Source organism: Sporosarcina sp. P29 (genome assembly GCF_002743265.1).
GTDB lineage: Bacteria > Bacillota > Bacilli > Bacillales_A > Planococcaceae > Sporosarcina.
Map to the genome: position 1 here is coordinate 115,343 of NZ_PDYX01000006.1, position 57,671 is coordinate 173,013.

The following is a 57,671-nucleotide window of genomic DNA, read 5'->3' on the forward strand; positions in this document are numbered from 1 at the left end:
AGACAACTCCACGCACACTAGGTGTATGTATAGATACATTTCCTCAAACACTTTACGACTTTATTTATTCAATTTGATCATCCATACAAGAAGATCTTGCAGAACTGTTGTGTGGAGAGTGTAATGAATGTACTGCCCTTTTTTCTCCGAAGTGACAAGCCCTGCATTACGTAAAATGTTTAAATGATTGGAAATGCTCGGCTTACTCATCTCGAATTCTTCGTGTATTTCACTGGCAGTTAGTGATCCTTTTTCACTGAGTAGCGTTAGTATTTGTCTTCTCGTTTCATCGTTTAAGGCTTTAAAAATATCGTTCAAATCGAGCTTCTCCTTTCATTTCAAGCATTTAGATGTTTGTCTAATTAGTTATTTACCTAATTATATACTACTTGAAGCAATTAAAAAAGTACCTGTGCTGAAAACAAATAGGAATAGTTAAACACTCCTGTTTGTTTTCGTACAGGTACTCTTCGAAGAAATGTATACTTCAAGTTCATACGGCTTACAGCTTCGTGCGCTCTTTCAATTTACCGTGCAATTCGTTTAATCTCGCCATCAGTTCTTCATACTCCGACAAGCCAATATTACACAATTGAATTTCTTCATTGACTCGCTCTATAATCGTATTTTTTTCGTTTTGCGCCTTTTTTTCGAGCGTGACATATACTTTACGTTCGTCTTCTATAGAACGTTCTTTGCGTAGCCAACCTTTTTCCTGCATACGGGAAATCATCGGCGTGAGCGTCCCTGTACCTAGGCCGACTTGTTCGCCAAGCTCTTTCATCGTGATTCCGTCCTGCTCCCATAACGCGAGGAGCACCAAGTATTGTGGATACGTAAGGCCAAATGATTTCAAGACATTAGCGTATAGCTTAGTAAACTCTCCTGCCGTTTCATAAACAGCAAAACACAACTGTTTGTCCAGCGTAGAAAAGTCTTTCTTCATAATAGCTTTTCCACATCTTCCGCAAGTTTTGCAGGATCCGTTTGGGGTGCGTATCGTTTCACGACTTGTCCGTTGCGATCTACTAGAAACTTTGTAAAATTCCATTTGACTTTTTTCGACAGCAGTCCACTTTTTTCTGTTGTGAGGTGATCAAATAGTGGATCGGCTTCATCACCATTTACATTTACTTTTCCCATGATCGGGAATGAAACACCATAATTCAGCTGACAGAACTCAGTCGTTTCATCAATATTATCAAATTCCTGGTCATTGAATTGATCGCAAGGGAAGCCGAGTACCATCAAGCCATCTTCTTTATATTGTTCATATAGCGATTGTAAACCACCGAACTGTGGAGCAAAGCCGCATTTACTCGCTGTGTTGACGATGACTAAAGGTTTCCCTTCATACTCTTTCAAAGACAATATCTCGCCATTCGGTTTTTTTACTTCAAAATCGTAAACGGATACCATTTGAATACCTCCTCTTATTTTACTGTGATTTCAACTTCTACATTTCCATTAAGTGCTTTAGAATACGGGCAGTAATTATGTGCTTTCTTTGCATATTCTTCTGCCGTTGCTTGATCGACACCCTCAATTGTCACTTCAAGTTTCGCACCTAGTTTGACACCGCCATCCGTTTTATCTGGATAAAGTGCCACAGTTGCGATGACTTCACTACTAGCATACTCTACTTTGCCTTTATCTAACTGAATTTCGAGTGCACTGTTGAAACATGCGCTATATCCAGCCGCAAACAATTGTTCAGGATTCGATGCGCCAGACACAACACCGCCAAGTGCTACAGGTTTCGCTACATCTAGATTGAATATATTATCGGGTGAATAAACAGAGCCATCGCGTCCGCCTGTGTTAATAATCGTCGTTTCGTATAGTGGTTTCATGTAAAATTCCTCTTTTCGTTTTTTATGTTGTGTACGATTTAATCTTAAGCGATCTATTGGGTAATTGCAATGATTTTGTTTCTGAATAGAACATAAAAAAATATCCGCGCATGAACTTTCATGACTGTTACCCAATCACATAAGTTCTTTTGCACGGATACTTCTTTTACAATTTATTTTCATTGCACCAACTCGTCCGATATTGTTACATTACGTAAGGTGACATTCTATAGAATATGATTTCCATATGAATGAAAGAGTTATCTTTACGCATTTCCCTCATCCTGCTTTACTAATTGATCTGCAATATTTGCGCCAATAAAGAAAGCAGGCGCCGATGTATTGCCGTCCGAAACAAACGGCGCAATGGAATCATCTGCAACAATCAAATCTTTCACACCGAATACTTCTCCCGTAGCATTCACAACACCACTTTCTTCATTTGGTGCCATTCTTAGTGTGCCTTGTATATGATGTGTTGGACCTAAGTTCTCCTTAATGAACGCTTCCAGTTTGCTGTCGTCTTGAATCGTTTCTAGTGTAGGTGTAACAAGTTGGTAGTGCGAGTCAATTTTCGATAGTTCTTGTACAATGTTTTTAATATAAACCTTATAAACGTTTTTTATTGTTTCCAGGTCAGATTGATTATTCAAAAACTCTACATCAGCAAGAACAATTTTTAATGGATCCGCATTTTGGATTCTGACAGTTCCTTGGCTTTTTGGTTCCAATAAAATCAAAACGATACTTAGCATTCCACCAGTCCCGATTTGGCCAATTAGCTGGACGCCACGTCGATTGGGGTCAGCACCAGGTGTTGGATCTGGCAGGAAGGCTCCACCTGTATAAAGCGCAAATGGATCCGCTTCCGGAAGTGCTTTATCAGTTGTATTCGTTGTGAACATCGCTGTATTTACCGGGTGCGTAGTCATGTTCTTCCCCACATTCGCATTATGATGAACAACGGGAATGCCGGCTTTATCCAGTATGTCAGCTGGTCCGATTCCAGAAAGCATTAATAACTGAGGGCTATTCATTCCCGCCGATATAATGATTTTTTTACGAGCATATGCGTAATAGCAGTTTCCATCTTTTAAAAACTCCACACCAATTGCTCGCTTTTCATTATCAAAAATCACACGCTGTACCGTTGAATTATAAGATACTAGTAACCGTCTTCCATTTACCCCTTCACCGTTTCCATTCATAACATCCGGTGAAAGAAAAGCGGTATCAGCACTTTCTCGTTGACCATAGGGAGTCTGGTATAGTTGCCATCTTGTAAAGGGGCCTAGTGGTGTATTGGGATCATTATAGTCTAAAATTCTAGTGAAACCCGTGGCTCTTTCCATTGCTGTCACCAATTTTTCAGTCATACTGGTTGGATTAGCAGGAGCCTGTCTAATATCCAACTGTCCGTTATATCCTCTAGCATTCGGATTTTGAGTCTGGCCATTGTAAGTTTCTAGTTTCGAAAATTGATACGTTTCTTGTTCAGGTGACCAAAGCGGACCTAAAAGATTTTCCCATCGTTTCATATTTACCTGCGACGGTCTTACATATTGGTTATTGTTAATGGAGGATCCACCTCCCAAAGTTCGCCCACCTGTCCAATCAAATGTTCTATTTTTGACGTTTTTCTGCGGGACACTTTTTCCTTGCCAGAAATATTGCGGGAAAAAGTCGTCAGTGAGAATAAAAGGTGGAGCAAACAAAGAATCTCTAATTGGCTGTTCCTTACTGTTATTATCTCCTGCCTCTAAAACTAACATCGAATTTTGGTGATCATCAGTTAGCTTTCTTGCAACCGCAGCACCTGCTGGCCCCGTTCCAACCACGATATAGTCATATGTTGGTTGGTCATTGGTTCCTTTATTCATTTCCATCCCCCTAGACGATTTTTGTGCAATATATCCTATGGCAAGGAGAGTTGGTTTATGAAGCATTGCGTGGACTATAGAATTAATGTTAGCGATGCGGTAATCAACGAAACATAACAAAAAAGCACCGCGATATGCGATGCTTTTTTTGCATTAATTCTATGTCAAGCGGCTTATTATTTCAGCTCACTCAACAGCTCACCTAGTTTTTTCACGCTAGCTGTTTCTTCTGTTACGGTTTGTTGCAATAGCTCTTTCTGTCTGCCGAGCGCATCTGTCAAAGTAGTGATTTCTACTGACAAATCCGGCTTCGTTTGTTCCTTCTTTGCTTTCAAAGACTTGATCGTGTCGAATAGGTCTTCATGGTCGACGATTCGTCCAGCCCCCCACATAAGCTGCTCTTTCGGTGCTTTTATGACATAGTCCGTGAAGTAGTTGAATACTTCCTGATCGAAGTCATACGCATACCAGTTGTTATCAATTGCGTATAAGTACTCGTCCAGTGGTGTGGCGATATCACCTGTCTTTAACGCCTCAATGGAAGCAGCTAAGTTTTTCACGTTATTTTGCGCATGTTCATGAGGGAAAATCGGTTCATCTTCCCACGTCAATCGCACGAATTGGTCTTCCGCGTATTTATAAGCAGCCAACAAGTCGCTATTTAACTCACGACTTTCCTCGTACAGCTTCTTCGCTCCGTCTGCATCTTCTTTTTTGAGTGCTTCGGCATACTTTTTATTCACGTCAGCGACTTTTGTATTCACTTGTTCTGCACTGGACATGGCCTGATCGATCTCTTTCATCAAATCGCCTGAAACAACAGATGCCTGTTTAAATGCATCGGCATCGATCAAATCTTTCATTGCTTGCAAACGTGTCGTAAAGTCTAAAGGCACAACAGCAGTTTGATCGTAGTGCATGGTCAATAATCCATAAAGATTTAAATGGAATTTCAGCGCCTCTGCATTGAACGCCTCTTCACTGTCGAATTGAGAATGATAATGAGAGTGCATAAATTCACTATCTTGGAAATCATTCCGCAGCGCTGGCACACCGGCAATACTGAATGAAAAATCATCTGACCATGTACGTAGTGGAGAAACGACTGAAATTCCATCTTTGTACACATCGGATAATGGCGGCACTTCTTTTGCGAACTCCGTCAAGTAGTTATTCAACTCGTAAGTCGAACGGATTTCATCTTGTGTCGTATGTTCAAATGCTGGAAGTTCAAAGTTCATATTCGCAAATGTCTTTCCGACCCACTCGGGATGAATATTGAAGATTTGATTGTAAGCACCTGTCGACCAGTCGTATCGAGTATTCGACTTACCCCATTCTTCCGCTGCGATCGCATTGAAGATCAGGGTCTTTTCTGGTTGGTAGCCGCTGTCAATCATGCCTTTAGCGATTCCTAGCATCAAACCGATTGCTGCATTGTCATCTTGGAACCCGGCGAAATACGAATCATAATGGCCAGATAATAGGATATAGGAATCCGGATCTTTTCCGACAATTTTCCCGTAATAATTATATGCTTCCTGATCCATCTTCACTGTAGATTTAGCATCAAATTTAACGGTAAGCGTGTCATTTTCACTAGCTTCAAGTGCCTTTTTCAGTTCACCTGCATCGGTCTGAGACATCGAGAACGCAGGTGCATCGTCCGGTCCGCAAATATCCTGTGAATTCAACGCATCGGGATCAACTTCGGCATAACCAGCTTCTTGCACCGCAATAACCGCCGCTGCACCTTTCACATGGGCTTGATACGTAGGATAATTAATCCACCATTCTTCACGTTGATTAATGTCAATTAACACAAGTTTCCCTTCGATATCCAATCCTTCTAATTCTTCCGCAGTTCCTTTTCCTGCATAGACTATCTCAAGATCTTTCACACCGTTCGTGTCAAAGTTCACTTGATACCCACCTAGCACTGCGAGATGTTCTTTACCAGTAGTATCAGTGAAGGTTAAATCGGCTTTCTCAAACTCCCAACTATCTACCGTAAATGCATCTTTCGTCACTTCGGTCAATCCGATTTTCTTCATTTCTTCTCCAATTTTCTCCCCAGTCTTTCGTTCCGCTTCTGATCCTGCAGTACGATAGCCCAGTTTCTCATTGGTTTTATATTCTTCCATTCCTTTAGCAAATTCAAAAGCATATTCTACATCTACTTCAGACAAGTACTTGTCCTTTTCATCTGATAGTGGAACAGTCTTTACATCCTCCACAGGTTCTTTCTTCTCATTGGAAGTATCTTCTTTAGGCGTACATGCAACGAGTGACGTTGCAACGAGCATGGACAACGTTAAGTAACTCACCATCTTTTTCATATATCACAGTCCTTTTCATTTTTTGCAATCAATTCATTAAACGATATAGAGTGAGTTTTCGCAATAGAAATTTTCAAATTTCACGACTAAATCTATTGAAACTTTTTTCTGAAGTATATTAGTGTTATTAAAAGCAAACAAAAATAGTTATTGTTTGCTTTTTACTAAGGTGAATGGATTTTTTTCCAATGGTGATGTATTTATGAGCGTGCGAACATCATTTCTATTTCTATGTATCTCTCTCTAATTCCGATGCAGTATTCAAGTAGCGCAGACTTCCTTACGTAAGTTCACGTTTACATAACTGAAAGTACGTTTTCTAACGTGACCAGTTGTGATCTAATCGCACTACGTATTTAGTTGTGTATATCTTTCTTAATAAATATGATAATCTCACTATTGGAAGCAAGTGTTAAGTCATTAAAGCGAATTGAGAGTGATAGTATGTTTGTGTTTTTTGCGTTATTTGGTTTTCTATTTATTTTGATTGGGACTGTCGGCTTACTTATTAAAGCAATCTTTAAAAAGTCGAAGAGGAAGTTTGGCATTCTCGCTTTAGTAGGTATTGCGATGTTCATCGTAGCTGTAGTCATTTCACCAGATGATATAGAGCCAGAGAAAGAGAACGCTGATTCAGTAGAACAGACACCTACGGATGAACCTGTTGAAACGAAGAAGGAAGCACCTGAAAAAGAGTCTGTAGAAGAAATAGAAAAACCTGAAAAGACAATATCTAAAGAAGTTGAAGAAAAATCCGTTCCAGTCGTAGTACCTTCAAAAAACAATTCTTCAAAAGTAACTCCTGAAAAACTAAAAGACTCCACAGAGACAAGCGGTACGACAGCGAGAATCCCTGTAGAATTAGTAAAAGTTATAGACGGTGATACGATTAAGATTATATATAACGGCAAGGAGCAAAACGTTCGATACTTGTTGATCGACACGCCTGAAACTAATCATCCTAGACTAGGTAAGCAACCGTTTGGGGATGAAGCTAAGGCTAGAAATAAAGAGCTAATAGAGAGCGGTACGCTAGAAATTGAATTCGATGTCGGAGAGCGCTTTGATAAATACAACCGTTTACTTGCCTATATTTATGTAGACGGAAAAAACATTCAAAAAATCTTGTTGAGTGAAGGGTTAGCCCGTGTGGCGTACATCTATCCTCCAAATACTCGATACGTGGATCCGTATGAGAAGACACAAGCGATAGCGAAAGAAAAGAAGTTGGGTATTTGGTCAGTTGAAGATTATGCAACGGACACAGGCTTTAACGCACAGGCAGTAAAAGAGAAACCTGCAGAACCGGCACCTCAAAAAGCGACACCAGCACCTAACTCTTTAAAAACAGAACAACCAGTTGTTCCTGCGCCTGCTCCAGCACCTGCAGCTAAACCAACACCACCAGTTCAAAGCACAGAATTTTTTCAAAATTGTACAGAACTAAGGAAGACCTATCCTAACGGTGTACCAAGCAGTCATCCCGCTTATCAATCTAAAATGGATCGCGATAAAGACGGATTTGCTTGCGAACGATAAAAGTAGGGCTCTTTAAATAGTAGTTAAATAAAAAAACCGTGCGAAATCAAGTTACAAACTTGGTTTCACACGGTTTTAATTTTGCATCATTATTTCTTTATCCATTTCGACTCAACAGGAATCCCTGCATCGGCAAATAGATTATATACCGGACATCTTCTTTCCACTTCTGTTTTCAATTGCTCGATCGCTGCATCTGATTCATTCGTCGTGATTTCACAAACAAAACGTACTTTTTGGAAATGCGTTTTTACGCCTTCTTCCCCCATCAAACCTCGAGAATCTACGATACCCGTTGTATCAAAATTGATAGCTGTAAAAACAAAGCCTTGTTCGTTCGCAATTAGTGGAATCATCACTGCTTTACAGCCATTTAGTGCTGCCGCGATAAACTCGAGTGGATTTGCACCAGTATCTGTTCCGCCTAAATGAACAGGCTCATCCATCGGAAATCCTTCAAAGTCGCGGATCGTATGTGTAGAGCGAACCCCTTCATCCCACTTCGCTGTAGCCGCAATCTTGACTAACGTGTTGTTTGTTGTTGACATAACACCCATCCCCTTTTAATTCATACTAATATAATATGTATTGTAGCATATAAAAGTATTGAATGAAATAGGTATTGAGAATTTATTGTAAGAATTAACAGATATCTTTAAACTAAGTGGAAAGTATACGACGAGATCAGCTGATCAGCCATTATACACTTTGACTCGCTTAATAAATAATGAACAGATGAAACCAAGAATTGATATAACGGTCGCAAATAAAAATGCATTTTGTACACCTGAAATGACGGCTTCCGCTTGATGAGCAGCTGTAATGGGGTCGCTGATATTTCGTAAAAATGTATTTTGTGACGTGTTTAATATAGTAATACCAATCGCTGTACCTATTGCTCCAGACGTTTGTATCGCAGAGTTAACGATCGCCGTACCATCCGGGTAGCGGTTTAGCTGTAGCGAGTTAATCCCATTTGTTTGAGATGGAGTCGTCACCATCGACATGCTCATCATTAATAACATAAAGAAGATGATAATTAAATAAAAACTAGTTGTCGATGAAATCGTAGCAAAAAATAATGCAGCCACTGTACTCATTGCAAATCCACCAATTACTAAGCCGCGCGGACCATATCGATCAAAAATTCGACCACTAACCATCGACATAATCCCGTTAAAAATACCACCTGGCAACAGTAACAGACCTGCTTTCGAAGCAGATAAACCAAGCCCTGCTTGCATAAATAAAGGCAATAAAATATTGGAAGAGAATATAATGAGGTTAGCAAACAACGTAATGATTATGCCTAACGTAAACATTGGATGCTTAAACACTTCCAAATGAAGCATCGGTTCTTCAATAGATAATTGACGAAAACCATAAATAACGAGAGCGGTCAAACCGGTTACAAACGCTACAATCACAATCGGACTTGACCATCCTTCACTTTCGCCTGCATAGCTAAACCCAAAGACAATGCCGCCAAAACCAATGGTAGATAAAATAATGGATAACACATCAATCTTTTGCTTCTGAACAGCAGATAAATTCGGCAAGTAAATGATACCAAATAGTAATGCAAAAACAAGGATCGGTGCAATCATCCAAAATATCATATGCCAATTGAAATAATCAATAATTAATCCAGCAGATATTGGACCAATAGCAGGCGCAAACATCATCACAAGGCCTACTAAACCCATTGCAGTCCCTCTTTTCCATGGTGGAAAGAGAATAAGAACCGTATGGAATAACAATGGCACTAATAAACCCGTACCGATTGCTTGAATAATTCGTCCTGTTAACAATATCGTGAAACTCGGGGAAACCGCTGCAATCAGTACACCCACGATAGAAAAACTCATACTCGTTATAAAAAGATTCCTTGTTGGAACACGTTTTATTAGTAATCCTGAAACAGGAATGATAATACCGAGCACGAGTAAATATCCTGTAGTTAACCACTGCGCTGTAGAGGCAGAAATAGCGAATTCCTTTATCAAGTCATTCATCGTCATATTTAATGCGGTTTCGCTAAACAATCCGATAAACCCACCAATCAATAGCACAGTCATGATTGGGGCGACTTTTAACTCTTTCCTTTTTATCTTTTCTTGTATTGAATCCTCCATCTATCGAACCTTCCTTCATAACTTTTACAGACCATAAAAAATAAGATAACATCTAGCCACTGTGATAGCTAGATATTACCTCAGAAAAGTGCTTAAATAGAGTGTTTGGGAAGGATTCAAACGTTCATATGTTTTCATATATAGTATTATTTCTCGCTTTTCATCAAAAAGCATAAGATATATCTACTAATTATTGTATCATTTCAGCCGGAGTAATCGCTTCATATGGAAGAGATGTCGTGCTGATTTTCGTAATGAACCAATTATCACGGCCCGGTTCGGGATTCTTTTCTACCGTAATTACTTTATGCCCTTTGCCGAAACTCGCATAGGAAGTGATCAGGTCATATGCAAGAGTAAATTGTTGCGTTGTATCACTGTTTTTATTTACATGGACAATATGAATAGTTGACACCCACGGACTGGATTGCCCAGTTACCCAATGGTCTTTTGCAAATTGCTTTTCTGTTCGTTTTTGAAGTGCTGGGGATAGTACTGCATGCTGAACGGCGCCGCTCCGGTTTTGCACTCCTAGTATCCATAATTCAACCGTTTGTAAAGGATTTCTAGTTTGTAATCCATATATAAATGAACGTAATTGACTATCCATATACGTAGTCACCTTTCAAAATACGTTTCTATCATTGTATGTTTTGAAAGATTTTTCAAGTACTAAATATTACTGCTGTTATCGTGCCTGTTGATAGGATTCTAAATTACTGGTTACTAAAATCAATCAGTACCATGTCATGATTAAGCTACTTTATTCCTTTTATAATTGATTATGACGATCTTTAGTAGCCTCATCTAAAGTAGTTTGTATGGAGTGACTGTTTAAAAATTCGTGTAAGACAATTTCAGCACGATCCATGACCTCTTTAATTCGACAAACACGTTGATCTTTTTCTTGCTCTAGTAATTGTCCATTACTTTCATCTATCAATAATGTATGTTGTTTAGAATCTGAATTGGAACAAGTAAACATGTTTTGTCTTCCTTCAGTGGACAAAATAACATCCAAAAACGTGATATCACTAGCTGGACGTGATAATTCATATCCACCTTTTACGCCAGGAACGGCTCGTATGATTCCATCTTTCCGTAACTGAGTCATAATTTTCGATAAATAACTCTCCGATACGTTTAGCTTATTGGATAATTCTTTAATACCTACTTTGTCTTCGCTCTCTGAATTAGCCAAATAAACTAAGGCATGTAGCGCATAATCCGTACTTTTCGCAAATTGCATTCTTTCAACTCCATTCACTGTATTTCTTCACGTTTAAAACTATCCATACTATCTATAATAGACAATTGAAAACCCTCCGAAAACTATTTGAACGTACTGTTTATTCATCTTGTCCTTTTACTAAAATAGTCTCTTTATCTCGATAAAGCATAAAACTCGCTAACATAAATGATAGTACATCAGCGATAGGGAATGCAAGAAAGACTCCGTACACTCCGAAATAAATCGGTAAGATTATCACTAAAGGTACCAAGAAAAACACTTGTCTGGAAAGAGACAGAATTAAAGCTTGTCTAGGTTTCCCTATAGCTTGGTAAACACCTCCGGCAATAATTTGTACGCCCACAATAAAATAAAGCGAAAAAATAATCTGCATTGCTTTTGATCCTATTTCTATAAATTCTGGATCGCGTGTGAAAATCCCCATTGCATACTCAGGGAATATTTGAACGAGAAGAACGACGACTACAGAGATCATGACAACATACCTGAGAGATAACCATATCGTCTTTCTCATTCTTTCATATAGTTTTGCACCATAGTTGTACCCTACAATTGGTAACATTCCCTGCATGATTCCATTAATCGGCATAACCGCAAAGGCGATGACACGTTGGGCGACACCATAAGCTGCTAGATACACATCTCCTCCATATCGTAGCAACATCGTATTGATCACTATAGCTACTAAGCTAAATGATGCCGTGTGTACAAAGGTTGGAAATCCTATAGCGATAATCTCTTTTAAAGTAGAAATCCTCATTCTAATATAGTTAAGATGAATGGTAAGTGAGCTATAGCCTTTATGATAATATATTAAAATGATTATGGTCATTATCGCGTGTGAGATTACAGTTGCTATCCCAGCTCCCATAACACCTAAACCAAAGCCGAAATCGAATATAAGTATAGGATCTAGAATTATGTTAAGTATGGCAGGGATCATCATTGCATACATTGCAAATTTAGCATTTCCCTCTGCACGTATCACTATATTTGTTGCCATTGAAAAACTAACAAAAATGAAACCCAAAAGAATAGGTAGCATATAAGCAGAAGCATACCCAATAATGTTTTCAGTTGCTCCAAATAATATCAAAAGATCATCTAATAAAAAAATTCCAACTAGTATACTTACTATACTAATGAGCAGAAGCAAATATATATATGTCCCGAAAATCTTGTTCGACTCGTTGATTCGTTTTTCTCCTAATCTTCTAGCTATTACAGAAGACGTACCCACTCCTACAGATGCTGCTAATGTCATAACAATCATCATTACAGGGAAAGAAACAGTCAAACCTGCAACTGCATGTACACCTTCCGCAAGTGAAATATAGAACATATCAACGAGATTGTATAAAGCCATGACGAATATACCTATCATTGCAGGTATAGATAAATTCATTATTAATTTAGATGGTTTTTCAGTTCGAAGTTTGTCACTAGAATTCGGCTTTTCTTTTGAACGCATTTAATACTCCTTTTTACAGTACCTACTAAAACTAGTTGCTAAATTAAATTAACAACTAGTTCAATACTGTTTTATTTATTTTTTTGTGCCACAACTATATAAACAGATTGGTTAGCCAATTTAGTTTGAGGATACAGAACATCGACGAGGTCAAAGCCAGCAGCAAGAATTTCTTCTTTCATATTTTCCGATGAAACTCTCGGACCAGTTGATAACTCTGATTTCTCTAATTCAATGCAAAGGAACATTCCTTTATTTTTTAAGACTCTATATACTTCGCCTAATGCAAGCGAAAGTGGTTTCACTTCGTGAAGTGATATTGAAGCGACAGCCTTATCAAATTCTTCGTCACCTAGTTGTAGATCTTTGAAATCTGATACAAGCGTTTTAATATTGGTAATTCCATTTTCTTCAGCTTTTGTTTCCAAGTATTTTAAAATGTCTTCATCAAAATCAAGTGCTGTCACTTCATCTACATAGTTAGAAATGGGAAGACTCATATAACCAACTCCCGCTCCAAGATCTACTAATTTGTCCTCTTTATTAAGTGATAAGAACTGAAATAACTCTTCAGCAGAGCTTCTCTCTATATTCTCCAGATTATTAATTTTCCTCAGTAATTTTTCATTCATTTCGTTTCCTCTTTTCATTATAGATATTTTGAATCTACAATTACTATAATTGATGTAGTATTATTTGTAAACATTTTTGTTTCACAGGATATGAAGACTGCATCATTTAGTAAAAGCTTTCTTGCTATATCATTAGCGGCAAAGTAATCGCAAAACAAATAAAAAAAACAAACGGTCCCTATACGTAAAGGTGTCGTTTGTTTTTGTGCATATGTTTTTAGCGTTTTAAACCGATATTCCAATTGCTACTTCTTTATAACAAAAAAGAGGTTTTCATGAATCTAAGCTAAAGACGGTTTACATTTTGCCTTGCGGTACTTACAATTCATGCTTTTCTTTATTATACAATCTGACCCAATTCTAGCGTAATGAAGATTCATTGACTGCATAAGCTGCTCTTTTATACGAGACGGTTCTCCAATGATTCAATCGCTAATTTAAGTGCGATTATACGTCGTTCGTTCACTGTTTTTTGAGGACTACCCTTCTTTGCTTTTGCTAATTGTTTATCAATAGACGGAATGATACTTAGTAAAATTTCCGTAGATTGTACAATTGTTTCTCTGTCGTAGAAGAAATCTCCATTACACCAAACGCCATGTAAGCTCTCCAACCCAACCTTTACAGCGTCGCGCCGTTTTTTCACAAGTGTTGTATTGGAACCTTTTACCGTCATACTTGTATAAGCATTCGATAGTTTAGTAAAAGTCGACTCTAAAGATTTAATGGACAATTCTTGTACTTCTTGGCTAACCGTTTTCATGTAGAAACCTCATCTTTCATTTCAAATAATGTTAAGCCTATACGTTTTTATACAGGTACTTAAATTGCAGGAGTGAAAGGCCAATTCTACCATTGCAACTTAAGCTTTTCACTCCCTATACTCTGCACTTACAAAATGAAAGTTATGCTATTTTAATCGGTGTTTCTTTGACAATTTTATAAACTGCTATAGCCATAATTGTTGCTATAGCGAATGATGCAATCATCGCAACTACAACATTCGGTACTGGAATTTCAAAGTTAAATAACCCCATTAACGGTTTCGGTGTATTGAACGACCATAGTAAGTCATTTACAGATACGACTACAAGAGCGACTACAATGGTTACAAATCCACCAGCGCCTCCATAACGATAAAATCCTAATCCGATGAGCCATCCAACTAGAAAATAGATCATCACTACGAAGAAATAAGAGACACTAGTCAGTAACCAGCTGTTTACTCCAAGTGAGGATAATACAACTTCTTTAAATACATTGATGTTAAAGATACGTACTATCCAAGTTAGAATGGTTGTTAGACCTATGACAGTAATCGCTAAGCCTATCGCTGACAGCAACGCTCCTTGAAAATACGACTTTCTAGTAACACCATACTTCACATACAGGGTGAGGAATACTGAACTTGAAATGATCCCACACACGAGCATAAAGATTGTGGTTGTTTGAAATGTAAAAGTTAGTAACGACATCGATCTTATATCTGGTTCATCGAGGAACCAAACAATTGCAATGTACGCAATATACAAAATCGGCAAATACCACGCGACCCATTTCATTTGGGCCAAGTACAGATCAGCACCTATTTTCTTTCCCATTGCGTTCATTTTACATTCCCTCCTTCGTTAAATGAATAAATAATTCATGAAGTGAAACGTTTCCAATTTCTAGATCTTTTCGATTTATTTCGTCCGCTTTTTCTTCCGTCAATTCCCCGTACAGCATCATCGATTTTGTGCCACCTAGCTGCTCTTCATTTAATACATGAAGTCCGGCGACCACCTCTATTACATCGCTAGTTGGACCTGTAACAGAATACCCTCTTTCTAAAAGAGTATCTACTTCCTCTTGAAGTAATAATGTACCTTGATGAATAATCAACACTTCGTCAAATAAGTATTCCATTTCTGAAATTAAGTGTGTAGATAAAATGAAAATTCGAGGATTGCGTGCTTGCTCTTCTAACACTTCATTGTAAAAAATTTCACGTGTTGGAGCATCCATCCCTTGATAAGCCTCGTCAAAAATCGTGACTGGAGTTCTACTCGCTAACCCGATGGTTACATTAAAAGCTGACTGCATACCTGCTGATAACTTCCTTAGTGGTTTATTTGTTGGAAGGTGAAATAGTTGAACTAATTGTTCCGCATATTTTCGATCAAATGTTGGACGAAAGCGCTCGGCTAGATCAAAGTATTTAGTGATTGTGTCATGATTATCTTTATAGTCTGTTTGGTGAACAAACGTTACTTGAGCCATTGCTTTCTCGTTTTCAAAAATGTTCACTCCATCTATTTTCATTTCCCCACTCGTCGCTTTTCGGTAGGCGGCTAATACAGATAGTAGACTTGTTTTTCCGGCACCATTGCGCCCGATCAATCCATAAACTTTCCCATTTTCCAACGTGAAGTTAATATCTTGTAACGCTTCAAACTCGTTATAAGAAACACGTATGTTAGTTGCCTCCACTTTTCTAGTCATCCTGTACACTCCCTCTCAATTTTTCTATTATTTTCACGATATCATGGTCCATCAACTTCAGTTTTTCCGCTTCTTTTAACATTGGCCAAACAAACTCCTCAGCGAATCCTTCCCTTCGTTTGAGTATCAATTTTTCTTTTGCACCTTCCATCACAAACATTCCTACACCCCTTTTTTTATAAATAATCTCTTCTTCAACAAGGAGATTAATTCCCTTCGAAACCGTAATGTGATTAATTTTATAAAACTGAACGAGCTGGTTCGTCGATGGTATTTGATCATGTTCTTGTAGTTGATTATTCATAATTTGATCTTCAATCATTTCTTTTACTTGAAGGTAAATAGGCTTTTTATCATCCAATGATTTGCTCATCGCTTACGTCACCTCTTCTCATGATATGCTGTACTTAGTTATATGGTTATATGGTTATGTATATAACCATATAACAGAACAAATTTTTAGTCAACTAAAAAAACGATCACTTTGAATGTGATCGTTTTTCTACTATAGGCTTATTCAATAGAATGGATAGAAAATAGATGTTACTCTAATTGATCAACTTCTTTTTTTACGCTTTCTTCGTCTCACCATAAACTTAACAAGCAAAGCTAGTAAGCCAATAAGCGTAAGCAAAACTGCGTAGACGGTTAGGATGATTCCATTCGGGTTTTTAAGGATGGCCCAAATGTTCGCATCATGCTCTACGATTTTCCTGCCATGTGTTTGCTCGTAATATGTCGGTACTTGAGCAACACCGTTGACCTTATTAAAGGACTTGAAGTAATTCGCAATGGCATACCATTCTTTCACTTCTTGGTGCTCATTCATATAAATGATTTGGTCTTCAAAGTTTATCACCGGTGTACCTTCCTTAGTCTTCGGCACAACAGATAGGATTCCGAACGACTTTTCATTTACGAAAGGAAGCATTTGAACGGAATATAAGCCACCGATCACACGATAGAGTTTTTCATCGTCGATTTCTGTGTTTACCCCATCTATAGACTGCAAACTGATGTCGGTTACTTTATTGAAAATGAAACGATTCGGATTAAACGTATAACTCAAACCCGCTATATACAGTTGAACTTCATTCATAATAGGCGTAATAGAGGCATCGACTTCTGCAATGGTTTTCAATTCTTTACCGGTCAAATATATGTCCAGAAGTGGATAGCCAGAAATTTCATCAGGACCGATACCTAAAGAATTTGCATTGAAGACGTTTGAAACCGTGATCTCGCCTTCGCTAAATGAATCCCTGATCGTCCCGACCGGAACTACTGCTGCAGCGATTGGTTCATATTTGTCTCCTTCGAGTTGTTGAATCATGCGAATGAAAGAGTCGCCTATCAAGTTTCCAATGGGTTCTTCTTTTTGCTCAATTCCTAACATAGAAAAAGGCGTAAAATCGAATGGAGAATAGGCTAACATTTCATCAAACATCATTCCAAAATCATTGAGGTAGTTTTCTTGAATTACTTCTTTGTATGTCTCAATTGTTTTAGTGATTGTTGAATCCAAAGGAAGAGAATCGTCAATTGGCCGTAATTCATAATTATTAACTGTCCATTTATTGGTTTCATTTCGTGTAATATTGAGGATGCCTAGATTTTCTCCATATTGCCCCGCCGACCCTAAGATAGTAGAACCTACGATAATCGGCTCCACTAGTGTCGTATGACTATGCCCACTAATAATGACATCAATGTCGGGAACTTTTTTGGCGATAATTTCATCTTCGGACTGCGACGGAATATCTGACGTACCTGAATGTGAAAGAGCGATGACTAGGTCTACATGTTCTTCATTCTTCAATGTAGCAACCGTGGACTTGGCACTTTCCACCGCGTCATCAAACGTCACACCGGACATAGGTGCATTGCCAGCTGCTTCTTCTCCCATTAACCCAACGATGCCAATTTTGATACCTTTACGTTCTATTACGATATACTCTTTAACGTCATATTCGTCCATCGCTTTTTTTAATGTTCGAATGTTGCTAGGTATCTTGCCGTTTTCATCTTTTGGGAAAATCGTATTCGAAGCAACGATACTAGGCAATTCTTCACCACTGTCTAACGCAGCACGTAAACTACTCGCTAAACCTTCTGCTCTAAAGTCGAATTCATGATTCCCTAGTGTAGTCACGTCATACCCCATCCGCCCCATCATCTGTAAGCCTGGTGCATCTGTTGAATAAATCGTTTGAAACAATGTCCCCATCGCAAAATCTCCAGCATCAATTAGAATTGCATCGGGATCGATGTCTCTTTGTTCAGCTATCGCGCTATGCAATCTAGCATATCCGCCGACTGATAACTTTTTTTCTCCTCTTTTTACTTCAAACGGCAGAAAATTGTCGTGTAAATCATGCGTAAATAGGATCGTGATCGATTCTTTAGCCGAATCAGCATTTCCTTTTGGAGCATCTAAAATAGTGATGGTTACTAGAAGTAGAATAATTAAAAGGGACTTGACTAGTATTTTCGTAATGATGATGTCCTCCTCTTAAGGATGTATATGTATGAAGCGTACATATCATATACTGTCGAGCTTAAACTTCACGCCGATTCTTTCATCTGGTGATAATTGACTTTTCCATAGATCATAGCTTTTTTTCATCATTTCCTGGGAAAGTTTTTCTGCTTGCTGATCATCACCTGATAATGCATAGGATAATAACTTCTTATAATAACTGAGTGAAGCTTCACGACGAAATGAGCTTTCAAAGTATTTTAACGCCATTCTCACATAAGCTGGTTCAAAACTGTTTAGCACGAGCGAAAAGAGTGGATTCTCTGATAATCGAGCTAACTCTTTTTGAACTTTCCAATCATATGACGCAAAAGCTTCCGCAGTGTCTGTTAATTCATCGATTTCAGCGAGAAGTCCCACGACTTTAGGATAATTGAGTAGTACCGCTTTTTGTACATATTGAGGTGTTAGCGCAATACGCAATTCCAAAAAGTAGAGGACGAACGCATCTGGCACTTGATCAAAGTACTCTATAATATCCACGATGGTAGTAATATTTCCCCCGTTCCAGTAATCATTGACTATAGCGCGCTGTCCTTTTCGCAATGTCAGCCAGCCTCCGTGACTCAGGCGCTGTAAAACTTCGCGAATGGCGGGCCGTCCCAGTTCATACAGCGCCGCCAGTTCTCTTTCCGTTTCGATTTGACTGCCCGCCACATATTCACCTTGAAGAATGGCTTTAATCAATTCTTTTTCAACAATTGCTGTTCGATTCATGGCTAGATCTCCTTTATTCAACACTTACGTACGATTCTCTAAGTTTTTAGCGGTATCGCTTTTACCGACCTCTTTTTGATCTTTATACGTACCGAATGTTTTATCGATAACTGTATGCGTTACGCCGAACCAGTAGTTTTCATTTTTAAAATGATGCCAAAGATGTGCTTTTTTAATACGTCTTCCCATTTCGGTACGCGGTTGAATGGGACGATGCGCAATATAATGTTTCCATTCGTAATACATGAAATAGGCGATAATTCCTGCCAGATAAGCAATCGTAAATAGCCAACTACCTGTTATGAAATAGAAAACTAGTGCGAAAATAGTAAAGCCAGGCAAGCTGAACCAAATCGGCAAAAATAATAGTTTTAAATTTGCCGGATCTACGTGATGATCAAAATGTAATCGTTTAATCGTTTTCAACAAAAATGGATTCGTTGGCGTTTTCATATGGAATAAAAATCGATGAATCAAATACTCACTCATGGCATAAGTAGCCATTCCTATAATGAAGGAAATCCACACACCAAAGGAGAATGCATGTAACAGACTATAGCTTATGAGCGGAATAAATAGCACCAACATTATCGTAATATCCGGAAACGTAACGAACTCTTTCATATATTTCGTATTCATGAACCGTCCTCCTATCTTATAGTCGATCTATCTATGAAGCATGGAGCTGATAATACTTGGTGGTAAGACCAGAATTCACCTTGGAGTTACCAAAACTATATAACATTCTGAATTAATAGTCAATTGTGTTTTCGAGAAATTAAAAAGCACTGTAAAATAAGCCAACATCAATATGTCTTCTGTAGGTGCTATTTTATTCCTCCGGTAATAAATACATGGTATAATGCTCAAGCGGCAAGTTATGAATAGCAACGAACTTATTTCAGCTAAGGATATCTGCTTCTGGTTGTCGCCAGGGTAGGTATCCTTTGTTGCGTCAAAATACGTTTCATGAACATGTTCTTTGCGTCAGTCTTTTTTAGAAAGGAAGTAAATTGTGTCCTCATTACAAATTGTTCAAGTACGTTATCCAAAAGCAATGGCTTTTACTCTGATGTTTGGAGCTTTTATCGGGTTATTTGGTGAAACAGCTTTAAATATGGCACTTACTAATATTATGGCGGACTTCTCGGTCAACTCCGCTACCGCTCAGTGGTTGACAACAGGATACTTATTAACGCTCGGTATTCTAGTACCTGTGTCTTCTCTCTTAATTCGGTGGTTTACTACGAAACAATTGCTCGTTGCGTCTTTGGCCTTTTCCATAGCCGGTTCATTTTTAGCTGGTTTCGCTCCGAGTTTTGCTGTGTTATTTATAGGTCGTGTCGTGCAAGCGATTGGAACAGGAATACTATTACCATTAATGATGAACGTCATTTTATTAATATTCCCGATCCATAAACGCGGTGCCGTTATGGGCGTCATGGGGCTTGTGATCACGACAGCTCCTGCGATTGGACCTGCGTTGTCCGGATTAATCGTCGACACACTCGGTTGGTCATATATCTTCTGGGTCAGCTTGGTGTTTTATGTAGGATTGATCGTATTTGGTCTCAAGCAAATTGACAACGTCTCACAAATCACGAAACCAGCGATTGATGTCGTTTCGATTGTATTATCAACGGTTGGATTTGGTGGAGTCATTTATAGTTTAAGTACTATGGCTGAAAAGTCTTTAACGTCCGCATACGTTTATCTTCCATTAATAGTCGGTTTCGTTTCTCTACTTTTATTTGCCGTAAGACAGTTCAAGATGAAGCACCCCATGATCAATTTACGTGTGTTTAAATATCCGATGTTCACGTTAGGGGTCGTGCTATTGTTCATCGGCATGTTTTTAATTCTATCTTCAGCTATTTTACTTCCTCTGTATATGCGAACATCTTTGCTCGTCAGCGCAGCAGTCGCAGGATTTGCTTTGCTACCAGGTAGCGCTATGAACGCATTGTTGTCTCCTATCATAGGCATGCTGTCGGACAAGTTCGGTGTCAAAAAGATCTTACCGATCGGCTTTTTATTTACAGCGGTCGCAAGTGTGTTATTTATCGTCATTATTTCGGCTGAAACGCCAATTTGGCAAGTGGTCATCGCATTCCTAATCTATTTTGTAGGTATTTCTATGATTATTATGCCTGCTCAAACGAATGGATTAAATGAATTGCCGCGCGAACTTTACGCGGACGGCTCAGCTGTCATGAATACCTTACAACAAATTGCAGGCGCTACAGGAACGGCGTTGGCGATTACATTTATGATACATGGGCAAAATGTATTTTTAGAAACTTCACCTAGTGCTTCGGCTGCTGAAATGATTGCGGCGGGTACGAAATATGCGTTTTACTTTATCGCTGGATTCGCTATTGTTGGATTCATTGCGTCATTGTTTGTGAAACGGGTTCGGGTGTAAGTGGACACAGTTGGTAGAGGTACCAGGTCCCAACACAATTCTAAATAGTGTCTGGACCTGGCCAGTTAAACTGAAGATGAAAAGACCGCTAATTAGTCTCCATTAGCGGTCTTCCTTATTGGAAAAAGTACTTAGTCATGAAAACGCAACGTTAGTTTAGTACTTAAATACTTACTCACTTCTTAAAGACATACTTCTTCCCATCCTGGCTAGTTACGATCAGCTGGGTGTTAGTGACCGACATATGCTTTCCTTGGAGATTCGACAGTTTACTAGTCTTCTTATCCAGCAAGCTATACTTATAAATACCTGTCTTATTGAAGTAATACATCGTCGAATGATCGTACAGCACGGATGCATTGTTTTGATTTTCATTTGGAATAAACGACTTTTCTTTTGGATCCTCATAAAATAGAATTCTTGCATCAAAATCGCGTTCTTTTTTTCTGTCCGATCCATTCATTGCGACAGAGTTGAGTGTCAACTTACTATCTTTCGGGATGTTAGGCGTTCGGTAATAGTCTCTTTTCGTTGCTTCATTTGTATAATAGATGCGGTCATTCCAAATAAATACGTTCCGCATCGTCTCACCGAAAAGTGAAGGCATGATCATAGAATCTTTGGATCCCGTAAAACGTTCTGTTTTCGTACGAATGACGCCATACTCCATCGGCAATTCTGAAGCTTGGCCAATTGCACGTAAATAGGGAATGAATACTTCATCATTATAGACAATTACATCAAACCAATTTTCCATATAACTAATCCAAACCCCGTCGCTACCTTCGAAATCTAGCTTACTCAAGATCTCTTCACTTTTATTCGTTTTCAAATCTTTTTTCATCAATCCATTACCTATACTGTACGAAAAACCATTCTGCTCAACTGTTTTTCCTTTCTGGCTGACATATGAATGGTAACGACTGAGTTTCATCGAATCGTCAAGCGCTCGTGTCAGAAATGCCGAAAACTGTGCGCGCGTCACCGATTGAGATGGCATGTATTTGCCTTCTGATCCGCCAGCAATGCGTTGTTTGGCAATGCCGTTAATATCAGCATACGCCCAGTGCGCCGGAACTACATCAACAAAAGTTGGTTCGCTGTCAAACGGTATATTGAATGAACGGCGTAAAATGGCTGCCATTTGCGCACGTGATGTATTTTCTCCTGGGCGCATTAACCCATGGTCTCCACGGAGAATTCCTTTTTCATTTACCGTTGCGAGAATTTTATAATAAGAGGACTTCTTTGAAACATCTTTAAACACAACGTTTGGATTTTCCACGAGTGGAATCTTTAGAGCTTTGATCAGCATGGCGGATGCTTGTGCTCGCGTGATCGGTTCATTCGGTTTGAATGTACCATCTGGGTATCCTCCAATAATGTTTCGGTCATATAAATACTTGATCTCTTTCTGTGCCCAATGGCCTTTCATATCCGTAAACTCGGCCGCATGTGCTGGAAACGGCATGGCTGGAACTATGAGTAGTAATGCGATGAACGCCGCTGTAAGTTTTTTCTTCATCTGTTTCTCTCCTTTATAAGTAATTTGTGCTGTGTACTTTCGCCACTTACGCACCGTACAGACGGAGATATTTAGAAAAAGTTTCAAATAAAAATACCAAGTCCTCACATATTCGTGCAGGGACTTGGTATATAAATAGTTCACGCTTAGTAAATGACACGTTTACCAAGTGACAAATGGTGGTGATCCAGGTGGCGCATTTTGTATCATATCCACTAAAGGAATCACATAACCGAATGCGACAATGAACAGCATAACTATAATCCATACAGTCCATCGTTCTGTCCACTTCGGTGTCTCACTTGCATTCTCTTCACCTTGGGCAATCGGAAATTCTGTATTTCCTTTTGGTGCGAAGAACATTAAGTTGAAGACGATATAAACAATCATCACGAGAGCTATAGTTAATAATGTTCCTCCGACCGCTAGTAATAGTAAGTATGGATCCCAACTTGCAGCCGTTGCACTATCACCATACGTTGTGTAAGAAGTTCTTCTTGGAGCACCTAGTAGACCTACCGTATGCATTCCTCCGGCCATGAATACCATTCCTATAGTCCAAATAAGTGTTTGAATTACACCTAATTTATTCATTGCTGGCGTAAGCGTCCGTTTGGATAAATAAGGTATTAACCAATACATTGCACCGAAGAAAGTCAACACCGCTGTCACTCCGACGGTTATATGGAAATGACCTACAACCCAAAGCGAATTATGAACGACTTGATTCAATTGGTTCGCGTTTTGCGCTATACCGCCAGCTCCACCTGGAATGAAGAAGATCATCGCGATCATAGGGGCAAGGAAACGAACATCTCCCCAAGGCATTTTCTTAATCCAGCCAAAGACTCCTTTTGCTCCTTTTTTCTTGCCGACACGAGCGAATACGAAGAACATCGCAAATGCGGTCATTAAGGACGGGAAGCCGATTACCATGCTCATTAGCGCATGTGTAAGTTTAATTCCTTCTGACATTCCTGGGTCAACAATTTGATGATGAAAACCGCCTGGGATATTCGATACAACTAACAGGATGACCACTACTCTCGTTAATGTATCACTGAATAAGCGCCCACCAATCACTTTCGGTACGACTACATACCATAATGAAACTGCCGTTAAGTACCAAATGTTTACAAACGTATGTCCGAAGCTCCAAAATAACGTTCTACTGAGCATGACATTAATTGTTTCCGTCCAACCAAACGCCCATGGGATCAGCATTAACACTTCTGCTGTTACGCCAAGGCTTCCGAAGAATAGAAGAATAAATACACCCATCGCAAAGAACCCTAGTAACGGTATATGTTTGCCACGATTTCTTTTTCTCCACTTAGCGATTTGGGTGAATCCACCAAACGCAGCAATCCAAATCCCTGCGACTACAATAAATAAGCCCACATAGAACCAAGGAGATGCTTTCATAGGCGGATAAAATGTATACATCACGGATGCATTCCCCATTACGACTTGCGTAACAACGAGTACTACTCCTACCAGCATAGTGATGAGAGAAATCCACCCCATCTTCCTAACGATCGGAAATAAACCGTCCATCGTGTGAGAAAGTATCGAGTAAAAATAAGCAATTACAAACAACACAGAGAACACTAAAACTAATAAAATACCATGTGCAGTTAAGACTTGATAGTAATTAAAGTTTGTAGGTAGTTCAAGTAATCCTGCACGATTAAGTCCTTGAAGTAAACCTAAAAGTCCACCTACCAACAAGGTGATAAAAGCTATGGAGAAATACGTTAACGTAAGACGAGAGTCTAGTCTATTACTTCCTGACATAGTACTGATTTGATTTTCAATTGTTTCCATTTGATTCACCTCCTATTTCACTATGATTTTCATGCTCATCAATTGGTGTCCGACACCACAATATTCATTACAAATGGCTAAATATTCACCGGGTTTCTTAAACTTTTGTTTCGCTTCTTGAATATGTCCTGGCATGATCATGGCGTTTAAATTTGTACCAATTACTTGGAAACCATGCATGACATCTATAGAAGTCATTTTAAAATGAACAGTCGCGCCAGCAGGTATTTCAATTACATTTGGCTCAAACGAAAAGGCGCGTAATATCATGACGACTTCGTATTCGTTATCGCCAATCTTTGAAATTCCAGGATTATCAAACGGTGCTGTCTCTTCAACTTTTTCTGGATCAATCATGCCTACACCACTTGGCGGGCCTTGGCCTAATGCAAAAGTCTGGACTCCACTATAGACTACTGCGATGACCAACATAGAAGCTGCTAAGAAAAGCCAAATTTTTTCATATCGATGCATTTTCATTTGAATACCTCCTTATAGTCGTACTGTAAAGAAAATAAATAATATTACCCAAAACAAAGCGATTCCGCCTCCAACAAACAGTATAGAAGCATACATAGCATTTCTGAATGAACTTTCATCCACTACTTCCTCCTTGTTCACTCGTTCGTTTGGTGAATTCTTCATTTTATCCCCCCCTTTATAAGTGATTGACGAAAATACATAAAGCAAATCTACGATGTCTGCTCTATGAGTGATGGACCATAATACTATTGTAAAATTAATATAACCCAGCCCTTTTAAAAATTCATAAGTTTATTACACTCTGTTTAAATGCAATAACTATTGATATTAGTATAAACATAACATAATTAATACTAATATTGTATTAATTACTAGAATATTCCGTTAATTATTAAAGTGTTTTTATTATATTAAAATAACTATTAACAGATTTTCGCTTTTTTGATTTGTGGTTAGCGAGGATGATTTTGCTGTTTTTCATTTTATGTATATGGAGTGATCCATTCATCGCATCAGTTGTTCCATAAGCTATTTTAGTGTTACGTAACCCCTAGCTTTAGTATGAAACAAGGAGCGGACTTACACCTTGATGTGCATCAAGTTTTTATATTCTATTTCTCACCACGATGAATTAAAATATTTGAGCGCATTACGTAAGTTTCTTGTGAATGTACTTTAATTGGATTTTTACATAGCCCCCAAAAACGTATTACTTCCTTTCTGTTATGTAACTATAGATCAACGTACAGACAGATATATCCGCAAATCGTTTCATCGTATTGATCATATATTTATAGTCAGAAGCAGATTTGTTCGCAAGTGAAAATAGCGCCAAGTCCCAACACTATTATCATCGCAAGAAAATTTGCTATGATGGGGTTATTCCTACTGAAGAAAGGATCGATAACAGATGCTGCAATGGATTTCGAAACGTTTAACACTTACCGGCACACCGCTTGAGCAGATCAGCCAAGTTCAGAAGCTTTTCGCCGAGCAGTTCGAATTTGAAAACTTGGATGTTTTGCTTGCGAATGAAGAACCTATTACAGAGCAATACCTGGAAGATAAAATGATGAAACAAGGACGTGGCGGCCTTTGCTATGAACTTAATGGCCTGCTGTATACCGTACTTAGAGATTTAGGCTTTCCTGTACAACTCGCTGCTGGCACTGTATGGGCACCCTCGCCACGAAACAGCTTCGTCATGGCACAGACACACGTTGTGAACTTGCTCGAATACGAAGATACGCTGTACTTGATCGATAGTGGTTTCGGTAACAACCTTGTGATGCAGCCTGTCGCATTAGATGGAGAACCTGTCACTTCACCTGCCGGCACATTCCGGTTGCGAAGCGAAACGACTGAAAAAGGCACGATGGTATTTGAACAAATAAAAGATACCGGCTGGGAACTTCGCTACGCCCTCCATCCCGACGCAATCGACTGGGAACATTTGGACCATGTGAAACAGCAGATTCACCACAGCCCAGAATCTTCATTCAATAAAGAGTTGCTCATTGCTAAATTAACAGATGACGGCACGTACTCGATTAATGAAGAGCGTTACTATCGTAAGTGTAATGGCGACGAAGAAACTCTGCCGTTCCAAGATCACGGTGAACTACTCGATCAAGTAAGACGGCATGCTGCGCCAGCTGTTTATGAAGCAACTGTGAATTATATTAATGAACAAAAACCCTCCAACGACTAATTTAGGTCGCTGGAGGGTTTCTTGTATGTGACTCGATGTTGAATTGTGATGGGAAATAGTATGTTACTTCATCCTTGCAACTCTCTTTTTTCACCAAGTAATCTTTGAAATTCCATCTCTAATTCTTTTGTCGGATTTACACTTAACCGACTAATAACTTCCGAGATTTTTGTCTCCAGCAAAAGCAATTCATTTTGTCGTAAGTCGTATTCTTTAATAGGATTACGGCTTTTATATTGTTCGTATCTCCCATCGAATACTATTAGTTCTTTGTTTTGAATATCTATTATTCGTGTGGAGACATTTTCTATGAATTTTCTATCGTGTGAAACGAAAATAATTATTCCTTTGTATTGTTTCAATAACGACTCCAAAGCTTCCAGTGATTCCAAATCTAGATAATTAGTTGGTTCATCAAGTACAAGCATATTTACGTCACTAAGAAAGATTTTGGTCAGAGCCACCTTAACGCGTTCTCCACCACTTAAGACGTTTACAGACTTATATACATCATCAGTAAAAAAGTGCATTCTTGCGAGCACAGTTCGAATCAGCGTTTCGTCCTGAGTTGAAGTGGATTGAACATTTTCCAAAATAGTTTTATCCAAATCTAATATTGATAAATTTTGTGTAAAATAACCAATCTTCACAGATGGTGAAACAGTGATATTCTTTTCCTTTTCTATGATCTTTTTAATCAATGTGGTTTTACCGGTACCATTCGATCCCATAACGGCTACTTTATCGCCACCACGGATATAAAAGCTTGCATCATTCCATAGGACACGCTCTCCAACCATTCCATGTACTTTTTCTGCCCGAAGAACTACTTGATTTTTGAACGTCTCTTCATTCGGCAAATTCATTTGTATTGGGGAAAGATCTTTTTGCTTTTCAATAGTCTCTAAATTTTCTAACCTAGTTTCAAAAGCGGACACAGTTTTCCGTAACTTCTTTTGTTTATTTGCGAAATATGGTTTTACACCTTTAATTCTAGCTTCGGAGCCAGTTAAATTCTTCGGTTTTTTAGTTGCTCGTTGGGCTTGCTCTTCCTTTTGCTTTATCGCTTCTTCCAAGTGATGCTTTTGCTTTTGATACTTTTCAAACGCTTGTTGTTTCTGTTGGAACTCCACTTCCTTTTGCTTAGAATATTGAGTATAGTTTCCTTTGTATTCTGCAACGCGTCCTTCATCTATTTCCCATATAGTCGTACAAAGTGAATCCAAAAATATGCGATCATGGGAAATTAGTATAAGAGCACCCGGCCAATTATTTAACTTTTTCTCCACCCATTCAATATGTTCTGTATCGAGATTCGTAGTTGGTTCATCCGCTAGTAATAGTGCCGCGTCACTAGCAAGTGCCTGCTGAATGTATTCTTGAGTGATTTCGCCGCCACTCTTGGCTGTATCTGTTCGTTTCAACTGTGGCAAAAGCTCAACGCTGGCACGCTGGATTACTTGACCACCTTCAAGAACAACTTTTTTAGCCAGTATATTTAATAAGGTCGTTTTACCGCTTCCGTTTCTACCGACTAAACCAATTCGATCTTTTGCATGCACTTCCAGTTGATCTATATCCAACAACAAGCGGTCTTGAATATAGTGTTTAATGTGGTTAGCTTCAACTATTATCATACGTTCATTCCTCCTTTTTAACTTTGGGGAATACAAAAATACCCCCTATCTTCTTTCAGAATAGGAGGCATGTATTATATAGGGGTACACAAAAAGAGATCATTATCCCTTAAGGTCCAACTATAGAAATACCATCCTATTCTGAAAAACACAATAAAAGGCATCAAAAAAATGCAGGGTCGCCTGCAGAATACCTTTATTGTTTTTTCGTAAAATAGGATTAATACTTCATGTAGTTGGGTCACCCTTTCGTTGTAATAGTTTTTTAACTATACCGTGATGCAATCCTCCTTGTCAATGGGGTTGGCTTAGAGCGGAACCCATTATTTTAAAAGGTGCCAGGTCCCAATACGATTTTGAATTGTGTCGGAACTTGACAATTAATATACGATTGAATTCAATACTTTAGCATCCTCAGTGAGCTGACGTACACTTTGATTATATTTAAAAAGGTAGTTATATATATCTGTTTTTTTACATCTCCATTTTTCTGTCTTAACTACCAATGCCAATGACGGATTTATGAATGGAATATTAAATAAGAAAACATAAAAGGTTTTTATGAAAAACAAAATATAAGGTATAAACAATCTTGAAAGTCTCTCAATCAAACAAATCCCACTAAAACTAACACAAAAAAGCAAGCGTCTATTCCACGCTTGCTTTCGTCTGTTTACGGGCCATATTGACCTTCAAAAATTGTTGAAGCGGAAATGTTAATGATTCCATACATTTCTTGAACGTCTATGCTTATGCCTCTTACGATACCAGGCATGCCATCAGAGATTTCGTGGTAGCTGCCCCAAACCAATTTTTCAAACTGGATTGTAACGGAGCCATTGCTTTTGGCGGTGGTGTGAAAGATATTTGTGCCGGGGGTTCTTGTGATTGTGGCGATGGTCTCGGCACTATCTGTAAGGATGGTGTGCTTTCCTATATTTTTCACGACTTCTTGATCGAAGTAATGGTAATCCTCAAACAGGTCTTCGATATCAAATGTATAAGACAGCCTTTCACGCATCGTTTGAATCTCATAATAAAAATACGCATTTTTAGGCAATTTCGCTTCGATAGCGTAGCGCACTTCAGCACCAGTAACAAAATGTACAGTGGCAATATATTCTCCAGGCTGATCAATTTTGATGCACATGTTATCCGGCTTGCTGATAGTTGAAGGACAGTTTTTGAATACTATATTATCAGATATAAATTTCCCATCTACTGTGGATAGACTGATATTTTGTATCTTTTCACCTGCTGAAATCTCAAGTGGAGCTTCTGTCGGTAAATAATCATCTGTCTCTTGCAACCTAAGTTTCAAGACGCCTGACACTTTTTCCACTTGAACGTGGTATCCTTTCTCAATAGAAGCCCCAGTTAACATACGGCCCGACACATTGAGTGTGCCTTTCCCCTCTTTTAGTGGAATGAGTTGAATTTTTGTTTTTGTATAGCCTGGCTTTCCATAAACCATAACTGATTCATATAAATCTGTATCCGTTTGCCGTATAACACCATCAATTTTATCCATCCCAACATCTTCAGCCTCTAATGTGACCATTGACGGCTTCTTTTCTTCTGTTGCTTTCATTAATTTAGCGGCCTGTCCTCTTGTCACAGCTGCATTTATGCCGAATGTGTTAGACGATGTACCTGTCGTGATTCCTAATTTATAAAGGATCAGGATATTCTCACCGTGCGATTGTGAAACATGAATATCCCTGAACGGATTTTTTATGCTATGGAAATCATAACGCGGTAAATCAAATGCTTTGACAAGTATTGATGCAAATTGGCCACGTGTCACATAATCATTCGGACCATAACGCCCATCTCCGTATCCACTGATAATTCCTGCTTCCGCCAGTGCAGCAATAGCTTTATAGTAGCCATTCGCTATCGAAACATCTTTAAAGCCAGGATTCTTGATCTTCGTCATATCCAATTTCGTCAACTTCGCAATAATTGCAGCAGCTTGTCCTCTCGTAATTGGATTACCTGGCTTAAACGTGCCGTCTGGATAACCTCCTATTATATTCCGTGCGGCGAAATCATTGACTGCCTCCGCAAAGTGATGTGATGGTGCGACGTCTGGGAATCGTTGAGTGCTTGCGGCTGTACTTGATAGTGGAAGACTCAGCGTGAGTATAATCGCGCCTATTATCATAATTATTTTTTTCATTTACTATCTCCCTTTCTCTTGTGTTCTCCTATAGCGGCGTATAGACGAGGAAATTAGGAAATAGTTTCAAATTCTTTACAAAAAATATGTCTTATATGATTCTACATTGTGTCGGCACCCCGTATAAAAAACTCATTTCTTCTATTATATACTTTTGCTATGTAGATTCATTCAGTGCGTGTCGCTAAAACTTTCATGATTTTTTATTCCAATCATCACGTTAGCTTTTCGCGCAAGTTCCATCATGTAGAACGCTTGCACTACTCGCCTTTCATTACTTCCCCAGCGCTCAGCGATGAATTCTTTGCGCCCTGAACGTGCACAATCTTCTTGATAATGTCTTCTTCTGTTATCTAATAATCTAGATGGTATTCTTCTGCCGGATAAAGTATTTCGGATGGGTGTCACGATCGGTTTTGCGAAAATACCTCTCACAGCTAGATTGTCTTTCGACTTCTTAGCAGCTTCCCGTTGCATCTCTGTGTAATAGAAAATGACAGTTGTATAGGATGCCCCGCGATCTTGAAATTGATCTTCTGCATCAATTAGATCGATTTGTTGCAAGTATACTTCAATTAACTTCTTATAAGAGAATGAGACAGGTACTCATACAGCTCTCGGCAATTTGGCAAATGTTTCTTTTTTCTTATTCCGAGTACATTATCACGCGCAGCTCGAAATTTTGTCCTACGACTCCGACCATCACTATCAGAGAACATCGGAATTCAACAAGTTCGCTGGTTTATTTCCTTCAAGTCCTGCTATGAGATTATCAGCAGCAAGATGCGCCATCGCGATTTCTGTTTCATGCGTAGAGGAGCCAATATGCGGCAAAGTGACGACGTTCTTCATCTGCAACAGTGGATTCTCGGGGTCGACAGGTTCTTGTGCGAACACATCGAGGCCAGCTGCCGCGATTTCATTTTGTTGTAGTGCGTCGATTAGATCTTCTTCAATGATAGTGCCGCCACGCGAAATAATTAGGAATATAGCGGACGGCTTCATAAGACGGAACTGCTCGTTGCCGATCATGCCCCGCGTTTCATCAGTCAACGGGATCACGAGACAGACGTAATCAGATTCTTTCAGCAAATCGTCAAGGTCCCGGTAAGATGCATCAAACCGTTCCTCCGCTTCCGGCTTCCTTGTTCTCGTATGATACAGGATGTCCATATCGAAGCCGAACCGCGCGCGTTTGGCGATTGCACTGCCAATACGCCCCATACCGATGATACCGAGAGTTTTATGATGGACGTCCACACCGTACCATTCATTCGGCAGAAGCCCTTTCCACAAACCTCGTTTAACATAACCATCAAGCTCAGGCATCCTCCGCGCCGTCGCAAGCATCAGCCCTATTGCCATGTCAGCCACAGTATCGTCGAGCACGCCAGGCGTATGGGTCCCCATAACACCGCGTTTTGTCAGATCGACCAGTTCGAGATTGTTGTAACCGACGGAAACGTTGCTGATAATTTTCAGATTCGGCGCCTTATCGAGAATCGCTGCATTCCCAGGGAAACCAATTCCGATCACGCCTTCCGCCTGACGCAAGAATTCAGGAAAATCAGAGTCGTTTTCTGGATCTACGGACAGTCGAACGTCATAGTCTTTCGCTAGTCGATCATAAACCGGTTGCTCTAGACGTCGATAGGCGAGTATTTTCTTTTTCATGTATATTCCTCCCTATAGTCGTTACTTACTGTCAGTATACATGAATGGGTTCTGACAAATCATCTGCTTTTTTACCTTCTGGAGGAACCTTCCTTGATAAAAATTATCTGTGCTTGAGACAAATGTGAGTATTTTAAAAGGTACCTGTGGGAGAAATTAACGTGAATGCTTAAACATTCATGAAAGTTTCGTGCACAGGTACCTTTTGCTCAAAGAATTAACCATTCAATTATTTTTTCGACTAGATACTTTAAATACTAAAACTAATTAGTTACTTTGCATTTTTATAAATGACATAAAATATCTTACTGATATTCATATCTGAACTAGTAATTTGCAGCCTTAATTTAATTTTATTTATTTGTTTCAAAGTAAGTCTTGTATAGTCATATCTTTTTCCCAATATATCTAATGAATTCCCGTTAGTAAAAACGAGATACAGAAGCGCAGATTTTCTCTTAGAACTTAATTTACAAGAATGTATTAATCCTTTAACAACTGAAATAAAATTTTCCATTTGCGTTTTGTCATTAATAAATTTGTAATTATAACCTAGACCAAAGTACATGTTCTTCCCGTTTTCATCTGTTGATTTAATCCCGAATAAACTATTCATTAATCTATAATATAATAGCCAAAATTGTTTTTCAGAACGATTGCTCTTTTTAAATATATAAAAATATTTTTTTATTCTATTAATTATTTTTATATATTTATTTTCAGAAATTGAAATATGTAAATTTTTATTATTAGTATTAAATTTATAACCAAGATAATCAAAACATAATTCTTCCGAATTTCGAGATAAAGCTTCATAACGATTAAAGATAGTTTTCTCCCTATTTATATTTAAGAAGTTTTCCTTAAAAATTTTTTCTAACACTTTATTAGTTTCTTCTATGTCTATTCCTTTAATTGTATCGTAGTTAATTATTATAATATCATCAACATATCTGAAGTAGAAAGTAGGGTTGAAATTCTGACGAATATCATCGTCGAATTTTTCTAAATAAACTTCAGCCAAAGCACTTGAAAATGGCAGACCTAAGGGTATTCCAGAAACCGAACTAGAAAAAAACATTGGCTTTAGCGTTTGTATAGTAGAGTTTGAAAGCATATTTGCTTTCATTAGCTTTTTATATAAATAATGTTTATTTATAGACGGATAAAAATTTTTAATATCAGAACGAACAATAAATAAATCTATGTCCTGTACTGAATAATCAGTATAATCACCATGAGTCAAAGTAGAAATTAGCTGTTTTATAATCTGATCTCGGTTTGAAGAACCTGATGCATATTTTTGTTCTATCTCTCTTTTAATTTTAAGATAGATACGCTTTTCATCATCGTTTGGATTATAATATAACCGATTACCATCTTTTATTTTATTTAGCCTTGGTATTTTTTTCATTTTAGACCTCCTGGCCTAGAAACCTTCTCCCCTAACATACGGGGAGTTATCTTTAAGCAAAGATAATTATGGCTACAAGTTAGTTGAGTAACCGTGGTGTGTGTATTCCGCATCACTATATAAATTAATCAGAATTGGAATTATAGTTCACAGGTTGTGGACTATAAGGAATCTAGGTATAATATGAATTTCATACTATATATAAAATTGTATAACAATCATTATTATTCTTCAACAATAATAAATTAAAAGGAGAATTCTTTCATGAAAAAGAATCTATTTTTAAGAATAGACGTACTTCCAGATGAAATCCCTATTTTGTTTTCTAACAAACCTGTTTATTTGAACTTTTCAAAAAATTTGTAGAATCCATGAAAGATATAGATCGCTCCCTATCAACTCTTATAACAGTCCCTCTCTTTTTCCATATTCCCAAGTCCAAATCCGAAAAAAGAAAAATTGGATTGTTACATCCTATAGCTCAAATACAGACTTTTGATTATATTTTAAAATACGAACAACTAATTACTTCATTTTGTAAAAACTCACCTTATAGTGTGAGATCGCCAATCAAGAGAAACGTACCAAAAATCAGTATGCAACAGTTAAGACAGAAGGAACTAACTAAAATAGAAGAAGAATACAGTTTTACTGATAAAATTTCAGTAACAAGTGATGAAGATCAAATTTTATTCTACAATTATTTCTCCTATAACAAATTTAAAAAAATACAAAATTTATATAATTCCCCTAAATTTAATAGGGATAAATACAAGTACTCTTACTTCTTAAAATTAGATATTCAAAGATGCTTTCCAAGCATATATACTCATTCTTTAGCATGGGCTATTTTTGGTGATAAATCTTTAGCGAAAAGATATAAAAAAAACACAAAAGCTTTTCCAAACGCAAGTGATATAATTTCCCAGAAAATAAATTTTAATGAAACACATGGATTAGTTGTAGGACCTGAATTTTCAAGAGTAATTGCAGAATTACTACTAACAAGAATTGATATTAACCTTCAGAGGTCATTAAATGAAAAAGAATTATTACATAAAAAACACTATTCTTTATATAGATTTGTAGATGACTACTTCTTATTCTCACATCGGAAAGAAGATATAATTATGATAGAAAATGATTTAAAAAAAGAGTTAGATAATCATAATTTAACACTAAATGTTTGGAAAAGTGACTTGCAGGAAAAACCTTTTGTGATTAATGATGACTCAATAATCGAGTTGAAAAAAATTTTAAAAGAGTTTGATTTAGATAAGAAATTATCTGTTTACCTCATAAATGAGAAAAAACATGTAAATAAAATAAAATTTAATGAATATAAGGGCACTAGATATCAATGGGATACACTTTTCAATAAAATAGAAATGCTTGTTTCAATGAATTATAGTTCCAAAACTAAGATAGTTAATTTCTTCTTAAAATCTATACGTTCATCAATAAGCTTCGATGGTAAACATCCTTATGTAGTTAGTAATATATTAGAAATAGTATCAAATATTTATACGTTAGACATTAATAATAAAAGTACTACTTATATTATTGCTATATATTTCAAAATTCTTAATCAAACAAAAAACTTAAAATCAACCTATGAATTACAAAAGAGTAAAATCACAAATAATGCAGAAATAGAATTAATTCAAAAGAAGATTAATGATTGCGTTTATACTGAAGACAAAATTTTTCAATACTCATTCAATATTCTGAAGAATAATATAGAAGATATTGAGAACATGTATGACTTATTAATTTTTATGAAATTATTAGATAAAAAATTAGCATCGAGCTTTTTATGTGCAATATTAGAATCGAATAAATGTTCATATTTCGTATGTTGTAGTGTGGGTTACTATATTTTGAATTATAATTCAACTGGATTAGATATGAGATTTCTAACCGTGAGTAAAAAGTTAGTACAGTTTGTTACTTCAATCATTCAAGATTATACACCTATGGGTGCTGACTATTTAATCTTAGAGGCTGAATTCTTTTACTTTTTAAATGACTTCTCTAAGTATCCAGGTTTTCAACCTAGTTTTAAATCTAGATTAACCAAAAGACTTGTTTCGGAAACAAGAAAAACTTTAGCTAAAGGTAATCCTAATGTAATTAACGAACGAAAAAATATATGGAGCATATTAACAAGACATTCTTATTATCAGTGGAGTAGTAGTGCAAATACATTCGTTAGAAAAATAATTAAAAAGAGCTCTAACTCGCAATTAGAGAATTCTATAGATTACTAACAAAATATTTTGTGTAGAGTAGACTATAATTACCTAAAAAACAAAATAAAATATAATTGAAGAATGATGAAATATACGTTAAAAATAAACTTACTTAAGATTTACGACAAAATAACAAAAAGTACCTACTTGATAAATTAACGCGATTATTTAAACATTCATAAAGTCTTAATACGCAGGCACGCTTTTTTATATGAAATGGAAGTAAAAATTGCCAACTCTCCTAGACGTTCAGATGCTATAATCGCTACCTAAAATTAATTGCAGAAGAGCTTGGCTAATATACATTAACTGAGCTATATCTTCTTCTGTAATATAATATTCTCCCATCTAAGGCTTTACTAAATAATACGGTGTGTTTATAATTTATCAGACCACACCTCATTCTTAGCATATGCGAACTAGAAATTGTATTGTCAACACTAAATCAGACAGATTCTATAAGGTCCCCAATCGATACTCAATCGGTGTTTGATAATCAAGGGTTCCGTGGATTCGAACTCGATTGAACCAGTTCACATAATCCTGTAGCTCACGCTCTAGCTGCTCAAGAGAAGTAAAGGTCATTTGCTTAATAAACTCTGTTTTCACTACATTAAACATTGCTTCTGCGACTGCATTGTCGTACGGACAGCCTTTCATACTGAGCGATCGACCGATTCCAAAAGCTTCTAATGCTTCGTCAATTAAGTGGTTTTTAAATTCACTTCCGCGATCTGTATGGAATAACTGAATGCGATCCAAGCTACGTTCAATGCTAGATAAGGCTTTGTAGACAAGCTGAGCTGTCTTTTGAGGCCCCGCGCTGTAACCAATAATTTCTCGATTAAAAAGATCGACAAATAAGCATACGTAATTCCATCTCCCATTGACTCTAACGTATGTTAAATCACTAACAACCACAGCTAGTTCTTCTTGGCCATTGAAGTTTCTCGCTAGAACATTCTTCACAGGTTCCTCGTTTACTTTTGATTTAAACGGTTTATATTGAGCGACAGTGTAGTTGGATACAAGCCCAGATTGCTTCATGACGCGTCCAATACGACGTCTAGAAACAGTCCGGTTTATCTTCGCAAGTTCTTTTTTGATTTTGCGGGTTCCATAATTATTCCGACTACGTTTGAAGATTTTCTTAATTTCTTTCTGCAAGGTTTCATCTTTCGGTTGCTTAACCGGCGTGTAATAGAACGTACTTCTAGCAATTCCTAGGACCTCGCACATTGCTGATACTGAGTATTTGTGACGGTTATTCTGAATCACATCTACTTTCGTCCCATGATCAGCGCGGCTTGCTTTAAAATATCGTTCTCCATTAGGAGACGCTGGTTTTCTTTACGTAATTTCATTATTTCATTCTCTTCGTCGGTACGTTGATCTTTTTCTTCAAAAGATCCGGTCGCTTTGTGACGTCTCACCCAGTTATCAAAAGTGGTGGAGGTTAGGTCGTACTCACGAAGAATATCTGTACGTGATTTACCGTTTTCATGTAGCTGTACAATTTGGTTTTTAAATTCCTTGGTATAGGTTCGTCTCACTCGCTTTTCAGTCATGTAGATTCTCCTCGTTTCTTTGTTTGTATTCTACAAGACCCTAACTTTTCTGTCCAAGTAAGTGTAGCCTATTCAAATTGCCACTTTTGCTATATCTCTATTCATCCTCCGCTACTACCTGAAAAGCCCAATCCATCTGCTTTTTACTACTTCTAACTCCCGCAACTTCTCCTACGCCTTCTAAAACACTACTCACTCTTTCTAGAAACACCATTAAACAATCAAAACAATAATCAACCTCTTTATTCTTCAGTTCTTTATTTTGTGTATAAAACGCCCTACCAACAGTGCTATACAACGTTGCATGACCAATCATTTCAAAAACAAGGATATAATTAGCATCACTTTCAAACAATGTCTTATAAGCTTCTATAGCTTTTTCATAAGAGTTGCGAATATGTACCGCGAGTATCGATTGGATCGATTGAAGTTCTATTTCTTTAGTCATTTGTATCAGCTCCTATTTTATATGAGCTTACCATTTCTCTTTCTTCAATTCAATAAAAACACGAACGTATATTCCTATAGTGAAAAAAGAGCACCAAGCCCCAACACTATTCTAAATTGTGTCGAAACCTAGCGCTCTTAACTCACTTGCTGTTTTTCATTTTTGTTATCTCGATTTCGTAATACAGCTTATGCTTAGTCGGCGCTTTCACATCCACCGCATAACGCACTTCTTTTCCGTTAGTTAAACGGACTGTCGCGATATAGTTGCCGTGTCTATTGACGCGAATGAACACATCCGGTGAATCGGTATATCCTTCAAATGCCATATTGTCGGATATCACCACTCCATCGGTTTGCGCGAAATGAATACTTTCGACCTTTTCACCCGCTGCCATTTTCAGCCGTGCACGAGTCTTTAAGATTTCGCTCGGATGTTGAAGCTCGATCTTCAATCGACCGTTCACCTTTTTCACATCGACATAATATTTATTGTAATACCGTTTAATGTTTTGCGCTTCCATGCCATAATTACCACCGACTTGAAGTGTTCCTCTGCCCTCTTTAAGCGGCGTCAACTGCAAGCGGTCACCTGTATAGCCAGCAGGTGTTTGTCTGCCTTTAATGATCGCTGCATGGTAGATTTCAGAGTTCGGAATGAATTCATCCGTATCCTCATCCGCCATGATTTCCGAAAACCGCATCATCATTCCGGACTTATCGCCTTGCGTTTTTATAGAATACGTATCAGGATACACGCGCTCCGTTGTCAGCATCAGTTTAGAAGCTTGCCCTCTTGTCACGAATTCATTGATGCCGAACCTCTCCGGCGTCACGCCTGAAGTGATGCCGAGTTTATACAGAATCAACACATTGGCACCGTGTGAATTAGTCGATTTCACATCACGGAAAGGATTTTCCTTAGAAATGAAATCAAAACGCGGCAAATCATATGCTTTAACAAGAATAGAAGCCAGTTGCCCACGTGTGACAGGATCATTCGGACCGAAATTGCCGTTCGCATAGCCTGACATGATTTCTAGTTCTGCAAGCTTCGCGATGGAATTGTAATAGCCATTTGCTTTCGAAACATCCTTAAATCCTGGATCCTGTACATAATAATCCGGGTTTTCTTTCAGCAGCTTCACGATGATCGCTGCAGCTTGCCCGCGAGTGATGGGATTGCCTGGTTTGAACAGGCCGTCCGCATACCCCGTAATAATATGACGTTCTGCCAATTCATTAACGGCCTCCGCAAAGTGCTTTGTTTCAGGCACATCTGTGAACTTCTGGTTACTAGTGGCCATACTTGTTAATGGCAAGCTCAGAGCGAGAGCTACCGTACTAAATGCTATCCAGATCTTTTTCATTGTGTATCCTTCCTTTCTGTTCTGTAATCGTAGGTCGACGTATAGACGCTAAATTTTCAATATAGTTTCAAAGATTATTATTATTTTATTTTTTGTATTATAGCGTCGGTATATATAGGTAAATAGAATTATTTGAGTATAGCGTATTTGAAGGACTTATTGCACTTGAAGCGGCTGCTCATGGAGACAACAATCAGAAGATGCTAAGTGCTGTATTTATCGAGACGACGTTTAATACGCAAGACTCTGGAGATATGACAGCAATGCCTATTGATTTGTTAGGGTTCTCTGCTGCTCAAGAAGCTATGCAAGGTTAAATTAAAACAGACTCCTGATTGGCTCACATGACGAAGTGGGCTGATCAGGAGTCTAGTGTATTGTTTAGGGATTCAAGTTAATTTCTCAAATAACTGTTACAGTACGTCACAGATGTTAACTTCTCAGTCCACGGCCTTTTTCAATCAAATACCAGTTGATTACGTAAAGCACTACGATAAACGTAATCGAAATGAGAATGGAAAATATAATGGGTATATCGATTACACCGAGAATCCCGAAACGGAATCCGGAAATCATGTAAACGATCGGGTTGAACTGTGAAATCACCTGCCAAAATGGAGGCAACATCGAGATGGCAAAAAACACTCCGCCTAAGTAAGTCAACGGCTGAAGAATAAACGTAGGCACAATAGACACATCGTCAAATGACTTGGCAAAAATACCGTTCAACAGGCCTGCCAACGAGAACAAAATTGCCGTCATCAAAAACGTCAAGATGACAATGCTCCACGAGTGCACTTGCAACGGAACGAAAAACAGAGAGATGATCGTGACCAGTATCCCTACGAGAACACTTCTACCTATTCCTCCAATGACAAAGCCCCAAATAATAATATGAGTCGGTACAGGGGCAACTAATAGTTCTTCAATGTTCTTTTGAAACTTTTGCGAGAAAAATGATGACGAAACATTCGAGTAGGAACTGGTGATGACGGACATCATGATCAATCCTGGGACAATAAATTCCATGTAAGAGAATCCGTCCATTTCGCCAATCCGTTTACCAATCAAATTCCCGAAAATGATAAAGTACAAAGAAGTTGTGATGACTGGCGGGACCAATGTTTGGATCCAGATTCTTAAATAGCGGTTCGTTTCTTTGACCGATAAACCTTTTAATGCGGTTAAATATAATTTAAACATGTACATCCTCCACTACGCAGTTTCTTCTGTAAGCTTTAAAAATAACTCTTCTAATCGATTGGACTTGTTGCGCATAGATAACACTTTAATCCCTTGTTCTGTCAACTGGTTAAACACTTCATTGATCCCTTGATCACGTGCTACTTCTACAGAAAGGGATCCATCGTCTAGGAGTTCACTAGTATAACCTTTAATCACTGGCGTCCGTCCTGAAGGCTCGATATCTAAAATAATGGTTTCATACTGAAGCTTAGCGAGCAATGATTTCATACTAGTATCTTCAATTAACTGCCCTTTTTGAATGATCCCGATATTACGACACAACATTTCCGCTTCTTCCAAGTAATGTGTTGTCAGAATAATCGTCGTGCCATTTTCATTCAATTCTTTAAGAAACGTCCACATCTCTCGTCTTAATTCAATATCTACACCAGCTGTAGGCTCATCAAGAATAAGTAAGCGCGGTTCATGCATTAAAGCACGTGAGATCATCAGTCGACGTTTCATACCTCCAGAAAGCATCTGGGCTTGAACATTTCGTTTCTCCCACAAATCAGACTGCTTCAAGTATTTTTCGCTACGCTTTAGCGCCTCTTTCCTAGACACACCGTAATAGCCCGCCTGGTTCACTACAATCTGCTGAACCGTTTCAAACGGACTGAAGTTGAATTCTTGAGGAACCAGACCGATCTGCAGCTTGGCTTGCATTAACTGCGTATCCATATCATAGCCAAAGACATTCACTTTTCCTGATGTCTTATTGACGAGAGACGTCACAATTCCGATAGTTGTAGATTTGCCGGCACCGTTAGGACCTAAAAGAGCATAAAAATCCCCTTCCTCCACTTTCAAATCGATGCCACGCAAAGCTTCAACACCACCAGCATAGACTTTTTTTAGATCTTTAATTTCTAATGCGTATGTCATTCTATTTATCTCCTCACCATCTTTGTGTTCGGGTTTATATAAATATCCATTTGCCAGTATACCATTCCTATAGTAGAGGTACCAGGTTCTCGCACCAGTCTGAATGGTGTTAAAACCTAGTACTGTCTGTAAAGATAAACTCAATAAAAAGGCAGCAAGAGTGGTATACAATTACTGCGAGATGATGTCTTTCATCTTTTTCTCCAGTATGTAATCGTTGTTAGGAGTTGATTGTCTTGCTTCTATTTAAAATAATCATCTAAAAATTGGAGTGGATAAATATAATTATATTCATTGTCATACACAAGATTTCTAAATTCTATGAACTCATTCACTTTTTTCATCCTCCAATACTTTACTATGTTAATCTCTTATTACCCTAAACTTCAACCGAATAAGTGCAGTATATACAAATAATTAAATTTTTCTATTAAATCCATAAAACTCCATATTTTTTTAATATATCGTGCTTTCTACTAACGACTTTAGACATTTTCGTATCAATAACATCAAAAAAAGCGTCAACCTCATAAAATTGAGGTTGACGCTTTTACTATATACTAGGAACAGCTAAGTTACTTCTTAAATTTCTATTTCTGTTCCGACGTCATGTTCTTTCGCTTTTGAATAAACGCCTTTGGCAACTGCTAAATCATAGTACGCTGCACCAACTGATTTGAATAGCGTAATTTCTTCTGCATTCTCGCGGCCACTTACTTCTTTCGTTACCAACTTGCCTAATTCACTAAAGACGTTCTCAAAAGACCACTCCCCAATTTTCTCTGCGTTTATCAGTTCGCCAGCTTCTTCTTTTACGCCTTCAAAATCATCCACCACTATTTTTGAAGCGCGTGTAATAGTTTCTACATCCATTTCTAGCATATGAGGTAAATAAGAACCTACTCCATTCACATGTGTTCCCGGTTGTAAATCTGCTCCATTAAAGACCGGTTCAGTGGATCGTGTCGCACAACAAATTACATCTGCTTGACGGACCGCTTCAGAAACATTTTCAATTACTTCAAACGGAATCTCTACGCCGAAGTCTTGTAGCTTCTGTCCGAACACTTGCGCTTTCGCAGGTGTGCGATTGACTAAAAGTATACGTTCGATTTTACGTACTTGTAATACACCTAGCACTTGTTCAAAAGCCATAGCCCCTGTTCCGATGACCGTTAGAACAGTTGCGTCTTTTTTTGCCAAATGATCTGTAGCAATTCCAGACAACGCACCGGTACGCAATCTCGTGAGATACGAGGCATTCAACATCGCCAAGTGCTTTCCATTTTGTGCATCTGTCACCAACACTACCCCTTGCGTAGTCGGCATTCCATTGGACGGATTGTTTGGAAAAATCGTCACTACTTTTACCGCTGTCACTTCTTTTACTAGATCTGCACTCGGCATATATAAGGCAGATGCTTCATGTTGAGGGAATTCGATTACTGTGCGATGTGGGGCAGCGATTTGACTTGCTGCTTTTGCTGTCAACACGTCTTTCACATCCTGTATTGCTTCTTCCATGCCGTACGTCTTCATAATTTCTCTTTCATTTACAATTAGCATACTATTTTCCTCCAATTAACTAGAAACATGTTCCACTCTCAATATAATTTATATTTGTGTCGCTTCTGTAGTACTCATAATTTCTTCTAGAGGTAATTCTTTCACAGGCTCATCTAGCTCTTCGTTACTGCGATCTTTTACAGCCCAAATTGCTACCAATGAAATAACTGCTGTGAACATGATATATAAAGCAACCGGTACATACGATCCGTTAAACTTCAATAATAGACTTGTCGCTATTAACGGAGCCGTACCTCCTGCGACAGCTGCACCGATTTGATAACCTAATGTGATACCTGTATAGCGTACTTTTGCATCAAAGATTTCTGAAAACATCGTTCCGAGCACTGCAGTAATAGGTGCCCAAATGATTCCCAGTCCGATGACTGTCGCTGTGACTAATAGGAAGACCGATTGTTGTTGCAACATCCAAAAGTACGGAAAAGCAAATAATAACATGCCGATCGTTCCAGCAACATAGACTTTTTTACGTCCTATTTTATCCGAAAGACTACCCATGATAGGAATTAAAATAGTTGTAATAATCGTCGCTACCATTACTGTATTTAAAATCGTCGTTCGCGAAAAACCTAAGTTCGATGTCGCATACGATACGATAAATGTTCCAAAAATATAGAAAGGTGCAGTTTCAACTACTTTCGCACCAATGGCGATCAACACTTCACGCCAATGGTATTTCAATGTATCCACGATCGGCAACTTAGGTATATCACCAGATTCTTGTACCTTTTTGAATGATGGTGTTTCATCTATTCCTTTTCGGATCCACAAACCAAAGAGAACGAGGATTGCGCTAAGTAGGAAAGGAACACGCCAGCCCCATGTCATGAATGAACCTTCAGGCAATAACGTCATAATCGATAGCGCGACTGTACCCATCACCATTCCGATCGTTACGCCCATTTGTGGAATCGCTCCATACAACCCACGCTTTTCTTTAGGTGCGTACTCAACCGCCAACAACAGAGCGCCGCCCCATTCTCCACCAATCCCTAACCCTTGAACTAGTCGGAGAGTGATTAGCAAAATAGGAGCCCATACACCAATTGCTTGATACGTTGGTAGCAATCCCATCCCAAAGGTCGCTATTCCCATAAGACTTAATGTAATAACAAGTGTCTTTTTCCGTCCAATACGATCTCCTATATGACTGAAAATGACTCCACCAAACGGACGAATAAAAAATGCTAAAGCAAAAGATGCATAGGCTAACAAAAGACCAACTGTTGGATCTTCTGTAACGAAAAAGACTTGGTTGAATACCAGCGCAGCTACTGTACCGTATAGAAAATAATCAAACCATTCAATGGAACTACCTACCAAACTAGCAATCCAGACTTTCCTCATTTGCTTGGGATCCAACATAAATTTCCTCCTTTTGAGGAATTGAAGTGTCACTTCAATACCCTTTTTTTACTATATTAGCAGTTTATAATTTTCTGTCAATAAGTTTTTTTGTATTGTACGCTTCATATTTTGTACTGTATGATAGGTGGAAAATATGTATGCACATAAAGGAGCTAGATCCATGGTGGTAAAATCTATTGGTAGTATTTTAAAGTCATTACGAAAAGAACGAAAGTTAACGTTGAAAGAGTTGGCAGGATTAACAGGTGTTTCTATCAGCTTTTTATCTCAAGTAGAACGTGGAAAGTCTAGTGTCACCCTGGAATCTCTAAAAAAAGTAGCAGATGCCTTGAACGTAAACCCCACAGTGTTTTTCTCAGGAAATGAGGAGGAACAGACACTTGAAGATAGACACCAACAGTTCTACTACAAAGATTTATCAAATGGTATTTATGACGCTTCTTACTTGCCAATTTTAGTCACACTCCAACCCGGGCAAAACGATGGGAATGCGTTCACACATAGCGGACATGAATTCCTATTCGTCGTTGAAGGAGTCTTAACAGTTTCAATCGACGGAAAAAAGACGGAAGTAACTGAACAGCAATCTATTATGTTTGATGCGAAAAAGACTCACTATTGGTATAACCTAACTACGCAACCAATTAAGTTTTTAGTGGTATCTTCTAAATAAGGAAGTACTAAGAGAATATGTATAGTTAGCTAAAGAAGAAAAATGTATAGATATAATAAAAGGATTAGAAAAATGGCCTCACATCGATTTAATGAATTGATGTGAGGCCTTCTTGATTTATAGGGTTTCCACTGGTGCTCGATTTCGGTACCTGTACACAAAAATAAGAGAGAGTGCTAGAAATATTAATACGAGCGGCAATGTAATGAAAGATTTACCTAGAAAAATCAAAATACGCTAAGAGCAAACTTTGTAGTTTGTACTTCTTTGGATTGATGTACATCTTACCAAAATCTTCAGTTGCTAATACTTTGTCTATTTCATCAGACTCGGTTTATTCACCTACCCGCACCTCTTCGTTCTTCTCTTCCTTCACCTCATCTGTTCCGCATCCGGCTAACAATAAAATTGCCAGAGCGCTCCCTACTTAAAATCTTTTCTTAAACATTTAGATCTCCACCATTTATTATTACATTATGTATTCTCACGACATGCGCGCATATTATATTAAACAATTTTAGTTATCTTCTAGACTTCCAATTACTTCTGTCATTAACTCTACTCTTTTACTTTATTCTACATTAATCTATACGCTTTTATAGTCAAATACTCCTTTCATTTCCCCGCCCCTCCCACAAAATCACCACCCCAACCCGCATAAAACAACAACAATAAGGACATGATGAATAAAACAGAAATGATAAATCAATATATATGCGGACCTACGCAAAATACCAAACAGTAAATGAGGTAGTGTATGGGCTTTTTCAAAAAGAAAGTGAATACTAAAGTACAATCCACTCCCCCTAGCCAAACGAAAGAAAATACTTCGCCTAATGGTCTAAAGACAAGTCTTCAAGACAATATACAATTTGTAAAAGATAGCCTTGGTTCGAGCACGGATATTGTCATTCGTGAAATTCGAATTGGTAAAGGTGGATCGGTAAAAGCAGGGATTTTCTATACTGACGGCTTAAGCGATACACCGTCATTGCAAAATTTCATTATGGAATCGTTGATGTTAGATATAAAAGGGACCCCGTTAGAGAAGAAGTTAACGCCTGAACAAAATCTCTTAACTGCTTTAAAAGATTTTGCCATGACGGTGGGAGAGATTAAAGATCTCACCAACTTTGATGATCTATTTACCTTTCTTTTATCTGGGGATGCTATTTTGTTAATTGATGGATATTCTGAAGGTTTGGTCATTGGAAATAAGCACTGGGTTGAGCGTGGAGTAACGGAACCAACGTCTCAGACAGTAGTTAGAGGACCGCGCGAAGGTTTTTCTGAAAATCTGCGTGTCAATACGGCATTGGTTCGTCGGAAACTGAAAGATCCAAGTCTGTGGATGGAGTCAAAAGTGATTGGGACACGGACGAAAACGAATGTTGCGATTATGTATATCCATGGCGTTGCTGATGACAAAATCGTCGATGAAGTCCGTTTACGTTTGGACCGAATTGATATTGATGGGATTTTGGAAAGCGGTAATATCGAGGGGCTAATTGAAGATTCAACGTACTCCCCTTTCCCTACCGTTTTTAATACCGAACGTCCCGATACAGTCGCTGCAGCACTTCTCGAAGGACGCATAGCCATTTTAGTGGATGGAACTCCTTTTGTACTACTTGTTCCCGCACTATTCGTCCAATTTTTCCAATCTCCTGAAGACTACTATGTGCATACCGGTATTGGAAGTCTAATTCGACTTCTACGCTTCTTTGCATACCTGATTGCTTTGCTTGCTCCCGCGTTATTTATTGCGATTACCACCTTTCATCAAACGATGCTACCACCTGCACTCCTCATTAGCCTGACAGCCCAACGAGAAGGAGTGCCATTTCCGGCATTTATTGAAGCCGTTATAATGGAAATCACGTTTGAAATTTTAAGGGAAGCGGGCGTTAGGATGCCCCGCTCCATCGGTTCAGCCATGTCCATTGTAGGTGCGTTCGTAATTGGTACCGCAGCGGTCGAAGCAGGTATTATTTCAGCCGCGATGGTCATCGTCGTTTCCATAACCGCCATATCAAGTTTTGTTTCGCCTACTTACAACCTTGCGATATCTGCAAGGATACTCCGCTTTGGATTTATGGGGCTAGCTGCTTCGTTTGGTTTATACGGTATCGCCATAGGTTTCGTGGCTCTGATTCTCCATTTATGTAGTTTACGTTCATTTGGTATGCCTTATATGTCACCATTAGCTCCATTTAATGTTTCCGATCAAAAAGATACGTTTATTGTGGCACCTATATGGAAAATGTTTACCCGCCCACGCCTAACCAATCAAACAAATAAGGTTAGACAACAAGATCCAGCCTCGGCTAAACCACAGCCGCCAAAAAATGAGGAATAGGAAAGGGAGTACATTGATGAAAAAGTGCATAGTTACACTCCTGGTTCTCACCCTCTTCTTGTCGGGGTGCTGGGACAGAAGGGAATTAAATGAGCTGGGTATCGCAATGGCAATAGGAATCGATAAAACTGAAAATGAATACGTAATAAGTGCACAAGTGGTCGTACCTTCGGAAGTATCCATGAAGGCAAGTACGGGACGTTCTGCAGTCACTCTCTATACAGCAACCGGGGAGACTGTATATGAAGCCATTCGAAAAATGACAAAGAACGCCCCACGAAAAATGTATCCGGGACATCTACAAATTCTAGTCATCAATGAGGACTTGGCTAAAGAAGGAATAGCCGAATCATTAGAATTGCTATCAAGGGATTGGGAGCTTCGATCAGACTTCTACGTAGTAGTTGCGAAAGATATAACGGCTACTGAAGTATTGAATGTGACTACACCTATAGAAAACATCCCAGCTAATAAAATGTTTAATTCCTTAAAAACATCAGAAAAAAACTGGGCCGGGACAGAAGGCGTTATATTAGATGAGCTAGTAACCAATCTGATAAGTGACGGAAAGGAAGCGGTGTTAACAGGGATTCAAGTATTAGGTAACAAAGAAACAGGAACTAGCAAACAGAATGTGGAATCGATTACTCCATCTACGCGAATTGAATATGATAATTTAGCTGTGTTTAAAGAAGATCAGCTAGTCGGCTGGTTAAATGAAGAAGAAAGCAGAGGCTACTCAGATATCACCAACACCGTTACAAAAACCGTAACCTCTATTACATGTCCTAAAGAAGGAAAAATCATTATAGATATTTTTCGATATCATTCTAAAATTATAGGTTCTATAAATAAAGGTGAACCTGAGGTGGATATCAAAATTGAAGCGGAAGGCAATATAGGGGAGGTTTTATGTTCAATTGATATTACGGAACCTGAAACCATTGACAAGCTAGAGAAAATTTATGAAGAAGAAGTGAAAGAGATTATTCATCAAACGATCGAGTCAGTACAAAAACAATATCAATCAGACATTTTTGGATTTGGTGAAGCTATTCACAGATCCAACCCGAAAGAATGGAACGAGATGAAAGAGCACTGGGATGAAAAGTTTTCCGATTTAACCGTGAATGTTCATATTGATATGAAAATTCGTCGCATCGGTACAGTAAATAATTCCTTCTTAAAAAAGATAAAGGACTAACTCATCATGCTGAATAGTATAGGTATTCTCTTAATAGCAGCTGCCATTATCTGGTTTGAAGTTCCCCCTCTCTTAGATAGAAAGCATAAAAAAGAATTGCTCGCGTTTTCTGTTTTTCTTACGATTGGAGTTGTATTAGGCATGGTGCTTGGATTTGGAAAGTCGATTCCGACACCACTGGACTTACTCACTTTTTTATTCACACTGTTAACTAACCTGATGGCTCCTTTGCTGAAGTAAAGATCTAAGTAGAGGGAAAGGTAGGATATGAAATGATGCAAAATGTTAAAATTAACCCATACCAATTTCTAGTTTTGGTTATTTTCTTTACAATTGGTACAGGGATCTTAATTGTACCGTCAGTATTAGCTACTGAAGCAAAGCAAGATGCTTGGATTGCCGCAATCGTCGGTATTGGCATCGGCTTATTGGTCATATGGCTATTCACAACTATAGCCCTTTGGTTTCCTCATCTCACTTATATCCAAATTAATGAAAAGATATTTGGAAAATGGATAGGTAAAGCTGTTTCCGTACTATTTGTAGCAATGGCTACTCTATACACTGCTAGTTTATTGTATTATTCCTCTACGTTCATCACGACCAATATGATGCCTAACACTCCAATAGTAGCCCTAAATATTCTTATGATGGGGATCGTCGTGATGGGCGTCCGTCTTGGGTTGGAAACAATTGCTCGTTCAGCAGAAATTTTTATTTTCGTATTCTTTGTCCTATTCCTTATTGTAGCGGTGTTTATTTCACCTCAAATCAAGTTTGAAAATTTGCAGCCTGTATTTGAGGCAGGAACCAAAACGATCGTTCAATCCAGCATCTATTTTATTACCTCTTCCTCTGTCAACGCCATTGTGTTATTAATGATCTTCCCGGCCTTGATTAATAAAGTGAAACAAGCGAGAAAGTCCTTTCTAATTGGAAACTTAATAGGTGGAATCTTCATCTTTATTTTTACATTCTTAAGCGTTTCGGTAGTAGGTGCCGATGATACAGCTAGACAGATTTATCCGAGTTATGAATTGGCCAAACGAATTAATGTTGGGGATTTTGTACAGCGCATTGAAGAATTGATGGGTTTCCTTTGGTTTATCGCCCTCTATTTTAAGACGATTCTTTATTTTTATGCTTCTGTTTTAGGCATTGCGCAAATATTAAATTTGAAAGACTACCGCCCTTTAACATTACCGTTAGGCGTGTTGGCCGTTATACTCTCTCTCGTGATCTATCCTAACGTCGTCTATCAAAAAGAAATAGAACAATCGACTGAAATATACTTATCCATAAGTATTGGACTGTTCTTCCCTCTTTTGCTCGCTATCGTGTATGCATTTCGAAAAAATAAATTGAAAAAGGAATCTGAAAGTCCTTAGTGAAACCGCTTAGGTATTGATAGTACATCATATAGTAATCCAGCTCGTCTTCTTACATGAAGATGAGCTGGATTACCATGGCTATGAGGACCAAAACGTACGTATCCTCTACAGCGTATCTCTTAACTACTCCATACCGTCTTCCCACCGCTATACAAACCGCCAGCAGACAAACCCATAATAACTCCACTCAACACCCCACTAGACCAGTCCCCTGGAAAAAATACACACCCCCGCCGGCTATACCAAGCGACACCGATACAACCGGCCACCACTTCTTCGGCAACCCATACCCTTTCAACGCATCCACCAGCCCGACAATCACTGGGATCAACACCATATCCATTATCTCCACACTATCTCTCCTCTCGCATTTATAATGCTCGATGCACCAAGCGCTTCCCTGCTTCTACATGTCCCACATACACCGGAAACTGCACTATGCGCTTTCGATACTCATATAAACTTTCTTCTGTTCCGGATTCCACAAATGTTAATAAGTTTGGCATCAGCCGATCGGCATGTGTAACCTTTACACCGGTTTCATGAAATGTTTCGCTATGTAACCGATAAGCGTCAGCTTCTTTCTTACCAAGATAAAATGCGTACCAATTCGGTTGCTTACTTTCCACCACGAAAAGTTTTATTTCCCCAATACGCAATATGTTCACTTGCATCGATTGCTGGATCGCTTCTTCGTCGAATTCGATTTCTTTAAGTTTTTTGCTATCATCGTCCATGCGGATCTTTTGATTCGTGATCGCCCAGAAGATGCTGTGTGCGGTTAGGGACATATCGGTGTCTACTGCGTAATCAAATAAGTCTTCCACTGTGATCATACGTACACTCTCCTTTTTTTAGGGGTACCAGGTCCACGAAAGATCCAGAATTGTTTTGGAACCTGGTACCGAAGCGCTTTTGTATCACCGAATCGATGCCAGTCGCCCATTGTCTTTATTGTAGTAAACCATGAAGCCACCAACTGGACCGTTGCGATGTTTAGCGACGGTAATTTCAAGATGGTTTTTGAGCTCTGATTCTTGATCGTAGTAATCTTCTCTGTAAAGGAAGCACACGACATCTGCGTCTTGTTCGATATTGCCGGAGTCTCGAAGGTCGCTCATCATCGGTTGCTTATCTTGCCGTTGTTCGACCGCTCTCGAAAGTTGAGATAGCACGACGACAGGACAGTTAAACTCCTTAGCCATCGTTTTTAAATCTGCGCTAATTTGACCGATTGCTTGATTTTGATTATTCGTTGTTTCTTCCGGCCGAATGATCTGCAAGTAATCAATGAAAATAATCGGTCGCTTGTCAGGTTGTGCTTTGATGATTTTCCGGGCAGTGGCTCTTATTTGGCTCACTTTTATTCCGCTTCTGTCGTCAATACGGATCTTAGCGCTTTGCAGATGCTCGAGTGCCGTCATCCACGTATCCTTCTGTGAGTTGTCGAAGTGTTTGTATGGATTGCGCATTTTCAATCGACTGTACCCACCCGCAGCTGATATCAGACGATCGGTCATCGTTTTACGGCTCATTTCGAGAGAAAAGACGATCGGTACATGATCGTTTAATCCGGCAGTTAGCGCGAGATGATTGAGTGTATCCGTCTTCCCCATAGAAGGTCTTGCCGCGATGACAATGAATTCACTGTCTTGGAATCCGTTCAGCAGATAATCCATCGGCTGTAAGCCAGTGCTAATTCCTGTCATGTCCGGTCCTTGGATGAATGGGCGTTCGTACTGACTCACAAGGTATTCATCAAGTAACAATAACTCATCGGACCTATGATCGGTATCTATTTTTTCTAATGCCTTGATAAGGTTATCTGACTCCCATTGTTCATTCTGTGCCGACTCGATGATCCTTGCTGTCTCACGTTTCTTCCACTTAGAAACGATAATTTCTAAATACTCGTCAAAGCGTGCAGGATTGGCAAAGCGACGTAATTCCGATACGTAGTTGGCCCCACCAAGTTCTGCCGGTTCACGTGTCGTTAGCAATGTGATGAAGTCGATTGGACGTCCGTTGTTGGCTAATTCTTTCATGGTCAGATAAATATTTTTGTGCAGCTGTTTCTCAAAGAATGCTGTTTGGATTCCACTGTCGAGTACCAAATAATTTTCCTCCATCATCGTACCCAGAAGACTTTTTTCCATTAGTTCACTATTCATACGTGTTCATCCCCTTTATTGAAATCTAGCACTGGCAGAGCAAGCAAACGTTTTTTCGGCTTCTGCACTACAGCTAGTTCATTGACATAGTTTTCGAAATTCGTTGCGCTAAATAAAGTTGAAGGCCTCAGGAAACGGTTGAATTCAGCGTGATTCATCCACTGTGACACTTTAAGATCGATGACTTTCATGAAGTCCTCTTGCGTATAACCTTCTTTTACTCTGCCAGCAATGAACTTCTTAGTAGCAGCTGAACTGGCTTTGAATTGCTTTTCGGTTTTATCATTCAGATACTGAATCACCATATGCGCGACGTCGAGATTCATCTCGACTTGGTCTTTATTCTTTATTTTTAAAGATTCTTTAAGTTCTTTGGTTATTGGCTTGCCCAAATCCGCCACGTGGACTTGCTTCACTTCGACAGGTGCACATGGCGCTTCTGAGCAAGTGACTTGCTCAAGTTCGAACGTACTTGCAGGCAATTTAGTGTAGTCGATTCGATACCATTTCGTGTTGTCGATCTTCATTCGGTTATGATGATGTGCAGAAATGAGATAGCCCTTTTCTTCAAGATCATAAATAATGCGTCTAATCGTGTTCGTCGACCAGAACGTAAATTCTTTTGTCCAGTCCTCATACGTTTTATAGATCCACTTATGACCTTCTCGAACGTTCTTAGATATGAGCGAGCGGAAATGCACTTGTTGCATAACCAAGGCCCCGTTAATTCCCACTAAGTGCACGAGCGACGGTAGTAGCGGTATCGGCTCTTCATCAATTAATAATTTCATTTGGTTGCTCCCCCTGTAGATCAGTAGTAGATGAGTGCTCACTTTGCACTTCTCATACTCCATATAGAGAGTTTTTTAGAAAAGGATACTCATTTTAAAAAATAATTTTACATACGCTAAAAAAGGAGTGGGAGTATAGCTCTCCAACCCCTGTAAACTCTATGTTTTCACACACACATCGCATAATTAATTTGATAATATTTTGAAGAAGAATCTTGTCTGCCATTCAATATGGCGAGATAACCCATGTTTTCAAGATTGAATAGAATGTCTTCGATCATGGCTGGCGTCCAGAACGGAAACATCTCTTGCCACTCCTTCGCTGTTTTGTAAATCCAGCGATCTTGGTCGTGTTCATGTTTCAAGCTGTAGACATACGCATGGATTTCCTGCAGTGCAATATATTCATGCCAAGCGTTCTTTTCCATTAACAGTGCAGTCGTTTTCAAGTATTGCTTCGTAGCTATTTGGTGCATATCCAATTCCTCCTTAATTTATATTGCTCGCTTCACAGGTTATATAGAGGGATTTCTGCTTATGGATACACTCTAATTGAAACTTACTAGTATTGGGTTGATCTGGATGTCTCATTTCGTACTGTTTTTAATTTTTCAATAGCTCTATTGGATATCTTTGGTATAATTATGTAGAAATATAATAAACAAGTGGTATTCAACCATCGCGTCCATTTACAGAATGATTACGAAAAATAACAGGTGATCAAGGAAAGAGGAGGGGTTTTGTGTTCTGGTTAAGATTTGGGGTAATTATAGTATGTATGTTTGCTGTTAATTCACTACTTAAGGCTATTCTGAGGAAGTTACTTAAAATTGAAAAAGTGAAAAAAGAGTTTTTTTCTTATAACCACATTAATGAATTACATCGAAAAATCGATAAAGGTTTGCGTATATTTTCTACAATTAGCCTGATCACTTTATATACTGTTCTACTTTTTTATTATGAAGACTTAATTTATCTATTTTTCTTTGCTGTCCTGGCTTTTGCGATACTCGAATTTATGATCACAGCATTTTTTGAATGGAAGTATACACTCTATCCAAAACAATCGATTCTAACGTTAACCGAAATGCTAGTCATAATAGCAGCCGTCATCATCGTGGTTCAATTTAACTTACTTGGTCCCTTCTGAACAAAGCACTAAAAGCTCTATTTCAGGATGTCAGGATACAGAAGAACGTAGAAAAATAGGTGTTTTTCTGGAATGTAATGGCAAACTGAATAGTTTTAAATTAAAGTCTACTAGATAGTTGTGTGGAAATAACTTACGAGGTGAAATACATAGTGGATATTGAAGTTTTACGAAATGTAGAACCAGATCAGGATTGGGTAAATTTACATGGAGAGTATGATCAATTTCATGTCTATGGTGATTATGATCTTCATGAAGATTACGTAGAATACACAGCAGCTTTAATGCAAAAAGCCGCTATCACATGCTTTGCTTTCCCCTTTTATATTCATTTTGAGGGGTACGAAGATGAAATCGATTCGATAGTATTACATCAAAGGGACTTCCCCATTTATTATCAAAATTCAGGAAGGACAGTTCTCACTACGTCGGACGGAAAAACTTACCACGCCGAGATTCCATCCTTCACTGTCAAAATAATTAACGAAGATTCATTACAAAAAGCATTTGCAGAGTGGTTCCATCTAGCAATGGAAAATTGCATGTGGATAGTTACACAAAGCAATGATTTATACTATAAAAACCAATTTGCACATATTGATATGGAACAACAATCCATAATTTTGTTAGCTGACCACGATGCCCATAGTGTATCGTTCATCACTAACGATCCATCCTATCGAAAGGAGGATTATTTACGATTGGTATTTGAAGACGTATAAATCAACTTTTAAAAAGCTTTCAATGTGTTCCGTTAATGGAAATAATTGCGTTTATCACGTAAGTTCAGAAGCGTTCGCTCGTTCCTACGCCAAATTTATCAGGCTACGCTCAGATCGACAGGTTTCATACACCTTCCTGTTATCTGGGTGCATTTCTAAGAAGATGAGCAGCATATTCTCTCTCGTCCTAATCACTTTGCTTTCCCGTTAGCACTTTTATTTAATGCATAATAGGCGGTACCTGCTATAAACAATCCTGTACTAAGCCACATCGTAATGCCGTTCCAGTCCCCTTTTGATAATGTAATATTTGCGAGATTGACAAGATGTATGGCTATAAAGAAAAGATATAATCCAGTCGTCGTCTTCATTGCTTTACACCTCCAATACAAGCTTTTTCTAATCTGAACACTATCGCTAAGAAAGTAGCCCTATAATTGATTCGTATTATTACCTCTGCGGCATCGAGTACGTCACAGCGGCACCGGTACATTCTTCTATCCTACTAAATATTTCTTCGAGAACTTCTAGTGCTCTCTCACTAGATTCATATGTACCGATATTTTTATTCCATTGATCCAAAAGACTATTTTCAATAAAACCTACGATATGTTTTCCTTTTACAGAAACATCTCTTACATTCATCAAGCTTTTTTTATTTTGTGCAAGTACCCATAACATATAATCATTCATCCTTCCTTCTCAAACTTCTCGCTTTAATTAGTAACTTCATTATGATTTAACTGTTCGTTTTCTACAACTGCATTGTTTTAATTGGATATGAAGGAACTAATATATTATCAACAAAGACTTTACAGTGGACACTAAAAAACCCACCTAAAGCCACCTTTATACTCTTTGATCCGTTTCCTTTATTCCTAATACGCCCATTTAAAGTCCCTCTAAATGCTACGCCTAAATTTTCATCTTGCAATTCTCCATCTACATACAACTTCTCACCTGAAAACCATCTGTTCTCAACTTGTATTCGATGACCCTCGTATATAGCTTCAAATACCTTCTTCATTCCCTCACCTCTTTATCAGTCTTTTTCCGGTTATAAGAAATGGTTATTCTATGAATACGTCCAATAACTATATTACTTTACTTTTTTCGCCTTGATTTATATACGGATGAATGCCTAATTGGTTTCATTCAATTAAATATATTAGCCTAATTGTGATATTACGACATCACTTGTGTTGCAATCGTACAAGTTAGTCATACTAAAAATAGTGAAAATGAAATACATAATAATATTACAAATGATAGTAAGAAGTACCGGAAATCATAATTTCACTTCATTAGTAACTTAGTGCTATGATGTTACCACTTATTAAAGGTATAGCTATGTTCGTCCTGTCTAATGAAACTAGTAATCGCGGTATTGATTTAATTCACCTCAGTTGATGCAGTTAATTATTTAATAAAAGTATTCGTTTTGTTGAACCTAGGCATCCTCCTAAAGATCTCTTAGCAGCCTTCTATTTCTCTTTGTTGCCAAATCTGCCAGTCTAACTGGTATGGGTAATCGACTCTCACTATTGATTAATTGCTCAGTAATAGTTGTTGCTGTTGGTAAGTCTATATAGTTCCCACATGAAACAAATATCGGTTTTACGCCTTGATGTGTTCGTAAAGCTCTGCCGTAAATCTCTTTATTTATGATTATATCTATATAAGAACCTGCCCTATTTTCAGGCATTTTAAATTCGGCATCAGCTATTTTCAAATAACTTTTTGCGATGCCGATGGTCGGTTTATTCAGAAAGAATGAAGCATGTGTTGCGATCCCCATATGCCTTGGATGCAAATAGCCATTGCCATCAAACATAAAAAGATCTGGCGCGTGTGTAAGCTTTTTGGCCGCTTCAATCACTAGGGCGAGTTCGCGAAATGCCAAATAACCTGGTATATAAGGGACTGCGATAATTCCCATGCTATTTGTTTCTTCAATAACTACCTTTGTAGCATAATCTATAACAATTATGCTACAAACACCCCATTCAATTCCTTCAACCTCCCAGTAGGCTACATCCACACCCGCAATGAACTTGAGATCAGTAATAGTCATTCTGTTGACCCTACTCACTTTTTCTTTTAAACACGTTTGGATTGCATACCACTTCTTATTGTCGACTGTTAGCGGATGAACATTCTGAATGTATATTTTCATTCCTCCTAGATAACTAAATCGCACTTCGGAATTTACTCTTCAATGTCTAACACAATTAATTATCGTTAGTGTACTCGCTGTGCAAACATCAGCAATTCCTTCACCCATGATGACAATATGTTCGTTGACATGCATATATATACTCACCTTATTCTGTTGAATGAAACTGGCTGTCCGCTACTGTCTTTTTCCGTAACATCGACTACTTAAAATAAGCGTAAATATTAAGCTCTACCAGCTCATTCACCGTCTGTACAAATTGATTCTTCTCACATCCTTGAACCGTTTCCCTTCTACTGCACCGCTTGATAACGGAAAGCTACACACACAGCAATACACCGGACGCTGTCAAGTTTTCCAGCTCCCCCTTTCCATTCTATGATAACCCAGTCCTAGGCAGGTTGCCGTCCGTGTTTGGAAGCGTTCAGACGAAGTGAATAGAGTAAATTTCGATATTCACTTTTATACATAGAATCCTTTTTGATGGTCGTATGCCAAGACGAAAATCTCGACAAAAAAAGAAGTATGTATTCCCATTCTAGGAAATTCATACTTCGTTAATTTGTTTTCTATTTTCTCACTATATATCCTTA

General features: G+C 38.3%; 53 protein-coding genes and 1 pseudogene. 11 read left to right on the plus strand and 43 right to left on the minus strand.

Going from position 1 to position 57,671, the window contains the following annotated elements; translation table 11 throughout:
- Positions 1-60 precede the first annotated feature (60 nt).
- The 6 genes from CSV68_RS07510 to CSV68_RS07535 all read right to left on the minus strand — a co-directional run bounded on the left by CSV68_RS07510 (position 61) and on the right by CSV68_RS07535 (position 6,072).
- Positions 61-318 carry an autorepressor SdpR family transcription factor gene (locus CSV68_RS07510; protein WP_099633367.1) on the minus strand — a complete coding sequence of 86 codons (258 nt, stop codon included), beginning with the start codon at positions 316-318 and terminating at the stop codon, positions 61-63.
- A 184-nt stretch (positions 319-502) separates the two neighbouring features.
- Complete coding sequence (locus CSV68_RS07515) at positions 503-946, minus strand: MarR family winged helix-turn-helix transcriptional regulator (protein WP_099661817.1); 444 nt, start codon at positions 944-946, stop codon at positions 503-505.
- Positions 943-1,419 carry a glutathione peroxidase gene (locus CSV68_RS07520; RefSeq protein WP_099633365.1) on the minus strand — a complete coding sequence of 159 codons (477 nt, stop codon included), beginning with the start codon at positions 1,417-1,419 and terminating at the stop codon, positions 943-945. The genes CSV68_RS07515 and CSV68_RS07520 overlap by 4 nt, the downstream gene beginning before the upstream one ends.
- Before the next feature lie 14 nt (positions 1,420-1,433).
- Positions 1,434-1,853, minus strand: coding sequence for an organic hydroperoxide resistance protein (locus CSV68_RS07525; protein WP_099625833.1), 420 nt, complete (start codon positions 1,851-1,853; stop codon positions 1,434-1,436).
- 266 nt (positions 1,854-2,119) lie between these two features.
- Positions 2,120-3,739, minus strand: a complete 1,620-nt coding sequence (locus CSV68_RS07530) for a GMC family oxidoreductase (RefSeq protein WP_099661818.1) — start codon at positions 3,737-3,739, stop codon at positions 2,120-2,122.
- Positions 3,740-3,909: 170 nt separating this feature from the next.
- Positions 3,910-6,072: a M28 family peptidase gene (locus CSV68_RS07535; RefSeq protein ID WP_199175015.1), complete on the minus strand. Its 2,163-nt coding sequence runs from the start codon at positions 6,070-6,072 to the stop codon at positions 3,910-3,912.
- Between the two features lie 444 nt (positions 6,073-6,516).
- Here CSV68_RS07535 and CSV68_RS07540 point away from each other — a divergent pair, with 444 nt between their 5' ends.
- Complete coding sequence (locus CSV68_RS07540; protein ID WP_233190387.1) at positions 6,517-7,611, plus strand: thermonuclease family protein; 1,095 nt, start codon at positions 6,517-6,519, stop codon at positions 7,609-7,611.
- An 89-nt stretch (positions 7,612-7,700) separates the two neighbouring features.
- Here CSV68_RS07540 and CSV68_RS07545 read toward each other — a convergent pair whose 3' ends face one another.
- The 13 genes from CSV68_RS07545 to CSV68_RS07605 form a co-directional block, all read right to left on the minus strand.
- On the minus strand, positions 7,701-8,159 hold the full coding sequence (locus CSV68_RS07545; protein ID WP_099633363.1) for an OsmC family protein: 459 nt from the start codon (positions 8,157-8,159) through the stop codon (positions 7,701-7,703).
- A gap of 144 nt (positions 8,160-8,303) precedes the next feature.
- Complete coding sequence (locus CSV68_RS07550) at positions 8,304-9,746, minus strand: DHA2 family efflux MFS transporter permease subunit (protein WP_099633362.1); 1,443 nt, start codon at positions 9,744-9,746, stop codon at positions 8,304-8,306.
- A gap of 190 nt (positions 9,747-9,936) precedes the next feature.
- On the minus strand, positions 9,937-10,356 hold the full coding sequence (locus CSV68_RS07555) for a hypothetical protein (RefSeq protein ID WP_099633361.1): 420 nt from the start codon (positions 10,354-10,356) through the stop codon (positions 9,937-9,939).
- A 162-nt stretch (positions 10,357-10,518) separates the two neighbouring features.
- The gene (locus CSV68_RS07560) at positions 10,519-10,995 is read right to left on the minus strand and encodes an RrF2 family transcriptional regulator (RefSeq protein WP_099633360.1); all 477 of its coding nucleotides are present in this window, start codon (positions 10,993-10,995) and stop codon (positions 10,519-10,521) included.
- A 100-nt stretch (positions 10,996-11,095) separates the two neighbouring features.
- Entirely contained in the window at positions 11,096-12,469 is a 1,374-nt protein-coding gene (locus CSV68_RS07565) for an MATE family efflux transporter (RefSeq protein WP_099661819.1), read from the minus strand.
- 71 nt (positions 12,470-12,540) lie between these two features.
- Complete coding sequence (locus CSV68_RS07570) at positions 12,541-13,101, minus strand: class I SAM-dependent methyltransferase (RefSeq protein WP_099633358.1); 561 nt, start codon at positions 13,099-13,101, stop codon at positions 12,541-12,543.
- 400 nt (positions 13,102-13,501) lie between these two features.
- Entirely contained in the window at positions 13,502-13,864 is a 363-nt protein-coding gene (locus tag CSV68_RS07575) for a hypothetical protein (protein ID WP_099633357.1), read from the minus strand.
- 142 nt (positions 13,865-14,006) lie between these two features.
- Positions 14,007-14,711, minus strand: a complete 705-nt coding sequence (locus tag CSV68_RS07580; protein ID WP_099633356.1) for a hypothetical protein — start codon at positions 14,709-14,711, stop codon at positions 14,007-14,009.
- Between the two features lies 1 nt (position 14,712).
- Complete coding sequence (locus CSV68_RS07585) at positions 14,713-15,585, minus strand: ATP-binding cassette domain-containing protein (protein WP_099633355.1); 873 nt, start codon at positions 15,583-15,585, stop codon at positions 14,713-14,715.
- The gene (locus CSV68_RS07590; RefSeq protein ID WP_099633354.1) at positions 15,578-15,958 is read right to left on the minus strand and encodes a GntR family transcriptional regulator; all 381 of its coding nucleotides are present in this window, start codon (positions 15,956-15,958) and stop codon (positions 15,578-15,580) included. Before CSV68_RS07590 ends, CSV68_RS07585 begins: the two co-directional genes overlap by 8 nt.
- A gap of 183 nt (positions 15,959-16,141) precedes the next feature.
- A complete protein-coding gene (locus CSV68_RS07595; protein WP_368665177.1) occupies positions 16,142-18,088 on the minus strand; it encodes a bifunctional metallophosphatase/5'-nucleotidase in 1,947 nt (648 codons plus the stop codon).
- Positions 18,089-18,127: 39 nt separating this feature from the next.
- Positions 18,128-18,841 (minus strand): GntR family transcriptional regulator, encoded by a 714-nt coding sequence (locus CSV68_RS07600; protein ID WP_099633352.1) that lies wholly within the window; start codon positions 18,839-18,841, stop codon positions 18,128-18,130.
- A 24-nt stretch (positions 18,842-18,865) separates the two neighbouring features.
- Positions 18,866-19,480, minus strand: coding sequence for a sterol desaturase family protein (locus CSV68_RS07605; protein WP_099661821.1), 615 nt, complete (start codon positions 19,478-19,480; stop codon positions 18,866-18,868).
- A 418-nt stretch (positions 19,481-19,898) separates the two neighbouring features.
- On the opposite strand from CSV68_RS07605, the gene CSV68_RS07610 reads away from it, so the two are divergent.
- Positions 19,899-21,266, plus strand: coding sequence for a DHA2 family efflux MFS transporter permease subunit (locus CSV68_RS07610; protein ID WP_099633589.1), 1,368 nt, complete (start codon positions 19,899-19,901; stop codon positions 21,264-21,266).
- A gap of 175 nt (positions 21,267-21,441) precedes the next feature.
- Here the strand turns inward: CSV68_RS07610 and CSV68_RS07615 are convergent, their stop codons facing one another.
- The 4 genes from CSV68_RS07615 to CSV68_RS17145 all read right to left on the minus strand — a co-directional run bounded on the left by CSV68_RS07615 (position 21,442) and on the right by CSV68_RS17145 (position 25,263).
- A complete protein-coding gene (locus CSV68_RS07615) occupies positions 21,442-22,791 on the minus strand; it encodes an S-layer homology domain-containing protein (protein ID WP_099661822.1) in 1,350 nt (449 codons plus the stop codon).
- Between the two features lie 162 nt (positions 22,792-22,953).
- On the minus strand, positions 22,954-24,618 hold the full coding sequence (locus CSV68_RS07620) for a cbb3-type cytochrome c oxidase subunit I (RefSeq protein WP_099661823.1): 1,665 nt from the start codon (positions 24,616-24,618) through the stop codon (positions 22,954-22,956).
- A gap of 12 nt (positions 24,619-24,630) precedes the next feature.
- A complete protein-coding gene (locus tag CSV68_RS07625) occupies positions 24,631-25,098 on the minus strand; it encodes a cytochrome c oxidase subunit II (protein WP_099625284.1) in 468 nt (155 codons plus the stop codon).
- Positions 25,099-25,110: 12 nt separating this feature from the next.
- Positions 25,111-25,263, minus strand: a complete 153-nt coding sequence (locus tag CSV68_RS17145) for a hypothetical protein (protein WP_158233504.1) — start codon at positions 25,261-25,263, stop codon at positions 25,111-25,113.
- A 748-nt stretch (positions 25,264-26,011) separates the two neighbouring features.
- Between CSV68_RS17145 and CSV68_RS07630 the strand changes: the two genes are divergently transcribed.
- A complete protein-coding gene (locus CSV68_RS07630; protein WP_099661824.1) occupies positions 26,012-26,812 on the plus strand; it encodes an arylamine N-acetyltransferase family protein in 801 nt (266 codons plus the stop codon).
- 68 nt (positions 26,813-26,880) lie between these two features.
- Here the strand turns inward: CSV68_RS07630 and CSV68_RS07635 are convergent, their stop codons facing one another.
- From CSV68_RS07635 to CSV68_RS07655, 5 genes and pseudogenes are all read right to left on the minus strand, one after another.
- Positions 26,881-28,449, minus strand: coding sequence for a Vga family ABC-F type ribosomal protection protein (locus tag CSV68_RS07635; protein WP_099661825.1), 1,569 nt, complete (start codon positions 28,447-28,449; stop codon positions 26,881-26,883).
- Positions 28,450-29,122: 673 nt separating this feature from the next.
- Positions 29,123-30,631 (minus strand): S-layer homology domain-containing protein, encoded by a 1,509-nt coding sequence (locus CSV68_RS07640; protein WP_099633346.1) that lies wholly within the window; start codon positions 30,629-30,631, stop codon positions 29,123-29,125.
- A gap of 171 nt (positions 30,632-30,802) precedes the next feature.
- Positions 30,803-31,216: pseudogene (locus CSV68_RS07645) on the minus strand (peptide-methionine (S)-S-oxide reductase); the annotation flags it as partial.
- Between the two features lie 123 nt (positions 31,217-31,339).
- Positions 31,340-32,305 carry a 2-hydroxyacid dehydrogenase gene (locus CSV68_RS07650; RefSeq protein ID WP_099661826.1) on the minus strand — a complete coding sequence of 322 codons (966 nt, stop codon included), beginning with the start codon at positions 32,303-32,305 and terminating at the stop codon, positions 31,340-31,342.
- A 271-nt stretch (positions 32,306-32,576) separates the two neighbouring features.
- Entirely contained in the window at positions 32,577-33,719 is a 1,143-nt protein-coding gene (locus CSV68_RS07655) for an RNA-directed DNA polymerase (protein ID WP_099661827.1), read from the minus strand.
- A gap of 371 nt (positions 33,720-34,090) precedes the next feature.
- On the opposite strand from CSV68_RS07655, the gene CSV68_RS07660 reads away from it, so the two are divergent.
- A complete protein-coding gene (locus tag CSV68_RS07660) occupies positions 34,091-35,989 on the plus strand; it encodes an RNA-directed DNA polymerase (protein WP_199175017.1) in 1,899 nt (632 codons plus the stop codon).
- Between the two features lie 438 nt (positions 35,990-36,427).
- Here CSV68_RS07660 and CSV68_RS07665 read toward each other — a convergent pair.
- The 7 genes from CSV68_RS07665 to CSV68_RS07695 form a co-directional block, all read right to left on the minus strand.
- Positions 36,428-37,539, minus strand: a protein-coding gene (locus CSV68_RS07665) for an IS3 family transposase (protein WP_099661828.1) whose coding sequence is annotated in 2 segments (ribosomal slippage) — positions 36,428-37,287 and positions 37,287-37,539 — 1,113 coding nt in all. Because the reading frame shifts where the segments join, the coding sequence is not laid out codon by codon here.
- Positions 37,540-37,636: 97 nt separating this feature from the next.
- Positions 37,637-37,987: a hypothetical protein gene (locus CSV68_RS07670; RefSeq protein ID WP_099661829.1), complete on the minus strand. Its 351-nt coding sequence runs from the start codon at positions 37,985-37,987 to the stop codon at positions 37,637-37,639.
- Positions 37,988-38,129: 142 nt separating this feature from the next.
- Positions 38,130-39,356: an S-layer homology domain-containing protein gene (locus CSV68_RS07675; protein ID WP_099661830.1), complete on the minus strand. Its 1,227-nt coding sequence runs from the start codon at positions 39,354-39,356 to the stop codon at positions 38,130-38,132.
- A gap of 432 nt (positions 39,357-39,788) precedes the next feature.
- A complete protein-coding gene (locus tag CSV68_RS07680) occupies positions 39,789-40,559 on the minus strand; it encodes an ABC transporter permease (RefSeq protein ID WP_099661831.1) in 771 nt (256 codons plus the stop codon).
- Between the two features lie 12 nt (positions 40,560-40,571).
- Complete coding sequence (locus CSV68_RS07685; protein ID WP_099661832.1) at positions 40,572-41,486, minus strand: ABC transporter ATP-binding protein; 915 nt, start codon at positions 41,484-41,486, stop codon at positions 40,572-40,574.
- 582 nt (positions 41,487-42,068) lie between these two features.
- The gene (locus CSV68_RS07690; protein WP_099661833.1) at positions 42,069-43,052 is read right to left on the minus strand and encodes an ornithine cyclodeaminase family protein; all 984 of its coding nucleotides are present in this window, start codon (positions 43,050-43,052) and stop codon (positions 42,069-42,071) included.
- Positions 43,053-43,100: 48 nt separating this feature from the next.
- Positions 43,101-44,435 carry an MFS transporter gene (locus CSV68_RS07695; RefSeq protein ID WP_099661854.1) on the minus strand — a complete coding sequence of 445 codons (1,335 nt, stop codon included), beginning with the start codon at positions 44,433-44,435 and terminating at the stop codon, positions 43,101-43,103.
- A 166-nt stretch (positions 44,436-44,601) separates the two neighbouring features.
- Between CSV68_RS07695 and CSV68_RS07700 the strand changes: the two genes are divergently transcribed.
- The 5 genes from CSV68_RS07700 to CSV68_RS07720 all read left to right on the plus strand — a co-directional run bounded on the left by CSV68_RS07700 (position 44,602) and on the right by CSV68_RS07720 (position 50,065).
- Positions 44,602-45,114 carry a helix-turn-helix domain-containing protein gene (locus CSV68_RS07700; RefSeq protein WP_099661834.1) on the plus strand — a complete coding sequence of 171 codons (513 nt, stop codon included), beginning with the start codon at positions 44,602-44,604 and terminating at the stop codon, positions 45,112-45,114.
- A 757-nt stretch (positions 45,115-45,871) separates the two neighbouring features.
- Positions 45,872-47,473, plus strand: a complete 1,602-nt coding sequence (locus CSV68_RS07705; protein WP_099661835.1) for a spore germination protein — start codon at positions 45,872-45,874, stop codon at positions 47,471-47,473.
- Between the two features lie 16 nt (positions 47,474-47,489).
- A complete protein-coding gene (locus CSV68_RS07710; RefSeq protein WP_099661836.1) occupies positions 47,490-48,677 on the plus strand; it encodes a Ger(x)C family spore germination protein in 1,188 nt (395 codons plus the stop codon).
- A gap of 6 nt (positions 48,678-48,683) precedes the next feature.
- Positions 48,684-48,917, plus strand: coding sequence for a hypothetical protein (locus tag CSV68_RS07715; RefSeq protein ID WP_099633338.1), 234 nt, complete (start codon positions 48,684-48,686; stop codon positions 48,915-48,917).
- Between the two features lie 35 nt (positions 48,918-48,952).
- Positions 48,953-50,065 carry a GerAB/ArcD/ProY family transporter gene (locus tag CSV68_RS07720; protein ID WP_233192883.1) on the plus strand — a complete coding sequence of 371 codons (1,113 nt, stop codon included), beginning with the start codon at positions 48,953-48,955 and terminating at the stop codon, positions 50,063-50,065.
- A 374-nt stretch (positions 50,066-50,439) separates the two neighbouring features.
- On the opposite strand, the gene CSV68_RS07730 is transcribed toward CSV68_RS07720, so the two are convergent.
- The 4 genes from CSV68_RS07730 to CSV68_RS07745 form a co-directional block, all read right to left on the minus strand.
- Positions 50,440-50,904, minus strand: a complete 465-nt coding sequence (locus CSV68_RS07730; RefSeq protein ID WP_099633336.1) for a hypothetical protein — start codon at positions 50,902-50,904, stop codon at positions 50,440-50,442.
- Positions 50,905-50,988: 84 nt separating this feature from the next.
- Positions 50,989-52,239 (minus strand): replicative DNA helicase, encoded by a 1,251-nt coding sequence (locus CSV68_RS07735; protein ID WP_099633335.1) that lies wholly within the window; start codon positions 52,237-52,239, stop codon positions 50,989-50,991.
- Positions 52,236-53,030 carry a conserved phage C-terminal domain-containing protein gene (locus CSV68_RS07740; protein ID WP_158232993.1) on the minus strand — a complete coding sequence of 265 codons (795 nt, stop codon included), beginning with the start codon at positions 53,028-53,030 and terminating at the stop codon, positions 52,236-52,238. The genes CSV68_RS07735 and CSV68_RS07740 overlap by 4 nt, the downstream gene beginning before the upstream one ends.
- 167 nt (positions 53,031-53,197) lie before the next feature.
- Complete coding sequence (locus CSV68_RS07745; protein WP_099661839.1) at positions 53,198-53,506, minus strand: hypothetical protein; 309 nt, start codon at positions 53,504-53,506, stop codon at positions 53,198-53,200.
- A 302-nt stretch (positions 53,507-53,808) separates the two neighbouring features.
- Here CSV68_RS07745 and CSV68_RS07750 point away from each other — a divergent pair, with 302 nt between their 5' ends.
- A complete protein-coding gene (locus CSV68_RS07750) occupies positions 53,809-54,180 on the plus strand; it encodes a DUF4181 domain-containing protein (RefSeq protein WP_233192884.1) in 372 nt (123 codons plus the stop codon).
- A gap of 152 nt (positions 54,181-54,332) precedes the next feature.
- Positions 54,333-54,902: a hypothetical protein gene (locus tag CSV68_RS07755; protein ID WP_099661841.1), complete on the plus strand. Its 570-nt coding sequence runs from the start codon at positions 54,333-54,335 to the stop codon at positions 54,900-54,902.
- Positions 54,903-55,093: 191 nt separating this feature from the next.
- Here the strand turns inward: CSV68_RS07755 and CSV68_RS07760 are convergent, their stop codons facing one another.
- From CSV68_RS07760 to CSV68_RS07775, 4 genes are all read right to left on the minus strand, one after another.
- Positions 55,094-55,273: a hypothetical protein gene (locus CSV68_RS07760; RefSeq protein WP_099661842.1), complete on the minus strand. Its 180-nt coding sequence runs from the start codon at positions 55,271-55,273 to the stop codon at positions 55,094-55,096.
- Positions 55,274-55,352: 79 nt separating this feature from the next.
- Positions 55,353-55,583 carry a hypothetical protein gene (locus CSV68_RS07765; protein ID WP_099661843.1) on the minus strand — a complete coding sequence of 77 codons (231 nt, stop codon included), beginning with the start codon at positions 55,581-55,583 and terminating at the stop codon, positions 55,353-55,355.
- Between the two features lie 73 nt (positions 55,584-55,656).
- Entirely contained in the window at positions 55,657-55,929 is a 273-nt protein-coding gene (locus tag CSV68_RS07770; protein ID WP_099633328.1) for a hypothetical protein, read from the minus strand.
- 435 nt (positions 55,930-56,364) lie between these two features.
- The gene (locus tag CSV68_RS07775; protein WP_099661844.1) at positions 56,365-57,078 is read right to left on the minus strand and encodes an endonuclease V; all 714 of its coding nucleotides are present in this window, start codon (positions 57,076-57,078) and stop codon (positions 56,365-56,367) included.
- Positions 57,079-57,671: the final 593 nt, after the last annotated feature.

What these genes read in the sequence shown, in the direction of transcription:
- CSV68_RS07600 (WP_099633352.1), bottom strand. Translation starts at nt 18,841, where the DNA reads ATGAATCGAACAGCAATTGTTGAAAAAGAATTGATTAAAGCCATTCTT.
- CSV68_RS07635 (WP_099661825.1), bottom strand. Translation starts at nt 28,449, where the DNA reads ATGATAATAGTTGAAGCTAACCACATTAAACACTATATTCAAGACCGC.
- CSV68_RS07530 (WP_099661818.1), bottom strand. Translation starts at nt 3,739, where the DNA reads ATGGAAATGAATAAAGGAACCAATGACCAACCAACATATGACTATATC.
- CSV68_RS07685 (WP_099661832.1), bottom strand. Translation starts at nt 41,486, where the DNA reads ATGACATACGCATTAGAAATTAAAGATCTAAAAAAAGTCTATGCTGGT.
- CSV68_RS07655 (WP_099661827.1), bottom strand. Translation starts at nt 33,719, where the DNA reads ATGAAAAAAATACCAAGGCTAAATAAAATAAAAGATGGTAATCGGTTA.
- CSV68_RS07735 (WP_099633335.1), bottom strand. Translation starts at nt 52,239, where the DNA reads ATGAATAGTGAACTAATGGAAAAAAGTCTTCTGGGTACGATGATGGAG.
- CSV68_RS07615 (WP_099661822.1), bottom strand. Translation starts at nt 22,791, where the DNA reads ATGAAGAAAAAACTTACAGCGGCGTTCATCGCATTACTACTCATAGTT.
- CSV68_RS07710 (WP_099661836.1), top strand. Translation starts at nt 47,490, where the DNA reads ATGAAAAAGTGCATAGTTACACTCCTGGTTCTCACCCTCTTCTTGTCG.
- CSV68_RS07715 (WP_099633338.1), top strand. Translation starts at nt 48,684, where the DNA reads ATGCTGAATAGTATAGGTATTCTCTTAATAGCAGCTGCCATTATCTGG.
- CSV68_RS07690 (WP_099661833.1), bottom strand. Translation starts at nt 43,052, where the DNA reads ATGCTAATTGTAAATGAAAGAGAAATTATGAAGACGTACGGCATGGAA.
- CSV68_RS07650 (WP_099661826.1), bottom strand. Translation starts at nt 32,305, where the DNA reads ATGAAAAAGAAAATACTCGCCTATCGACGTCTAGAGCAACCGGTTTAT.
- CSV68_RS07620 (WP_099661823.1), bottom strand. Translation starts at nt 24,618, where the DNA reads ATGGAAACAATTGAAAATCAAATCAGTACTATGTCAGGAAGTAATAGA.
- CSV68_RS07745 (WP_099661839.1), bottom strand. Translation starts at nt 53,506, where the DNA reads ATGCACCAAATAGCTACGAAGCAATACTTGAAAACGACTGCACTGTTA.
- CSV68_RS07605 (WP_099661821.1), bottom strand. Translation starts at nt 19,480, where the DNA reads ATGAATACGAAATATATGAAAGAGTTCGTTACGTTTCCGGATATTACG.
- CSV68_RS07670 (WP_099661829.1), bottom strand. Translation starts at nt 37,987, where the DNA reads ATGACTAAAGAAATAGAACTTCAATCGATCCAATCGATACTCGCGGTA.
- CSV68_RS07550 (WP_099633362.1), bottom strand. Translation starts at nt 9,746, where the DNA reads ATGGAGGATTCAATACAAGAAAAGATAAAAAGGAAAGAGTTAAAAGTC.
- CSV68_RS07565 (WP_099661819.1), bottom strand. Translation starts at nt 12,469, where the DNA reads ATGCGTTCAAAAGAAAAGCCGAATTCTAGTGACAAACTTCGAACTGAA.
- CSV68_RS07630 (WP_099661824.1), top strand. Translation starts at nt 26,012, where the DNA reads ATGCTGCAATGGATTTCGAAACGTTTAACACTTACCGGCACACCGCTT.
- CSV68_RS07640 (WP_099633346.1), bottom strand. Translation starts at nt 30,631, where the DNA reads ATGAAAAAAATAATTATGATAATAGGCGCGATTATACTCACGCTGAGT.
- CSV68_RS07555 (WP_099633361.1), bottom strand. Translation starts at nt 10,356, where the DNA reads ATGGATAGTCAATTACGTTCATTTATATATGGATTACAAACTAGAAAT.
- CSV68_RS07760 (WP_099661842.1), bottom strand. Translation starts at nt 55,273, where the DNA reads ATGAAGACGACGACTGGATTATATCTTTTCTTTATAGCCATACATCTT.
- CSV68_RS07625 (WP_099625284.1), bottom strand. Translation starts at nt 25,098, where the DNA reads ATGAAAATGCATCGATATGAAAAAATTTGGCTTTTCTTAGCAGCTTCT.
- CSV68_RS07580 (WP_099633356.1), bottom strand. Translation starts at nt 14,711, where the DNA reads ATGAACGCAATGGGAAAGAAAATAGGTGCTGATCTGTACTTGGCCCAA.
- CSV68_RS07590 (WP_099633354.1), bottom strand. Translation starts at nt 15,958, where the DNA reads ATGAGCAAATCATTGGATGATAAAAAGCCTATTTACCTTCAAGTAAAA.
- CSV68_RS07750 (WP_233192884.1), top strand. Translation starts at nt 53,809, where the DNA reads ATGTTTGCTGTTAATTCACTACTTAAGGCTATTCTGAGGAAGTTACTT.
- CSV68_RS07525 (WP_099625833.1), bottom strand. Translation starts at nt 1,853, where the DNA reads ATGAAACCACTATACGAAACGACGATTATTAACACAGGCGGACGCGAT.
- CSV68_RS07610 (WP_099633589.1), top strand. Translation starts at nt 19,899, where the DNA reads ATGGCTTTTACTCTGATGTTTGGAGCTTTTATCGGGTTATTTGGTGAA.
- CSV68_RS07575 (WP_099633357.1), bottom strand. Translation starts at nt 13,864, where the DNA reads ATGAAAACGGTTAGCCAAGAAGTACAAGAATTGTCCATTAAATCTTTA.
- CSV68_RS07770 (WP_099633328.1), bottom strand. Translation starts at nt 55,929, where the DNA reads ATGAAGAAGGTATTTGAAGCTATATACGAGGGTCATCGAATACAAGTT.
- CSV68_RS07585 (WP_099633355.1), bottom strand. Translation starts at nt 15,585, where the DNA reads ATGACTAGAAAAGTGGAGGCAACTAACATACGTGTTTCTTATAACGAG.
- CSV68_RS07545 (WP_099633363.1), bottom strand. Translation starts at nt 8,159, where the DNA reads ATGTCAACAACAAACAACACGTTAGTCAAGATTGCGGCTACAGCGAAG.
- CSV68_RS07740 (WP_158232993.1), bottom strand. Translation starts at nt 53,030, where the DNA reads ATGAAATTATTAATTGATGAAGAGCCGATACCGCTACTACCGTCGCTC.
- CSV68_RS07765 (WP_099661843.1), bottom strand. Translation starts at nt 55,583, where the DNA reads ATGTTATGGGTACTTGCACAAAATAAAAAAAGCTTGATGAATGTAAGA.
- CSV68_RS07520 (WP_099633365.1), bottom strand. Translation starts at nt 1,419, where the DNA reads ATGGTATCCGTTTACGATTTTGAAGTAAAAAAACCGAATGGCGAGATA.
- CSV68_RS07515 (WP_099661817.1), bottom strand. Translation starts at nt 946, where the DNA reads ATGAAGAAAGACTTTTCTACGCTGGACAAACAGTTGTGTTTTGCTGTT.
- CSV68_RS07540 (WP_233190387.1), top strand. Translation starts at nt 6,517, where the DNA reads ATGTTTGTGTTTTTTGCGTTATTTGGTTTTCTATTTATTTTGATTGGG.
- CSV68_RS07560 (WP_099633360.1), bottom strand. Translation starts at nt 10,995, where the DNA reads ATGCAATTTGCGAAAAGTACGGATTATGCGCTACATGCCTTAGTTTAT.
- CSV68_RS07680 (WP_099661831.1), bottom strand. Translation starts at nt 40,559, where the DNA reads ATGTTTAAATTATATTTAACCGCATTAAAAGGTTTATCGGTCAAAGAA.
- CSV68_RS07570 (WP_099633358.1), bottom strand. Translation starts at nt 13,101, where the DNA reads ATGAATGAAAAATTACTGAGGAAAATTAATAATCTGGAGAATATAGAG.
- CSV68_RS17145 (WP_158233504.1), bottom strand. Translation starts at nt 25,263, where the DNA reads ATGAAGAATTCACCAAACGAACGAGTGAACAAGGAGGAAGTAGTGGAT.
- CSV68_RS07705 (WP_099661835.1), top strand. Translation starts at nt 45,872, where the DNA reads ATGGGCTTTTTCAAAAAGAAAGTGAATACTAAAGTACAATCCACTCCC.
- CSV68_RS07730 (WP_099633336.1), bottom strand. Translation starts at nt 50,904, where the DNA reads ATGATCACAGTGGAAGACTTATTTGATTACGCAGTAGACACCGATATG.
- CSV68_RS07720 (WP_233192883.1), top strand. Translation starts at nt 48,953, where the DNA reads ATGCAAAATGTTAAAATTAACCCATACCAATTTCTAGTTTTGGTTATT.
- CSV68_RS07675 (WP_099661830.1), bottom strand. Translation starts at nt 39,356, where the DNA reads ATGAAAAAGATCTGGATAGCATTTAGTACGGTAGCTCTCGCTCTGAGC.
- CSV68_RS07775 (WP_099661844.1), bottom strand. Translation starts at nt 57,078, where the DNA reads ATGAAAATATACATTCAGAATGTTCATCCGCTAACAGTCGACAATAAG.
- CSV68_RS07660 (WP_199175017.1), top strand. Translation starts at nt 34,091, where the DNA reads ATGAAAGATATAGATCGCTCCCTATCAACTCTTATAACAGTCCCTCTC.
- CSV68_RS07700 (WP_099661834.1), top strand. Translation starts at nt 44,602, where the DNA reads ATGGTGGTAAAATCTATTGGTAGTATTTTAAAGTCATTACGAAAAGAA.
- CSV68_RS07535 (WP_199175015.1), bottom strand. Translation starts at nt 6,072, where the DNA reads ATGAAAAAGATGGTGAGTTACTTAACGTTGTCCATGCTCGTTGCAACG.